At 65.6% G+C, this 56809-nt stretch carries 52 protein-coding genes and 1 tRNA gene (1 of these 53 cut by a window edge); 25 read left to right on the top strand and 28 right to left on the bottom strand.

The window, feature by feature from the left end:
- The 3 genes from EV665_RS00265 to glpK form a co-directional block, all read right to left on the bottom strand.
- Positions 1-1210: the 5' portion of an RNA polymerase sigma factor gene (locus EV665_RS00265; RefSeq protein WP_133032680.1), read on the bottom strand. It extends 47 nt beyond the left edge of the window; only the first 1210 of its 1257 coding nucleotides appear in the window; the start codon lies at positions 1208-1210; the stop codon falls past the left edge of the window.
- The gene (locus EV665_RS00260; protein ID WP_064330839.1) at positions 1207-1581 is read right to left on the bottom strand and encodes a YciI family protein; all 375 of its coding nucleotides are present in this window, start codon (positions 1579-1581) and stop codon (positions 1207-1209) included. The genes EV665_RS00265 and EV665_RS00260 overlap by 4 nt, the downstream gene beginning before the upstream one ends.
- A gap of 378 nt (positions 1582-1959) precedes the next feature.
- Positions 1960-3453 carry a glycerol kinase GlpK gene (gene glpK / locus EV665_RS00255; RefSeq protein WP_133032679.1) on the bottom strand — a complete coding sequence of 498 codons (1494 nt, stop codon included), beginning with the start codon at positions 3451-3453 and terminating at the stop codon, positions 1960-1962.
- Positions 3454-3649: 196 nt separating this feature from the next.
- On the opposite strand from glpK, the gene EV665_RS00250 reads away from it, so the two are divergent.
- Both EV665_RS00250 and xdhC read left to right on the top strand, forming a co-directional pair.
- On the top strand, positions 3650-4423 hold the full coding sequence (locus tag EV665_RS00250) for a 3-hydroxybutyrate dehydrogenase (RefSeq protein WP_064330841.1): 774 nt from the start codon (positions 3650-3652) through the stop codon (positions 4421-4423).
- Positions 4424-4577: 154 nt separating this feature from the next.
- A complete protein-coding gene (gene xdhC / locus EV665_RS00245) occupies positions 4578-5417 on the top strand; it encodes a xanthine dehydrogenase accessory protein XdhC (protein ID WP_133032678.1) in 840 nt (279 codons plus the stop codon).
- On the opposite strand, the gene EV665_RS00240 is transcribed toward xdhC, so the two are convergent.
- Positions 5414-5593: a hypothetical protein gene (locus tag EV665_RS00240; protein ID WP_133032677.1), complete on the bottom strand. Its 180-nt coding sequence runs from the start codon at positions 5591-5593 to the stop codon at positions 5414-5416. The two genes, xdhC and EV665_RS00240, sit on opposite strands and share 4 nt — an antisense overlap.
- 101 nt (positions 5594-5694) lie before the next feature.
- On the opposite strand from EV665_RS00240, the gene EV665_RS00235 reads away from it, so the two are divergent.
- A complete protein-coding gene (locus EV665_RS00235; RefSeq protein WP_162852930.1) occupies positions 5695-6588 on the top strand; it encodes a LysR substrate-binding domain-containing protein in 894 nt (297 codons plus the stop codon).
- 3 nt (positions 6589-6591) lie between these two features.
- Here the strand turns inward: EV665_RS00235 and EV665_RS00230 are convergent, their stop codons facing one another.
- Positions 6592-7305, bottom strand: coding sequence for a glutathione S-transferase (locus EV665_RS00230; RefSeq protein ID WP_133032675.1), 714 nt, complete (start codon positions 7303-7305; stop codon positions 6592-6594).
- Between the two features lie 159 nt (positions 7306-7464).
- Between EV665_RS00230 and EV665_RS00225 the strand changes: the two genes are divergently transcribed.
- Positions 7465-8697 carry a urate hydroxylase PuuD gene (locus EV665_RS00225; RefSeq protein WP_133032674.1) on the top strand — a complete coding sequence of 411 codons (1233 nt, stop codon included), beginning with the start codon at positions 7465-7467 and terminating at the stop codon, positions 8695-8697.
- A 5-nt stretch (positions 8698-8702) separates the two neighbouring features.
- The gene (guaD, locus tag EV665_RS00220) at positions 8703-10010 is read left to right on the top strand and encodes a guanine deaminase (RefSeq protein ID WP_133032673.1); all 1308 of its coding nucleotides are present in this window, start codon (positions 8703-8705) and stop codon (positions 10008-10010) included.
- Positions 10011-10016: 6 nt separating this feature from the next.
- On the opposite strand, the gene EV665_RS00215 is transcribed toward guaD, so the two are convergent.
- The 3 genes from EV665_RS00215 to puuE are packed head-to-tail and all read right to left on the bottom strand — an operon-like array spanning position 10017 to position 11989.
- A complete protein-coding gene (locus EV665_RS00215; protein ID WP_064330848.1) occupies positions 10017-10511 on the bottom strand; it encodes an ureidoglycolate lyase in 495 nt (164 codons plus the stop codon).
- Positions 10512-10562: 51 nt separating this feature from the next.
- The gene (gene uraD, locus EV665_RS00210) at positions 10563-11060 is read right to left on the bottom strand and encodes a 2-oxo-4-hydroxy-4-carboxy-5-ureidoimidazoline decarboxylase (RefSeq protein ID WP_133032672.1); all 498 of its coding nucleotides are present in this window, start codon (positions 11058-11060) and stop codon (positions 10563-10565) included.
- Entirely contained in the window at positions 11057-11989 is a 933-nt protein-coding gene (gene puuE / locus EV665_RS00205; protein ID WP_133032671.1) for an allantoinase PuuE, read from the bottom strand. Before puuE ends, uraD begins: the two co-directional genes overlap by 4 nt.
- A 136-nt stretch (positions 11990-12125) precedes the next feature.
- Here puuE and EV665_RS00200 point away from each other — a divergent pair, with 136 nt between their 5' ends.
- Positions 12126-12500: a PRC-barrel domain-containing protein gene (locus EV665_RS00200; RefSeq protein WP_064330851.1), complete on the top strand. Its 375-nt coding sequence runs from the start codon at positions 12126-12128 to the stop codon at positions 12498-12500.
- Positions 12501-12507: 7 nt separating this feature from the next.
- Here the strand turns inward: EV665_RS00200 and EV665_RS00195 are convergent, their stop codons facing one another.
- Entirely contained in the window at positions 12508-13686 is a 1179-nt protein-coding gene (locus tag EV665_RS00195) for an NAD(P)/FAD-dependent oxidoreductase (RefSeq protein WP_133032670.1), read from the bottom strand.
- Here EV665_RS00195 and mnmC2 point away from each other — a divergent pair.
- Complete coding sequence (mnmC2, locus tag EV665_RS00190; protein ID WP_133032669.1) at positions 13685-14407, top strand: tRNA (5-methylaminomethyl-2-thiouridine)(34)-methyltransferase MnmC2; 723 nt, start codon at positions 13685-13687, stop codon at positions 14405-14407. The two genes, EV665_RS00195 and mnmC2, sit on opposite strands and share 2 nt — an antisense overlap.
- A 4-nt stretch (positions 14408-14411) precedes the next feature.
- Here the strand turns inward: mnmC2 and EV665_RS00185 are convergent, their stop codons facing one another.
- A complete protein-coding gene (locus EV665_RS00185; RefSeq protein ID WP_133032668.1) occupies positions 14412-18074 on the bottom strand; it encodes a response regulator in 3663 nt (1220 codons plus the stop codon).
- A gap of 246 nt (positions 18075-18320) precedes the next feature.
- Between EV665_RS00185 and EV665_RS00180 the strand changes: the two genes are divergently transcribed.
- Positions 18321-19916, top strand: coding sequence for a trimethylamine methyltransferase family protein (locus EV665_RS00180; RefSeq protein WP_133032667.1), 1596 nt, complete (start codon positions 18321-18323; stop codon positions 19914-19916).
- Positions 19917-19922: 6 nt separating this feature from the next.
- On the opposite strand, the gene EV665_RS00175 is transcribed toward EV665_RS00180, so the two are convergent.
- Positions 19923-20375, bottom strand: a complete 453-nt coding sequence (locus tag EV665_RS00175) for a host attachment protein (protein WP_064330856.1) — start codon at positions 20373-20375, stop codon at positions 19923-19925.
- 212 nt (positions 20376-20587) lie between these two features.
- On the opposite strand from EV665_RS00175, the gene EV665_RS00170 reads away from it, so the two are divergent.
- Together EV665_RS00170 and EV665_RS00165 are read left to right on the top strand one after the other, a co-directional pair.
- Entirely contained in the window at positions 20588-21688 is a 1101-nt protein-coding gene (locus tag EV665_RS00170; protein ID WP_064330857.1) for a DNA alkylation repair protein, read from the top strand.
- A 354-nt stretch (positions 21689-22042) separates the two neighbouring features.
- Positions 22043-23470, top strand: coding sequence for a DEAD/DEAH box helicase (locus EV665_RS00165; RefSeq protein WP_133032666.1), 1428 nt, complete (start codon positions 22043-22045; stop codon positions 23468-23470).
- Between the two features lie 248 nt (positions 23471-23718).
- Here EV665_RS00165 and EV665_RS00160 read toward each other — a convergent pair whose 3' ends face one another.
- Positions 23719-24603, bottom strand: a complete 885-nt coding sequence (locus tag EV665_RS00160; RefSeq protein ID WP_133032665.1) for a DMT family transporter — start codon at positions 24601-24603, stop codon at positions 23719-23721.
- Positions 24604-24948: 345 nt separating this feature from the next.
- Between EV665_RS00160 and EV665_RS00155 the strand changes: the two genes are divergently transcribed.
- Genes EV665_RS00155 through EV665_RS00145 form a run of 3 tightly spaced genes read left to right on the top strand, consistent with a single transcriptional unit; the run spans position 24949 to position 28123 of the window.
- Positions 24949-26343: a circularly permuted type 2 ATP-grasp protein gene (locus EV665_RS00155; RefSeq protein ID WP_206362217.1), complete on the top strand. Its 1395-nt coding sequence runs from the start codon at positions 24949-24951 to the stop codon at positions 26341-26343.
- Positions 26344-26347: 4 nt separating this feature from the next.
- Positions 26348-27289, top strand: coding sequence for an alpha-E domain-containing protein (locus tag EV665_RS00150; protein ID WP_064330860.1), 942 nt, complete (start codon positions 26348-26350; stop codon positions 27287-27289).
- Between the two features lie 12 nt (positions 27290-27301).
- Entirely contained in the window at positions 27302-28123 is an 822-nt protein-coding gene (locus EV665_RS00145) for a transglutaminase family protein (protein WP_133032664.1), read from the top strand.
- Between the two features lie 103 nt (positions 28124-28226).
- Here the strand turns inward: EV665_RS00145 and EV665_RS00140 are convergent, their stop codons facing one another.
- From EV665_RS00140 to chvE, 7 genes are all read right to left on the bottom strand, one after another.
- Positions 28227-28928, bottom strand: a complete 702-nt coding sequence (locus tag EV665_RS00140) for a hypothetical protein (RefSeq protein ID WP_133032663.1) — start codon at positions 28926-28928, stop codon at positions 28227-28229.
- A gap of 199 nt (positions 28929-29127) precedes the next feature.
- Positions 29128-30867 carry an L-arabinonate dehydratase gene (araD, locus tag EV665_RS00135; RefSeq protein WP_064330863.1) on the bottom strand — a complete coding sequence of 580 codons (1740 nt, stop codon included), beginning with the start codon at positions 30865-30867 and terminating at the stop codon, positions 29128-29130.
- 53 nt (positions 30868-30920) lie between these two features.
- Positions 30921-32354 (bottom strand): aldehyde dehydrogenase family protein, encoded by a 1434-nt coding sequence (locus tag EV665_RS00130; protein ID WP_133032662.1) that lies wholly within the window; start codon positions 32352-32354, stop codon positions 30921-30923.
- A gap of 48 nt (positions 32355-32402) precedes the next feature.
- Entirely contained in the window at positions 32403-33398 is a 996-nt protein-coding gene (gene araD1 / locus EV665_RS00125) for an AraD1 family protein (RefSeq protein WP_133032661.1), read from the bottom strand.
- A 130-nt stretch (positions 33399-33528) separates the two neighbouring features.
- Positions 33529-34737, bottom strand: a complete 1209-nt coding sequence (gene mmsB / locus EV665_RS00120) for a multiple monosaccharide ABC transporter permease (RefSeq protein ID WP_064330866.1) — start codon at positions 34735-34737, stop codon at positions 33529-33531.
- On the bottom strand, positions 34737-36272 hold the full coding sequence (mmsA, locus tag EV665_RS00115; RefSeq protein WP_064330867.1) for a multiple monosaccharide ABC transporter ATP-binding protein: 1536 nt from the start codon (positions 36270-36272) through the stop codon (positions 34737-34739). The genes mmsB and mmsA overlap by 1 nt, the downstream gene beginning before the upstream one ends.
- A gap of 120 nt (positions 36273-36392) precedes the next feature.
- The gene (chvE, locus tag EV665_RS00110) at positions 36393-37466 is read right to left on the bottom strand and encodes a multiple monosaccharide ABC transporter substrate-binding protein (protein WP_064330868.1); all 1074 of its coding nucleotides are present in this window, start codon (positions 37464-37466) and stop codon (positions 36393-36395) included.
- A gap of 256 nt (positions 37467-37722) precedes the next feature.
- Between chvE and EV665_RS00105 the strand changes: the two genes are divergently transcribed.
- Positions 37723-38730 carry a LysR family transcriptional regulator gene (locus EV665_RS00105; protein WP_133032660.1) on the top strand — a complete coding sequence of 336 codons (1008 nt, stop codon included), beginning with the start codon at positions 37723-37725 and terminating at the stop codon, positions 38728-38730.
- Between the two features lie 11 nt (positions 38731-38741).
- Positions 38742-39245 carry a hypothetical protein gene (locus EV665_RS00100; protein ID WP_133032659.1) on the top strand — a complete coding sequence of 168 codons (504 nt, stop codon included), beginning with the start codon at positions 38742-38744 and terminating at the stop codon, positions 39243-39245.
- A 114-nt stretch (positions 39246-39359) separates the two neighbouring features.
- Here EV665_RS00100 and EV665_RS00095 read toward each other — a convergent pair whose 3' ends face one another.
- The 5 genes from EV665_RS00095 to EV665_RS00075 form a co-directional block, all read right to left on the bottom strand.
- Positions 39360-39584, bottom strand: a complete 225-nt coding sequence (locus EV665_RS00095; protein WP_133032658.1) for a hypothetical protein — start codon at positions 39582-39584, stop codon at positions 39360-39362.
- A gap of 61 nt (positions 39585-39645) precedes the next feature.
- On the bottom strand, positions 39646-40440 hold the full coding sequence (locus EV665_RS00090; RefSeq protein ID WP_133032657.1) for a 3-methyl-2-oxobutanoate hydroxymethyltransferase: 795 nt from the start codon (positions 40438-40440) through the stop codon (positions 39646-39648).
- 20 nt (positions 40441-40460) lie between these two features.
- Positions 40461-41684, bottom strand: a complete 1224-nt coding sequence (locus EV665_RS00085; protein WP_133032656.1) for an NAD(P)/FAD-dependent oxidoreductase — start codon at positions 41682-41684, stop codon at positions 40461-40463.
- A gap of 52 nt (positions 41685-41736) precedes the next feature.
- Positions 41737-42051, bottom strand: coding sequence for a MocE family 2Fe-2S type ferredoxin (locus tag EV665_RS00080; protein ID WP_133032655.1), 315 nt, complete (start codon positions 42049-42051; stop codon positions 41737-41739).
- 25 nt (positions 42052-42076) lie between these two features.
- Positions 42077-43162, bottom strand: a complete 1086-nt coding sequence (locus EV665_RS00075) for a fatty acid desaturase family protein (RefSeq protein ID WP_133032654.1) — start codon at positions 43160-43162, stop codon at positions 42077-42079.
- 163 nt (positions 43163-43325) lie between these two features.
- Between EV665_RS00075 and EV665_RS00070 the strand changes: the two genes are divergently transcribed.
- The 6 genes from EV665_RS00070 to iolG all read left to right on the top strand — a co-directional run bounded on the left by EV665_RS00070 (position 43326) and on the right by iolG (position 50347).
- Positions 43326-44357 carry a LacI family DNA-binding transcriptional regulator gene (locus EV665_RS00070; protein WP_133032653.1) on the top strand — a complete coding sequence of 344 codons (1032 nt, stop codon included), beginning with the start codon at positions 43326-43328 and terminating at the stop codon, positions 44355-44357.
- 163 nt (positions 44358-44520) lie between these two features.
- Complete coding sequence (locus tag EV665_RS00065; RefSeq protein ID WP_133032652.1) at positions 44521-45333, top strand: TIM barrel protein; 813 nt, start codon at positions 44521-44523, stop codon at positions 45331-45333.
- A 256-nt stretch (positions 45334-45589) separates the two neighbouring features.
- Positions 45590-46519, top strand: coding sequence for a sugar ABC transporter substrate-binding protein (locus tag EV665_RS00060; protein WP_064330878.1), 930 nt, complete (start codon positions 45590-45592; stop codon positions 46517-46519).
- Between the two features lie 103 nt (positions 46520-46622).
- Complete coding sequence (locus EV665_RS00055) at positions 46623-48161, top strand: sugar ABC transporter ATP-binding protein (RefSeq protein WP_133032651.1); 1539 nt, start codon at positions 46623-46625, stop codon at positions 48159-48161.
- A gap of 52 nt (positions 48162-48213) precedes the next feature.
- The gene (locus EV665_RS00050) at positions 48214-49233 is read left to right on the top strand and encodes an ABC transporter permease (protein ID WP_064330880.1); all 1020 of its coding nucleotides are present in this window, start codon (positions 48214-48216) and stop codon (positions 49231-49233) included.
- Between the two features lie 121 nt (positions 49234-49354).
- Complete coding sequence (gene iolG / locus EV665_RS00045) at positions 49355-50347, top strand: inositol 2-dehydrogenase (RefSeq protein WP_133032650.1); 993 nt, start codon at positions 49355-49357, stop codon at positions 50345-50347.
- 239 nt (positions 50348-50586) lie between these two features.
- Here the strand turns inward: iolG and EV665_RS00040 are convergent, their stop codons facing one another.
- Complete coding sequence (locus EV665_RS00040; RefSeq protein WP_133032649.1) at positions 50587-51807, bottom strand: ROK family transcriptional regulator; 1221 nt, start codon at positions 51805-51807, stop codon at positions 50587-50589.
- A gap of 244 nt (positions 51808-52051) precedes the next feature.
- Between EV665_RS00040 and xylF the strand changes: the two genes are divergently transcribed.
- The 4 genes from xylF to EV665_RS00020 all read left to right on the top strand — a co-directional run bounded on the left by xylF (position 52052) and on the right by EV665_RS00020 (position 55629).
- Positions 52052-53092, top strand: a complete 1041-nt coding sequence (xylF, locus tag EV665_RS00035) for a D-xylose ABC transporter substrate-binding protein (protein ID WP_064330883.1) — start codon at positions 52052-52054, stop codon at positions 53090-53092.
- Between the two features lie 176 nt (positions 53093-53268).
- Positions 53269-54582, top strand: coding sequence for a sugar ABC transporter permease (locus tag EV665_RS00030; protein WP_133032648.1), 1314 nt, complete (start codon positions 53269-53271; stop codon positions 54580-54582).
- Positions 54583-54596: 14 nt separating this feature from the next.
- Positions 54597-55382, top strand: coding sequence for an ATP-binding cassette domain-containing protein (locus EV665_RS00025; RefSeq protein WP_064330885.1), 786 nt, complete (start codon positions 54597-54599; stop codon positions 55380-55382).
- Between the two features lie 170 nt (positions 55383-55552).
- Positions 55553-55629: transfer RNA gene (locus tag EV665_RS00020), tRNA-Arg, on the top strand.
- Between the two features lie 141 nt (positions 55630-55770).
- On the opposite strand, the gene EV665_RS33245 is transcribed toward EV665_RS00020, so the two are convergent.
- The 3 genes from EV665_RS33245 to EV665_RS00005 form a co-directional block, all read right to left on the bottom strand.
- Positions 55771-55992: a GcrA family cell cycle regulator gene (locus EV665_RS33245; protein WP_162852929.1), complete on the bottom strand. Its 222-nt coding sequence runs from the start codon at positions 55990-55992 to the stop codon at positions 55771-55773.
- A gap of 130 nt (positions 55993-56122) precedes the next feature.
- The gene (locus tag EV665_RS00010) at positions 56123-56329 is read right to left on the bottom strand and encodes a hypothetical protein (protein ID WP_133032646.1); all 207 of its coding nucleotides are present in this window, start codon (positions 56327-56329) and stop codon (positions 56123-56125) included.
- Positions 56326-56742, bottom strand: coding sequence for a hypothetical protein (locus EV665_RS00005; RefSeq protein ID WP_133032645.1), 417 nt, complete (start codon positions 56740-56742; stop codon positions 56326-56328). Before EV665_RS00005 ends, EV665_RS00010 begins: the two co-directional genes overlap by 4 nt.
- Positions 56743-56809: the final 67 nt, after the last annotated feature.

Genomic DNA, 56809 nt, shown 5'->3' with positions numbered 1-56809 from the left:
GGCGGATATGGGCCGCCTCTGCCGAACTCGTGGCAAGCGCAATGGCGCGGTCGAAGGCTTCGTGCGCCTCGCCATAGCGGCCGAGCTGCTTGAGCAGGCCGCCGCGCAGCCCGTGGAAATAGAAATAGCCGTTCAGCTTGTCGGCAAGCGGCTCGATGAGCGCCAGCGCCGCCTCCGGCCCTTCGCGCTTCGAGACGGCGACTGCGCGGTTGAGCCGCACCACCGGCGAGGGCTGCAGGCGCTCCAGCGTCTGGTAAAGCAGGTCGATCTCGAGCCAGTCCGTCTCATCGGCCGTTTTCGCGCGGGCATGCAGCGCGGCGATCGCCGCCTGGATCTGGAAGGCGCCGGGCGCGCGGTGGCGGATTGCCTTGTCGATCAGCACCAGCGCCTCGTCGATCAGGCTGCGGTCCCACAGCGAGCGGTCCTGGTCCTCCAGGAGCACGATCTGACCGTCCTTGTCGAAGCGGGCCGCAAGCCGCGAATGCTGGAGAAGGAGAAGCGCCGTCAGGCCCATGATCTCCGGCTCGGCCGGAAAGAGCTTCAGGAGCAGCCGCGCCAGCCGGATCGCCTCCGCACAGAAGGGCGTATCCGCCTTGTCCGGCACGCCCGCCGAGTAACCCTCGTTGAAGACGAGATAGATCATCGCCGCGACGAGGCCGAGCCGTTCGGCCCGCGCCACCGCATCCGGCGTCTCGAAGGGAATGCCGGCCGCGCCCACCTTCGCTTTCGCCCGGGTGATGCGCTGCTCCATCGCCGCCTCTGAGACGAGGAAGGCGCGGGCGATCTGCCGGACCGACAGGCCCGAGACGATGCGCAGCGCCAGCGCGATCTGCTGGGTCGCCGGCAGGTCCTTGTGGCAGCAGACGAAGAGCAGGCGGAGAATGTCGTCCCGGTAGTGCGCGCCGTCCAGCCGGTCCGCGAGGTCGCGTTCCGTGTCCTCCAGGTCGGACAGCACCTCCTCGGGCGGCAGCGGCTGGTGCCTGGCGCGCTTGCGCACCTGGTCGATGCCGCTGTTGCGGCCGACGAAGATGAGCCAGGCTGCCGGATCGCGCGGCGGGCCCTTGTCGGGCCAGGTCTTCAGCGCCCGAAGGCACGCCTCCTGATAGGCCTCCTCCGCCATGTCGAGGTCGCGGAAGTAGCGCAGGAGCGCACCCATGGCCTGCGGCCGCGCCGAGGTCAGCGCCAGATCGATCCAGGCAAGCTCTGTCATGTGATGGGTACTCCCGGATTGAAATACTGCAGCGGCCGGACCTCATAGGTACCGTTGGCCGGATTGACCGCGGAAAGCTCGCGGGCGAAGGTGATCGCCTCCTCCAGCGTCTCCACGTCGAGCACGAAGAAGCCGAGGAACTGTTCCTTGGTTTCGGCGAAGGGACCATCCATGACGATATCGTCCGTCACGCCCTTGCGCACGGTGACCGCCGCCGTCGTCGGCATCAGCCGCGCGACCGGACCGAGCTTGCCCGCCTCGGCATAACGCTGGTTGACCGCCCCGAGATCGGCCATGACCTTCGCGTCGAGCTCCTTGCTCCAGGCGTTGACTTCACTTTCGGCGTCGTAACAAAGAACGGCATACAGCATGGTGAACTCCCGTTGGTTGAAAGACGTAGGAGTAGCGTCTCAGCCGACAGGGCGCACCGGAATATTTTTGATCGATGGGATGAGCCGCGTGAAACGGCGGCCGGGACAATATGACCGGGCGCAGCTCCTTCAGGCGTCCCCGTTCGGGCACGCCAGACGCCCCTCTGCCTTTCAGGCGCCGTCCATCAGGCGCCCCGTTCAGGCGCGCCTCCCTCCGTTGTTCATCCTCCGCCCTCTCCTCCGTCATCCTCGGGCTCGACCCGAGGATCCACCGAAACGGCACGCGCGGAGTTTGGGGCATGGATCCCCGGGTCAAGCCCGAGGATGACGGAAGAGAGCGACGCGCCGGTAGGAAAAACCGCGAAGAACCGCCTGGACCTACCCCGCGCTCAGCGTCCGCCGCACGGCATCCTTCCAGCCCTTGATCTTCACCGCGCGGGTCTTCTCGTCCATCTTGGGCTCGAAGCGCGTATCCCGCGCCCAGGACTTGGCGAACCCCTTGCGGTCCGGCCACACGCCCGCGCGCTGGCCGGCGAGCCATGCGGCGCCGAGGGCGGTCGTTTCCAGGATGGTCGGGCGGTCGACGGGGGCGTCGAGGATGTCGGAAAGGCGCTGCATGGTCCAGTCGGAGGCGACCATGCCGCCGTCGACGCGCAGCACCGTTTCCTTGCCGTTCGCCTTCCAGTCCTTGTGCATGGCGTCGAGCAGGTCGCGCGTCTGGTAGCAGACGGCCTCCAGCGCGGCGCGGGCGAATTCCGCCGGCCCCGTATTTCGCGTCATGCCGTAGATGGCGGCGCGGGCGTCGGGGTCCCAGTGCGGCGCGCCGAGGCCGGTGAAGGCGGGCACGAGGTAGACGTTCTGCGTCGGGTCGGCCTTGGCCGCAAGGTCGCCGGTGTCGGGCGCGGCCTTGATGACCTTCAGCCCGTCGCGCAGCCATTGCACGGCCGCCCCGGCGATGAAGATGGAGCCTTCCAGCGCATAGGTCGTCTCGCCGTCGAGCCGGTAGGCGATGGTGGTGAGCAGCCGGTTCTTCGAGCGCACCATGTCGGTGCCGGTGTTGAGCAGCGCGAAGCAGCCCGTGCCGTAGGTGGACTTCATCATGCCCGGCTCGAAGCAGGCCTGGCCGATGGTCGCCGCCTGCTGGTCGCCGGCAACGCCGAGGATCGGGATTTCCGCGCCGAACAGGCCCTTTTCCGTCACGCCGAAATCGGCGGCGCAGTCGAGCACGTCGGGCAGCATCGCCTTCGGCACGCGCAGGATGTCGAGCAGCTCGTCGTCCCAGGCGTTGGAGGCGATGTTGTACATCAGCGTGCGGCTGGCATTGGTGGCATCGGTGACATGGGACTTGCCGCCCGTCAGCCGCCAGATCAGGAACGTGTCGATCGTGCCGAAGCAGAGGTGCCCGTGGGCAGCCCGCGCCCGCGCGCCCTTCACGTTGGAGAGCATCCAGGAGAGCTTGGTGCCCGAGAAATAGGGATCGAGCAGCAGGCCCGTCTTCCGGGTGAAGGTCTTTTCGAGATCCTGCTTCTTCAGCTTCTCGCAATAGGAGGCGGTGCGGCGGTCCTGCCAGACGATGGCATTGTGGATCGGCCTGCCGCTCTCGCGCTCCCAGACGACGACCGTCTCGCGCTGGTTGGTGATGCCGATGGCGGAAATGTCGGAGGCGGCAAGGCCCGCCTTCTTCAGCGCGGCCTTGACGGACCAGACGACGCTGTCCCAGATTTCCTCCGGATCGTGCTCGACCCAGCCGGACTGCGGAAAATGCTGCGTGAATTCCTTCTGGCCGGAACCGACGACCTTCTGCTTGCCGTCGAAGACGATCGCCCGGCTCGATGTCGTGCCCTGATCGATCGCGAGAACATATCCGCCCATCTCTTCCTCCCAGCTGCGGGTCGCTCCCAGACCCTTCGGAATCTTCAATACGATACTAAAACGAATGTCAAAGGAAAATAAAACGCAAGTCGCGTTCTGCCCTCAGCGGGACTGTACCGCGCGGAAAACGCAATTGTCATCGCGCGAGTTTTGGGCGTAGGCTACCGCAACGCAGCATGATCGGGAGACAGCAAGCATGAAAAGCGTCGTCGTAACGGGCTCCACCAGCGGCATCGGCCTTGCCATCGCCACCGCCTTCGCCGAAAGCGGCGCCAATGTCGTCATCAACGGGTTCGGCGCGGCGGACGAGATCGAGGCGATCCGCGCACGGCTCGACGGCCTCGGCAAGGGACGCGTGCTCTATCATTCCGCCGACATGACGAAGCCGCATGAGATTTCCGACCTCGTCGAAACGGCGGTGGAGGCATTCGACGGCGTCGACATCCTCGTCAACAATGCCGGCATCCAGCATGTCGAGAAGATCGAGGATTTCCCGGTGGAGAAGTGGGACCAGATCATCGCGATCAACCTCTCCAGCTCCTTCCACACGATCCGCGCCGCCATTCCGCACATGAAGCGCAAGGGCTGGGGCCGCGTCATCAACGTCGCCTCGGCGCACGGCCTCGTCGCCTCGCCGTTCAAGTCCGCCTATGTGGCCGCGAAACACGGCATCATGGGCCTGACGAAGACCGTCGCGCTGGAAGTCGCCGAGAACGGCATCACCGTCAACGCCATCTGCCCCGGCTACGTGCTGACGCCGCTCGTCGAAAAGCAGATTCCCGACACGGCCAGGGCCCGCGGCATCAGCGAGGCTGAGGTGAAGTCCGACGTCATGCTGAAGTTCCAGCCGACCAAGGAATTCGTCGGGGTCGACGAGGTCGCGGCCATCGCGCTCTTCCTCGCCTCCGATGCGGCAAAGTCGATCAACGGCACCCATATATCGGTGGATGGCGGCTGGACCGCCCAATAGAAACGGACGCGCGGGCACCCTGTGCATCCGCGTGTTCCCGATGGCGGGCACCGTGCTCCGCCACAGGCCGCCCCTTCCCGGCGGCGGCCAAACCGCCCCACGCCCAGGCGCGTGCGGGCCATCGGACGACTGAGGGCCGTCAAAGAAGGATGACATGAACTTTCTGCAGGACAGTCTGGAGGGCTTTCTCGCCCGGGAACACCGCGTCGTCATCGTCGAGGTCACCGCCGCCAAGGGGTCGACCCCGCGCGACGAAGGCACGTTCATGCTGGTGGCGCCGACGGAAATCCACGGCACCGTCGGCGGCGGCCAGCTCGAATACGACGCCATCGAGAATGCGCGAAAGATGCTGGCGGATGCCGGCGGCGAGGCCAGGCTCGACATTCCGCTCGGCCCCGAGATCGGCCAGTGTTGCGGCGGGCGCGTCGAGCTCACCTTCACCTTTGCCGACGCGCAGGCCCGCGAGGCGCTCGAGGCACGCCTTGCCGAAGAGGAACGGCGCAAGCCGCAGGTCTGGGTCTTCGGCGCCGGCCATGTCGGCCGGGCGCTGGCGGATGCGCTGACCATGCTGCCGCTCAACATCTTCGTGGTGGAGGCGCGCCAGAGCGAGCTCGACCAGCTCACCTCCGAAGTGCACCATCGCCTGGCCGCCCTGCCGGAGGCGCTGGTCGCCGACATTCCGCCGGGCTCGGCCGTCGTCATCGTCACCCATGACCATGCGCTGGATTTCCTGATCGGGCAGGAAGCGCTTGCCCGCACCGACCTTGCCTATGTCGGCATGGTCGGCTCGACGTCGAAACGCGCCTCCTTCCTGCACCACCTGGAACGGCAGGGCATCGACCGCGGCGCGGCCGACCGGCTGGTCCTGCCGATCGGCGGCACGGCGGTGGACGACAAGCGCCCGGAGGTCATCGCCGCGATGACCGCCTCGGAAGTGCTGCTCGCCTTCGCCGCCTGGCGGCACAAGGGGGACGCCCCCACGGCGGCAGGCTAGCCGCGGCCGTCGAGAAAGCCGAGATCGCGCTTCATGTAGTCGGAAAGATCGCGCGGATCGAGACGGGGGACGCGCTTGCGCTGCCGCCCCCGAAAGACACGGGAGAGCTTATGCCAAAGGCCTTCCTTGCGAAACGGCAGGCGGGCCACCGGGGCCTGGTCGACGATACATGACATGGTAAAACCTCGTAAATTCCATCCATTGGCTTGCAGGATGCGCCGAAAGATGATGGAACTCCAATCGAAGCTTCGTCTGTATCCATAAAGAGAACTTGGCCTTGAAGATGTCGCGCAACTTTCCGCTCAACGCGCTTCGCGTCTTCGAGGCGGCCGCGCGGCATGCCAGCTTCACCCGCGCTGGCGACGAGCTCGGCATGACGCAGACCGCCGTCAGCTACCAGATAAAGCTCCTGGAGGAGACGCTCGGCGAGACGCTGTTCCTGCGCCAGCCGCGGCAGGTGATGCTGAGCGAGGCCGGCGAGCGGCTGGCACCCAAGGTTGCCGAGGGGCTGACGAAACTGGCCGAAGCGGTGGCGGACCTGCGCGGGGCCGCCGAGCAGAAGCTGCACATCCATTCGACGCCCACCTTCGCCACGCAATGGCTGAGCCGCACGCTCGGCGACTTCCAGCTCAAGCACCCAACCATTGCCGTCCGGCTTTCCACCTCGCAGGAGCTGATCGACTTTACCCGGGAAGAGGCGGATGTCTCGATCCGCTGGGGCAAGGGCGACTGGCCGGGCCTTACCTGCCATCGCGTCATGCGCATGGACTTCGCCCCCATGCTGAGCCCGGCGCTGGTCGAGACGATCGGCGGCATAAGAAAGCCGGCCGACCTGCTGAAACTGCCGATCATCAGCCCGCTGGACATCTGGTGGCGCACCTGGTTTTCCGCCGCGGGCATCGACGATCCGGGCCTCGAACGGTTTCCCCCGAACGAACTCGGCGTGCAGACGATCGACGCCCAGGTGGCGATGGCCGGCCAGGGCGTCGCGATCCTCAATCCCGGCCATTTCCGGGCGGAAGTCGCCGCCGGCCAGCTTTACCAGCCCTTCGAGCTGACCTGCAACGACGGCCGCGACTACTGGCTCGCCTATCCGGAAAACCGCCGCAACATCCTGAAGATCCGGGCCTTTCGCGACTGGATTCTCGCGACGATGCCGGCAGCGGTGTGACCGCTACGCCTTGGCGTCCAGTTCGGGATAGTGGCGGAAAAGGTCGTTCTCGTTGCCGGGAAGCCGGCGCTCGCTGGCGAGATAGGCCCTGATCCGCGAATGCCCGGCGACCGCGGCGCAGAGCGCCCTGATCTTCGGATAACGCGGATAGAGCTCGCCCATCAGCACAGGGAAGGCGTAGGCCAGGCCGTCCATGACCTGGAACAACGAGAGATCCGCATAGCTGAGCCTGTCGCCGACGAGATGCGTTTGACCCTCCGGGTTTCGCGCTAGGATGCCCTCGAACCAGCCGAGGAATTTCGGAACGCGCTGCGCGCGGAATTCCGCCGCCCGTCGGAGCGATTCGGGCTTCTGGTTCTCGTAGTATTCCCCTGCCCCGATCGGATGATGGACGTCATGGCCCTCCAGGACGAAGTCGGCGATGGTCAGCTGGATCTGATGCGTCCAGAGCCGCAGCCGCGGCTCGGCGGGCGCAAGGTCGAGCTTGTCGCCGAGATAGAGCAGGATGGCCGCCACCTGCCCGACGACCACGTCACCGTCCCTCAGGAAGGGCGGCGCGAAGGAGGGCGTGGCCACTTCCCGGCTCACCTTCGACAGGATGCCGTCGCCCTCCTCGCGCGCGACGTCGCGATAGGGCGCACCGGCCGCCTCCAGCGCGAGGCGGATATATTCCCCGCGCCCCTGGATGCCGGTCCAATAGTAGAGTTCGTAGGTCATGGCGCAAAACACCCTTGGCCGGACGGCGGTTCCGCCCGGGGCGAATTTTCGGGCGCACCGCAATCGAAATCAGAGGGATAGCCGGCCGGCCCGCCCTTCCCTCGCCGCCGATTATTGCGCAATGTGCGCGGTGCGGAAAGAGCATGAGGGGACGCACCGATGTATGAATATGCCATCGCCTGGGAATGGCTGACCTTCGCGGTCCGCTGGCTGCATGTCATCACCGCCATCGCCTGGATCGGCTCGTCCTTCTATTTCATCGCGCTCGATCTCGGCCTCGTGAAGCGGCCGCATCTGCCGGCCGGCGCCTATGGCGAGGAATGGCAGGTGCACGGCGGCGGCTTCTACCACATCCAGAAATACCTGGTGGCGCCGGCCTCGATGCCCGAGCACCTGACCTGGTTCAAATGGGAAAGCTACATGACCTGGCTTTCCGGCTTCGCGCTGCTCTGTCTCGTCTATTACGGCGGCGCCGACCTCTTCCTCATCGACCGCTCGGTGCTCGACGTCTCGACACCGGTCGCCATCCTCATCTCGCTCGCCTCGCTGACGCTCGGCTGGATCCTCTATGACCTCATCTGCAAGTCGCCGCTCGGCAGGAACACCTGGGGACTGATGCTCGTCCTCTATTGCATCCTCGTCGCCATGGCCTGGGGCTACACGCAGGCCTTCACCGGCCGGGCCGCATTCCTCCATCTCGGCGCCTTCACGGCGACGATCATGTCGGCCAACGTCTTCTTCATCATCATGCCGAACCAGCGCGTCGTCGTCGCCGACCTCATCGCCGGCCGCACGCCCGATCCGAAATACGGCGTCATCGCCAAGCAGCGCTCCACGCACAACAACTACCTGACGCTGCCCGTCATCTTCTTCATGCTGTCGAACCACTATCCCCTCGCCTTCGCGACGGCCTTCAACTGGATCATCGCCGCGCTGGTCTTCCTGATGGGCGTGACGATCCGGCACTGGTTCAACACGACCCATGCCCGCGAGGGCAAGCCCACCTGGACCTGGCTTGTCACCACGCTCCTTTTCCTCCTCATAATGTGGCTTTCCACCGTGCCGAAGGTGCTGACCGGCGAAAGCGCGAATGCCGGCCTTCCCCCCTCCGCCGAGCGGTTCGCATCAAACGGCCATTTCCCGGCGGTGCGCGATCTCGTCTCCACACGCTGTTCGATGTGCCATGCCGCCGAACCCGTCTGGGAAGGGCTTCGCGCGGCGCCGAAGGATGTCGTGCTCGAAAGCGAAACGGCGATTGCCCTCCATGCCCGCGAGATCTATCTGCAGGCCGGGCGCAGCCATGCCATGCCGCCGGGCAATGTCACCGGCATGACGGGGCAAGAACGCGCCCTGATCACCGCCTGGTTCGAAACCGCAGCAGAAGGACGCTGACCGCCATGACGACAACCCTCATCCGCGGACGCCTGCTCTCCTTCCTCCGCCGCCCGGTCGCGATCGACGATACGGCAAGCTATCGCTACGAGGAGGACGGCGGCCTGCTGGTCGAGGACGGGAAGATCGCCGCCGTCGGCTCCTATGCGGACATGCGCGCGGCTACGCCCGCCGAGGTGGAGGAGATCGACCATCGCCCGCATCTCATCCTGCCCGGCCTCATCGACACGCACCTGCATTTCCCGCAGATGCAGGTGATCGGCTCCTATGCCGCCAACCTCTTGGAATGGCTGAACACCTATACCTTCCCGGAGGAATGCCGCTTCGTGGAGAGCGAGCATGCCGCCCGCATCGCCCGCCACTTCTACGACGAGATGATCCGCCACGGCACGACGACCGCGGTCGCCTATTGCTCCGTGCACAAGACCTCCACCGACGCCTATTTCGCAGAGGCGCTGAAGCGCGGCATGTGCATGGTAGGCGGCAAGGTGATGATGGACCGCAACGCGCCGCAGGGCCTGCTGGACACGCCCGAAACGGGCTATGACGAGACGCGCGCCGTGATCGCCGAATGGCACGGCAAGGGCCGCAACCATGTCGCCATCACCCCGCGCTTCGCCATCACCTCGACGCCGGCGCAGATGGAGATGGCAGCCGCGCTCGCCCGCGAATTCCCGGACCTCCACATCCAGACGCATCTTTCCGAAAACCACGACGAGATCCGCTTCACCAGCGAGCTCTATCCCGATGCGATCGACTATACGGACGTCTATGCGAAATACGGCCTGCTCGGCCCGAAAAGCCTGTTCGGCCATTGCATCCACCTCTCCGAGCGGGAAGCGGACGCGATGAGCGAGGCGGGCGCCGTCGCGGTGCACTGCCCCACCTCCAACCTCTTCCTCGGCTCCGGCCTCTTCCCCCTCAAGGCGCTGTCGCGCCGGGACAGGCCGGTGCGCATCGCCGTCGCGACGGATGTCGGCGGCGGCACGAGCTATTCGATGCTGAAGACGATGGACGAGGCCTACAAGATCCAGCAACTGCTCGGCGAGCGGCTGAACCCGTTCGAGAGCTTCTACCACATGACGCTCGGCAATGCCGAAGCGCTGTCGCTCGAGGACCGCATCGGCACGCTGGAGGCCGGCACGGACGCCGACTTCGTGGTTCTGGATGCCGCCGCGACGCCCGCCATGGCGCTGAAGATGGAAGTGGTGCGCTCGCTGACCGACGAACTCTTCCTGCTCCAGACGCTCGGCGACGACCGGGCGGTGCGCGAGACCTACGTGGCCGGCCGGCCGATGAAGGCGGCGCTTTGAACCGCCCTACGGCGCTTCGATGATGAAGGGCTCGTCGAAGAAGAACTCTTCCAGGTTGACGCCGCCGCCGAGGCGGTCGACCACGAGGAAATCGCTCACCGTATCGAGGGTCATCAGCGGATGGTGCCAGACGTTGCGGCGATAGTTGACGCCCTGCCGTCCGCCGGCGCGGAAGACCTGCGGCCGGCCGGGCCTGCCGCCCTCGTCCTCCGCCACCACGACCAGCCAGGGCCGGTCGTCGATCGGCGAGAAGCTCTGGCTGCCGAAGGGATGGCGCTCCATCATGTCGACGGCATAGGGGAAGGCCCGCGGGCTGCCGCGGAAGAGGTTGATGATGACCTTCGCGTCCTCGCCGACAGCCTCGGCCTCGGCGAGCGCGTGGTAGCGCTCCGTATTGCCGCCGTTGATATGGCGCATCGTGGCGGGATCGGCCTCGATCACCGTGCCGAAGGGCGCGAAGGCATTCTGGGTCAGCGGCCGGATCGTCAGTTTCTCAGCCATCGGACAGCCCTCCCGGGGAGAGGAAGGGCGGTCGTTGGTGGTCGGGCATGTTCATTCTCCGGGCAGAGCGGCGGTCAATCTGAGGAGCGCGATGCGCTCCACCTGGGTTTTCGCGGTTTCGAACTCCGCCGTTGCCGTGTTGCCGATGCGGGCCTCGAAGGCGGCGAGGATGTCGTCCTTGGTAAGCCCTTTCACCGCGATGATGAAGGGGAAGCCGAACTTTTCCGTATAGGCGGTGTTGAGCTCGGTGAAGCGGGCGTGCTCGGCGGGGGAGAGCCGGTCGAGGCCGGCGCCGGCCTGCTCGTTGCGGCTGTCCTCCGTCAGCTCGCCGGCAATCGCGAGCCTGCCGGCAAGGTCCGGGTGGGCGCGCAGCACGCCGAGCTGCTCGGCCTCGCTCGCCTTGCGGAAAACCGCAACGAGCGCGGCATGCACGCCGGCTGCCGTCAGCGGCAGGGCGACGGCGCCGACATCGAGCGCCCGCTCGGCGATGAAGGGCGAATGCTCGAAGACGCCGCCGAAGCGGGCGAGGAAATCGGCCCGGTCGATCATGCGCCCTTCCCCTTCGACGGGTGGTGGTTCTCGATCCAGTGGCGCGCGATGTCGATACGCCGCGGGATCCAGACCTTCTCATGGCCGAGCACGTAATCGACGAAGCGGGCGAGCGCGGCGGCGCGGCCGGGCCGGCCGACGAGGCGGCAGTGCAGGCCGATGTTCAGCATCTTCGGGCTGCCTTCGGCGCCCTCCTGGTAGAGCACGTCGAAGGCGTCCTTCAGGTAGGTGAAGAACTGATCACCGGTGTTGAAGCCCTGCGGGGTCGCAAAGCGCATGTCGTTGGTTTCGAGCGTATAGGGGATGATGAGGAAGGGCTCGCCGTCGAGGCCAGGCACCCAGTAAGGCAGGTCGTCCGCATAGGAATCGGAGGAATAGACGAAGCCGCCCTCCTCCATGACCAGACGCAGCGTGTTGCCGGAGGGCTTGCCCTGGTACATGCCGAGCGGATGGGAGCCCGTCAGCTCCTTGTGCAGGCGCACGGCCTCGCGGATGTGCTCGCGCTCCTTTTCTTCCGAGAAGTCCTTGTATTCCAGCCAGCGGTAGCCGTGGCTGGCGATTTCCCAGCCGGCCTCCTTCATGGCGGCGACGGCTTCCGGGTTGCGCGCCATGGCGAGCGTCACGCCGTAGACGGTGGTCGTGACGTTGCGGCTGGTGAACAGGCGGTGCAGGCGCCAGAAGCCGGCGCGCGAGCCGTATTCGTAGATCGATTCCATGTTGAGGTTGCGCTGGCCCGGCCAGGGCTGCGCGCCGACGATTTCCGAGAGCAGGCACTCCGACGCCCCGTCACCGTCGAGGATGCAGCTTTCGCCGCCCTCCTCATAGTTGATGACGAACTGCACGGCGATGTTGGCATCGCCCGGCCAGCGCACCTTGGGGGGCGTGCGGCCGTAGCCGATCAGGTCGCGCGGATAGGTCTTCTCAATCATTCGATCACCTCGACAATGGGCGGAGCCGCTGCATCGGACGGCCGGAAGCCGAATTGAATCCGATGCATACCCTCATGAAAGGAACCATTACCGTCTTGCCCCGTTTCCTGTCCATCACAAGCAAGGAGAAACACCTATGGCCATGCAGGATGCAAACATTCGTGAAACCCAGGATCTGATCGCCAGCGACAAGGTGGAGGGCACGAGCGTTTACGGCGCGGACGGCAAGCATATCGGTTCGGTCGAACGCCTGATCCTCGACAAGCGCAGCGGTCATGTTTCCTACGCCGTGCTCAGCTTCGGCGGCTTCCTCGGCCTCGGCCAGGACCACTATCCCCTGCCCTGGGCGAAGCTAAGCTATGACGAAGGCCTCGGCGGCTACCGCGTCGACGTGACGAAGGAGCAGGTCGAGCGCGCGCCGCACTATGAAAGCGATGCCGAATACGACTGGAACCGCCGCAACGGCAAGGTGATCCACGACTATTACGGCGTGCCGCCCTACTGGATGTAAGCACGGGTCAAACCCGTCCGGCTTCCTCGAAATGGGCCGCGACGGTGAAGGAGGGCGGTACGCCAAGCGTGCCGCCCTTGATTTCGCCCAGCACCGCGCGCGCCAGTTCATGCGCCAGGCCGAAGCTCACCTTGAAGCCGCCGGTCATCAGGCTGACGGTCGGGTGATCCGGATGGCGGCCAACCATCGGCTCGCGGCCGACCGCCTTGGGCCGCAGCCCTGCCCAGCGCTCCACGACCGGCGCATCCGCCAGGACCGGGGCCATCTGCCGCGCCTTGGCGATCAACGCGTCGAGAAGGCCGTCGGTGCCAAAGGGATCGGCAAAGCTGTTCTCGCTGGTGCTGCCGATGGCGACGAGGCCGTCCTCATGCGGCACGATGTAGAGCCCGTCGGCAAAGATCACCGGCAATGCCGGATCGACAGGCGCCAGAAGAAGCGCCGCCTGCCCCTTCACCGCGCTGCCCACCGGTCTTGCCAACGGAGGAGCAAGGGGAGCGAGCAAGGCGAAGGTCTCGACACCGGCCGCCAGCACGCAATGGCCGAACGCCAGGCTGGTGCCATCGTCGAACCGGGCGACGGCCGTGGCGGGGTCCAGCGACCGAAACCCCACCCCCTCGCGGATGGTGACATTCGGCAGGCGCATGAGGGCGGCACGCAGCGCGGCGAGCAGCGCCCGCGGCGCGAGGCGGGCGGCGAGATGGTCGTGCACGAGCCCGGAGGCCATCGCCGCCTCGGCCGGCCATCCGGCGACGGGGGACGCATCCAGCACCTTAAAGGCGAAGGTCCGGCCGGGCGTCGTCCAGACGGAAAGCGCATCCTGCGCATGGCCGAGCGCGATGGCGCGGTTGTGGGGCTTCGGCAGGGGAATGAGGCGGCCGGAGCGGCGATAGCCAGCGGAAAGCCCGGTTTCGGCCTCCAGCGCCGCGATCTCCGCTTCGAGCGAGACCAGCGCGGCGAACTGGAAGGCCTTCTTGGCATTCCAGCGGTCCGGCAGATGCGGCATCAGCGCGCCGAGCACGCCGCCGCTGGCGCCGGCCCCGATCGCCCGCCGCTCGGCAAGATGCACGGACAGGCCCTGCCGGGCGGCAAGAAGCGCGGTCCACAGGCCCATCACCCCGCCACCGGCGACGATGAGGTCCACGGCCGGTTGACCGGCGGCCTTCCCGCGATTATCGGCATTCGCCATGGCTGACCACAATCCTGAAAATGCGCCGCAGACCGAAGCCGTCCTCGACTGGCATGACGGCGATATGCCCTATTCCCGGGCCTTTGACGACCACTTTTATTGCCGCAGCGACGGCCGGCTGGAATGCGGCCACGTCTTCCTCGCCGGCAACGAGCTGCCGGCCCGCTGGCAGCGGAAAGCGCCTTTCCGCATCGCCGAGCTCGGCTTCGGCACCGGCCTCAACCTCTGCGAGACCTGGCGGCAATGGCGCGGGACCGCGCCAGAAGGCGCAAGCCTCCACTTCACCTCCTTCGAGCGTTTTCCCATGGCGCGCGCCGATATCGCCCGGGCGCTCGCGCACTGGCCGGAAATCGAGCACGAACGCACGATCCTTACCGAGAAATGGCCGGATGCACCGGCCGGACACGTCGAGATCGACCTTGCGCCCGGCGTCCATCTCACCCTGGTCTGCGGCGCGGCGCTCGAAAGCCTCGGGAACGAGACGATGCCCTTCGACGCCTGGTTCCTTGACGGCTTCGCGCCCGCGCGCAATCCCGACATGTGGTCGGCCGAGCTGATGGCGGCGGTCTTCCGCCTCACCGTTCCCGGCGGGCGCTTCGGCACCTATGCGGCGGCCGGCTTCGTGCGGCGCAACCTTGCTGCGGCCGGCTTCACGGTGGAGCGCCGGCCGGGTTTTGCCGGAAAACGCGAGATGCTGTGCGGAGAACGGCCGGCGGCCTGAGCGCTCAGGACAGCGTGCCGGCCACGGCTTCCTTGCCGCTGCGCTTCAGCCAGCGATCGAGCTTTTCCTCCAGCTTCTCGATGCTGATCGGCTTGGTCAGGTAGTCGTCCATGCCGGCGGCCAGGCATTCCTCGCGGTCGCCGTCGAGTACATGGGCGGTGACGGCGACGATCGGCACCCGGCGGCCCGAGCCGCTCTCGATCTCCCGGATCGCGCGGCTCGCCTGCAGGCCGTTCATGACAGGCATGGAAATGTCCATCAGGATCATGCCCGGGCGGGAGGCACGGAAGACCTCGACCGCTTCCTTGCCGTTTTCGACGAGCCGGAAGCGCAGGCCGGAAGCCATCAGCATCTGGGTGAAGAGGATCTGGTTGACCTCGTTGTCCTCGGCCACCAGCACATCCAGGATCTCGCCTTCGGCAGCAGCGACCTCGGGAGCGGCCACATGCGGGCGCAGCGGCAGGATCTTGCCCTCGCCCGCGCCCTGCGCCGGTGCCTTCGGCCCGCGCATCGCCCGCAGCACCTCGGAAACCGTCTCGCGCAGGAGGTCGGCCCGAACCGGCTTCATGAGATGGGCCTGGATATCCGGCGAGGCGAGCAGCGTGTCCTCGGCCGGAAGGCTCATGGAGGTGAGCACGATCACCGCGATGCCGGCGGTCTGGGCACCCTCGCGCAGCATCCGCACGAAATCGGGGGCACGGTCCGGCCGGTAGTCGAGCAGGATCGCATCGACCGACACGCCCATGTCGCTCGCCGCGGCGAGCACGGCAAGCGCCTCCGTCTCGGAGGCGACCGCTGTCGCGTCGAAACCCCAGTCGAGCAGCATGTCGTATGAGGCCTTGCGGGAAAGATCGTGCCCGTCGACGACGAGGATGCGCGCGCCCGGCGCCCTGGCGGGCACGATGCGCGCCGGCAGGGCGGCGACCGCGAGCGCCATCGGCAGGCGCACGGTGAAGGCCGAGCCGTTGCCGACCTCGCTGGTCGCCGTGAGCGTGCCGCCGAAGAGGCGCGTCAGCCCGTCGGTGATGGCAAGGCCGAGGCCGGTGCCCTCGTGGCGGCGGGTGGAGGAAGCGTCGACCTGCGAGAATTTCTCGAAGATCGATTCCATCTTCTCGGCCGGAATTCCCGCTCCTGTATCCTCGACACGGATGACGATCTCCACACCGCCATCCCCACTCATCTGCGAGGAGAGGTCGATGAGAACATGCCCGCGATCCGTGAACTTGACGGCATTGCCGACGAGGTTGGTGACGATCTGGCGGAAGCGGCCCGCATCTCCCATCACCATCGCCGGCATGTTGGCCGCGCCGCGCACGACGAGTTCGATATCCTTCTCCGCCGCCTTCGCCGACAGCAGCGTCGCGACGTCCTCGATCGCCTCCACCGGATTGAACGTGACGGCGCGCAGCGTCATCTGGCCTGCGTCGATCTTGGAGAAATCGAGGATGTCGTTGATGATGGTGAGCAGCGCGTTGCCGGACTTCACCATGATGTCGATGAAGGTCTTCTGCCGCGTATCGAGGTTCGACTTGGCGAGCAGTTCCGCCATGCCGAGCACGCCGTTCATCGGCGTGCGGATTTCGTGGCTCATATTGGCGAGGAATTCCGACTTCGCCTTGTCGGCCATCTCGGCGCGGGTGACGAGGCGGCGCAGCTCGTCCTCGCGGCTCTTGAGGTCGGTGATGTCGGAAAAGACCATGACGTCGCGGCCGCGGCTCGTCGGCGTCACGTCGAGGCGCAGCCAGCGCTGGTAGCCGCTGAAGATGGTCAGCGAGGCCGGCTTGCCGGTGAAGAGGATGTTTGCGAACTCGCTGGCATCGACGGGTTGCTCGCCGAGGAAACCGCCGATCTTGCGGTCGATGCAGCTCTGCAGCACGTCCTTGATGAGCGTGCCCGGCTGCAGGAGTTCCCGCGGCATGGCGATCATGGTGGAGAGCGCCTCGTTGGAGAGCACCACCACGCCGTCCTCGATGATCAGCAGGCCCTGGCTCATCGAGGAGACCGCATCCTTGACGAGGCTGCCGACCTCCTCGAGGGCACCACGGGTCTCGAGCACTTCGCGCTCGCGCGCGCGCCGCTCGGTGATGTCGATATAGGTTAGGAGGCAGCGGCCGCCGGAAATCGCGCAGCCGGCCTCGATCACCGCCCGGCCGTTGGCATAGGCGACCTCGCGCACCGGTGTCTTACCGGCGCGGATACCCGAAAGACAGGCCGCATATCCCTCGGCATGCGGGCCGTCCTCCCCGCTGATGCCGCCCTGCGCCTGCTGGAAGCGCAGGACGTCATCCAGCGGCTTGCCCTTCATCGGCGGCAGCGCGCCATCCCACAATTCCTCGAAGGCACCGTTCACCAGTTCGATATTGCCGGTTTCATCGACAACGACGATGCCGACGGGCAGCGATTCGACGATGCTTTCGATGTCCGCCCTGGCGGCCTCCGCCTGGCGCTGGGCCTCGATCAACTGGCCTTCGCGCTTCTTCAGCACCGTGGTGTCGGTGATCGAGCCGATGAGATAGCGCTTCTCGTCGAGCGTGGTGACCCGGTAGAGCCGCGAGATCGTCGGCAGCACCGAGCCGTCCGGCCGGATATATTCGATCTCGGTCTCGAGCAGTTCGCCCGTATCGAGCACCTGCTGGTTCTGGGCGTGGAATTCCTCACCCTGCTCCGGATACATGTCGAGCGTGGTGAGGCCGAGCAGCTCTTCCGGCTGCCGGCCCGTCAGCGCGACATAGGCGCGGTTGGCGAAGATCATGCGCTGGTTCTCGTCGCGCATGAAGCTTGCGACCGGCAGTTCGTCGAGCAGCGCCCGGTAGAGGCTGATCTCCTGCGAATGCTGCTTGAGCCGCCCTTCGTTCTCCTTCAGCGCCGTCACGTCGATGCGCAAAGCCACCAAGGTGCCATCGGGCCTGCGCTGCGTGACGAGACGCGACCAGCCGCCCGCAAGGCGGACGACGCATTCATGCAGCGGCAGGTCATAGCTTGAAAGCCGCGCGGCGACCCAGCGCTCGCGGTCGGCCTCGCAGGTGCGCCCCACTTCGATGTCGTGCAGCGCGCGCGTGAGCGCGGCAAGGCTGACGGGACCGTCCGCAAACTCGCCGACGAGCACCCGGTAGAACTCTCGCATGCTGCGATTGGCATAGCGCAGACGGTTGTCGGCGCCGAAGACACCGACCCCCGCACCGAGCGCGTCGAGCGCATGCTCCACATGGTCGGCAGACGCGGCCTCCTCCCGGTCCGATGCGGCGATGTCCGCCGGCGGCCCCCCATCGCCATTCGCATTGGCGGCAGCAGCGACCGTGGCGGCCAGCGTCTCGACCGAGGGCGTGAAGAGGCCGACGAGCACCGAAAGGGTGGCGGAGATCCGCTCGCGCTTCATCGCGATCTCGAAACTGCCCCCGCCGAAGGGATGCAGATAGCGAGCCCGCTCGGGATTCCCGAAGATCAGGCAGCGGCGTTCGGGATCGTCCCGGTCGTCATGGCCAGGCGTTTCGCCGATTTCCTCACTGGTCAGGCCGATCATCTCCGCGGCGCCGTGGCCGAACAGGCGGGCATAGGCCTCGTTCACCGCCAGATAGCGCAGTTCGCTGCTTTTGACGTATGCCGGATGCGGGTGTTCGCGAACGCGCGCACAGGCCGCCACCAGCAATTCGTCTTGAGATTCAGCCACGCCAAGTGCTCCCCAAAGCGGGACGGAGGGAGAAATTTCTACCCCTCGGGGAGTATCAGCAATCCTTGAACGGATGGTTAACCCTTCGTTGCCGGAAGTCACGCATCCGGGCAGGGTCGCCCCGAAAGAGCACGGCGCCGGCGCCGCTTATCCACCAGGGCATTTCGCTGTCGCAAATGGCGGGGCAGACCGTTGCAAGATGTGCAACAAGGCCAGGAGGCAAACCAGACCGGGGCTGCGCTGCACATGGGCGACGTGATCAAACTCGAAAATCACCTCGAACAACCGGAGGCGTCCGAGACGCCCGTCGAACGCCGGCGCCGCAGCGGCGGGCGCAGCGCAGAGCGCATCCGCCGGCCGCCGGCCACCTCCAGATACCTCAATCTCGTCAACACGACGGCCCCCTCCGCGGTGTTTTCCGAGGACGCACTGGAGGCCGTGCACCAGGCCTCGCTCGCCATCCTCGAAGAGATCGGCATGGACATCATCCTGCCGGAGGCGCGCGAGCGCATGAAGGCGGCGGGCGCCGAGGTGACGCCCGGCACGGACCGCGTGCGCTTCGACCGTGGGCTCATCCTGGACATGATGGCCTCCGTCCCGCCCGCCTTCACGATGCATGCGCGCAATCCCCTGCGCAATGTCGAGATCGGCGGCAACAACCTCGTCTTCGCGCAGGTCGCCTCCGCCCCCTTCGTCGCCGACCGCGATGGCGGCCGGCGTGCCGGCAACCAGGAGGATTTCCGCAAGCTGGTGAAGCTGGCCCAGTCCTACGACGTCATCCACACGACGGGCGGCTACCCGGTCGAGCCGGTCGACATCCACGCCTCCGTCCGCCATCTCGACTGCCTGTCGGACCTGGTGACGCTGACCGACAAGGTGTTCCACGTCTATTCGCTCGGCCGGCAGCGCAATCTCGACGGCATCGAGATCGCCCGCATCGGGCGCGGCATCCCGATGGAGCAGATGGAGCGCGAGCCCTCGCTCTTCACCATCATCAACACCTCCTCGCCGCTGCGGCTCGACGGGCCGATGCTGCAGGGCATCATCGAGATGTCGTCACGGGGCCAGGTCGTGGTGGTGACGCCCTTCACCCTGGCTGGTGCCATGGCGCCGGTGACGATCGCAGGCGCCGTCGTGCAGCAGAATGCCGAGGCGCTGGCCGGCATCGCCTTCACGCAGATGGTGCGGCGCGGCGCGCCGGTCATGTATGGCGGTTTCACCTCCAATGTCGACATGAAGACGGGCGCGCCCGCCTTCGGTACGCCGGAATACATGAAGGCGGTGATCGCCGGCGGCCAGCTCGCCCGCAAGTACAACATCCCCTACCGCACCTCGAACACCAATGCCTCCAACACGCTGGATGCGCAGGCCGCCTATGAATCCGCCTTTTCCCTCTGGGCGCTGACGCAGGGTGGCGGCAATTTCATCATGCATTCCGCCGGCTGGAGCGAGGGCGGCCTGACGGCCTCCTTCGAGAAATTCATCCTCGACGTGGACATGCTGCAGATGGTGGCCGAATATCTGGCGCCGCTCGATGTCAGCCCCGACGCGCTGGGCATCGAGGCCGTGCGGGACGTCGGCCCGGGCGGCCATTTCTTCGGCACGCCGCACACGCTCGCCCGCTACGAGACGGCGTTCTACTCGCCGATCCTGTCGGACTGGCGCAATTTCGAGACCTGGACGGAAGCCGGCCGGCCGACCACCTACGACCATGCCAACCGGGTCTTCAAGGAAAAGCTCAACGCCTACGAAAGGCCGCCACTCGACCCGGCGATCGCGGACGAACTGGAAGCGTTCGTCGCCAGGCGCAAGGAAGAGGGCGGCGTTCCGACCGACTTCTAAAAAGGGTCAGGCATTGAACATGATGGAGCGAACGGAGGAGATCAGCTTCTCCGTCGGCAGGTTGGAGAAGTTCTTGTCGATCTCCGCCATGGTCAGCGTGCGCGACTTGTCGGAGAGCTTGTTGCGCAGGTCGCCGAGCGTCTGCGGCGCGGCGCAGACGACGAGCCGGTCGAAGGCACCCTCGGCGGCATAGTCGTCGATGCGGCCGGCGACCTCAGCGGTGAACTTCTGCTGCTCCTCGCGCACCGGATCGCTCGAATATTCCATCGCGGAACGGCCGTGGCCGACGGAGGAATGGCTGCGGCCGGGCTTGTCGGCCATGATGTCCTGCGCCTTCTTCGGCTCCCAGCGAAAGACCTCCTGCTCCGGGCTCTGCTGGCCATCCTTCAACAGGTTCACCCCCTTGAGAAGGCGTGCCTGATTGCCGTCAGCGGCGAGAATCCAAGTCGTAGCGGTCATGTTTCACTCCCGTAGCGAGGTTCATGGACAGGCGGATGAATCCGCCCTGCAAAGCATCCAACAGGATTGTGGCAGGATGCGCGTTGATCCAACGCAAGGGATGGGCGCATGTTCCGGGTGGCATGCATCGCGAAGCTGTTGGAAAGCCGTGTGCCCCCTATCCGCGTGCCGCCGTCGCTCGCTAGGGTGCCCGCGAAAGACAGGAGAACGCCGTGGCCGAACCGCTCAAGAACCTGCTGCATCCCGGACTGGTGAGGGAGATGGCGGAGCATGTCTCCCGCGCCGCGCCGGATTTCGACGCGGACCGCTTCACGCGGCTTGCAAGCGACGGCATGGAGGCGCTGGAACTCATGCAGCGCGCCGAGCGGATCAAGGACGCGCTGGTGCAGACGCTGCCCGCCGACTATGCCGCAGCCGCGGCGATCCTTCGAAAGGCGCTGCCGCATGCCGAGGGACCGGGGCTTTCCGGCTGGGCGCTGCTGCCGGTCAACCAGTTCGTCGCGCAGCAGGGCCTTTCGCATTTGGACCTGTCGCTTGCCCTCCTCAAGGCACTGACGCCGCATTTTACCGCGGAGTTCGGCATCCGCCGCTTCATCCATGCCGAGCAGGACCGGGCGCTTGCGGAAATCTCGGGCTGGACGACCGATGGCGACCATCACGTCCGCCGGCTTGCCAGCGAGGGCACCCGCCCGCGCCTGCCCTGGGCGATGCGCCTGCCGGCACTGGTCAGGGACCCGGCGCCGATCCTGCCCATCCTTGTCGCCCTCCTCGACGATCCGGAAGACTATGTGCGCCGCTCCGTCGCCAACAGCCTCAACGACATCGCCAAGGACCATCCGGCCCTCGTCGCCGATTTCGTCGAGCGGCATATCGAGGGCGCCTCCGCCGAGCGCCGGCAATTGCTGCGCCATGCCTCGCGCACGCTGCTGAAGAAGGGCGATGCGAAAGCGCTTGCCAATTTCGGCTTTGCGGTGGCCAGGGGCATCGAGGCGACCCTCGCCCTCGCAGCGCCCGCCGTGGTCTTCGGCGACAAGCTCAGCTTTTCCATCGTCGTGACGAATGCGGATGCGGCGCCGCAGCGGCTGATGATCGACTATGCGATCCACCATGTGAAGGCGAACGGCACGCTGGCGCCGAAGGTCTTCAAGTGGAAGCAACTCGACCTGCCGGCCGGCGCCAGCCAAGCGATCGCACGGGACCACGCGATCCGTGCGATCACCACGCGGCGCTACTATCCCGGCAGGCACCGCATCGAGATCCTGATCAACGGGGCGGTCTGCGCCGCCGCCGACTTCGATCTGCGCATGGCGTGAGGGCCGTCTTTTCGCATCTGCGAAAACTAGGACTTGACTTTTCGCCGCAAAACAACGACATGAGCCGCAGCGTCGCCCTTCGGCCGCCGCGTGAGCGAGCCTGAGATTTCCCCGCAACGGGATGCTAAGAAGGACAAGCGCAAGAGAACGATCCGCCTCCCATTGCGGATGACTGCGCAGACGATTGCCAACCAACCCACAAGTTCCCAATTCACGCGGGGTTCTTGACGCCAGACGAAACCGGAAGCGCATGGTGCGGTTCCGGCCTGATGCAGTTCGAGCAAAAGCGTGACGCTGTCTTGCGTCCGGAACTGCGGTCGGGACAGTCGCCTGGCGCCCCGAAAGGTATTAGACTTGACCACGTTCCACGACCTCGGCCTCTCGAAGACCATCGTCGCCACGCTCTCCGCCCTCGGCTTTGAAAAGGCAACGCCGATCCAGGAAAAGGCCATCCCGCTCGTCCTCGAAGGCAGCGACCTGATCGGCCTTGCCCAGACCGGCACCGGCAAGACGGCCGCCTTCGGCCTGCCGATGATCGAAAAGCTCCTTGCAGAAGCCCGCCGCCCCGATCCGCGCAACATCCGCGCCCTCATCCTCGCCCCGACCCGCGAACTGGTGAACCAGATCGCCGACAACCTGCGCGACTTCGTGAAGAAGACACCGCTGCGCGTCGTCACCGTCGTCGGCGGCGCCTCCATCAACAAGCAGTCGGAAATGCTCTCGCGCGGCACCGACATCCTCGTCGCCACCCCCGGCCGCCTGCTCGACCTCGTTGCCCGCAAGGCCGTGACGCTGACGCAGGCCCGCTACCTCGTGCTCGACGAAGCCGACCAGATGCTCGACCTTGGCTTCATCCACGACCTGCGCAAGATCTCCAAGCTCGTGCCGAAGAACCGCCAGACGCTGCTCTTCTCGGCCACCATGCCCAAGCTGATCGCCGAGCTTGCCGGGGAATACCTCGTCAACCCGAAGAAGGTCGAGGTCACCCCGCCCGGCAAGGCTGCCGACAAGGTGGAGCAGTACGTGCACTTCGTGCCCGGCAAGGACCAGAAGACACAGATCCTCAAGCAGACGCTCACCGCCAATCCGGATGGCCTGTCGCTCGTCTTCTCGCGCACCAAGCATGGCGCGGAAAAGCTGATGAAGCATCTCGACCATATCGGCTTCAAGGCCGCCTCCATCCACGGCAACAAGAGCCAGGGCCAGCGCGAGCGCGCCCTCAAGGCCTTCCGTGACGGTGAGATCCGCGTGCTGGTCGCCACCGACGTCGCCGCCCGCGGCATCGACATTCCGGGCGTCACCCACGTCTACAACTACGACCTGCCGGAAGTACCGGACGCCTATGTCCACCGCATCGGCCGCACGGCCCGCAACGGCCGCGACGGCATCGCCATCGCGTTCTGCGCGCCGGACGAAGCGCATCTGCTGCGCGACATCGAGAAGCTGATGGGCATCAAGATCACGGTCGCCAGCGGCGAGGCCCCGGCCATCGTGACGGCCGGCCCCGGCGGCAAGTCGCGCAAGGGCCGCAACAATGGCGGCCAGCGTTCCGGCAACGGCCGCGCCGCCCAGCGCCCGCAGCGCAAGCCCTTCGGCGATGGTGCACAGGCCGCCTCCGAGGGCGCCGCTCCGGCTGCCGGCAAGCGCGCCCATGGCGGCCGCCCGCAGCAGAAGCAGGGCGAGCGCCAGAACCGCAACCACGGCGCCGGCAACGGCCAGGGCCGCCCGAGCCAGCACGGCAAGCCGCGCCGCTCGGAAGGCCAGCGCCGCGAGCAGGCGTAAGCAGGTTGATCAGAAGATGAGCAAACGGCGGGCTTCGGCCCGCCGTTTTCGTTTGCGCCAACCACCGGCGTCGCGGGTGTCGCGTGGATCCTCGGCGCGGAGGCCGACGATGACGAAAGAAGAGAGGTTTGCAGGCTCAAGGCAACGAAGCCGCATGCCGCACGGTTTGACGGGCGGGCAGCCTCACCTCCCCCCATCATCCTCGGCCTCCGCGCCGAGGATCCACGCGACACCCACCGACTGCCACCTTATTCCGCCGGAGCGACATCCTTGCGGTTGGTGAGATAGACCCCGACCACGACGATCGCCGTGCCGAGGATCATCGGCATCGTCAGTTCCTCGCCGAAGACGGCGGCTGCCTGCAGGGCGGCGATCGGCGGCACGAGGTAGATGAGGGAGGCCGCGCGGGAGACCTGCCCGCGGCGAAGAAGGTAGAGGAGCAGCAGGACCGCGCCCATGGAGATGCCGAGCACCGACCAGGCGAGCAGCGCGACGAAAGCCAAGCCGAATTCGACGTGCAGGCTTTCCAGGAAGAGCGCGAAGGGCACGGTGACGAGGAGCGCCCCGACATATTGCAGGGTCGCGATGGCCCTGATGTCGCCGGCCTGGAGATGCTGCTTCTGGTAGATCGTGCCATAGGTGACGGCGGCCATGCCGAGCATGTTGACGATGATGGCGAAGGCCGGGATTGCCGCGGCCCCCTGGCCAAAGAATTTCGGCAGCACCGCCAGCAGCACGCCGAGGAAGCCGAGACAGAGGCCGGCCTTCTGCGTCGGGCTCAGCCGCTCGCCGATGAAGAAGGGCGCGGCCAGCGCCGTCATCAGCGGCTGGAGCGCCGCGATGATGGAGGAGAGCGCCGCCGGCACGCCCTCGCCGATCGCCCACCAGACCGCCCCGAGATAAAGGCCGTGCAGGAAGGCGCCGGAGACGACGGCATGCGCGATCGTGCGCCGGTCTCGCGGCCAGGCGACGCCGGAGGCAAGACACAGGCCGGCGAACAGAATGGCGGCAGCGGCATAGCGGATGCTCAGGAACGTCAGCGGCTCGGAGACGATGGCGCCGAATTTCGCGACGACCCAGCCGGTCGACCAGAGCAGGACGAAGATGGCCGGAGCCAGGCGATCGAGGGACATGGGACTTCCGGCATAGGACAATCGGTGCGCGAGCGATAGGCGCCGCCTCCACGATGGTCAAAGGAATTTCCTTGATGATTAGGTTCAACGAAAGACCGGGCAAAACCGCTTTTTCGGCATTTGCCCATGTTTTCGGCAGACCCTGTCCCGCCTGCTTCCCGCAGACCGGCGTGGAGGGAACTCCCGTGCGGTTCTTTCGCCGGAAAACCGTCCTGCCGGCCGGTTTGACCGTTCCCAAAGCGGTGTGAGAATTCTTTCCTGCTAATTGAGCATGGTTCTTGCATTGCCCCTGATGTTGTACTCAAATGGCGAAAAATGGGGAACACGCCTTTGGCATTTGATGAAATGATGAATGCGGACCAAGGCCCGCGGCAGCCATACGAAAACTACCATGACTGGTACGAAGGACAGGATCGGGCTCGCCTGATCGCCAAATCAAGGGACGCCGAGAACCTCTTTCGAAAGACCGGCATCACCTTCGCAGTCTACGGACACGAGGACAGTTCCGAAAAGCTCATCCCCTTCGACATCATTCCCCGCATCATTTCCGGCCGAGAGTGGCGCAGGCTCGCCCAGGGCATAGAACAGCGGGTCATCGCCCTCAACGCCTTCCTCGACGACATCTACCACAAGCAGGAAATCATCAAGGCGGGCCGCATTCCCCGCGAGCTGATCGAGCGCAACGAAGCCTTCCTGCCGCAGATGATCGGCTTCAAGCCGCCGGGCGGCGTCTATACCCACATCGTCGGCACCGACATCGTGCGCACCGGCGAAGACCAGTTCTACGTGCTGGAGGACAATGCCCGCACGCCGTCCGGCGTCAGCTACATGCTGGAAAACCGGGAAACCATGATGCAGATGTTCCCGGAGCTGTTCCACATCAACAAGGTGCGGCCCGTCGAGGACTATCCGAAGCTCCTGCGCCAGAGCCTCGCCTCGCTCGCCCCGCCCGGCTGTTCGGGCAAGCCGCGTGTCGCGGTGCTGACGCCCGGCATCTTCAATTCCGCCTATTACGAACACGCCTTCCTCGCCGACATGATGGGCGTGGAACTGGTCGAGGGCTCGGACCTGCGCGTCGTCGACGGCAAGGTCAAGATGCGCACCACCCGCGGCTACGAGGCCATCGACGTGCTCTACCGCCGCGTCGACGACGATTTCCTCGACCCCCTCACCTTCCGGCCGGATTCGGCACTCGGCATTCCCGGCATCATGGATGTCTACAGGGCCGGCAACATCACGATCGCCAACGCTCCCGGCACCGGCATTTCCGACGACAAGGCGATCTATTCCTACATGCCCGAGATCGTCGAGTTCTATACCGGCCGCAAGGCGATGCTCGAAAACGTGCCGACCTGGCGCTGCTCGGAAGAGGACAGCCTGAAATACGTGCTCGAACATCTCGAAGAACTGGTTGTGAAGGAGGTGCACGGCTCGGGCGGCTACGGCATGCTCGTCGGCCCCACCGCCTCGAAGAAGGAATGCGCGGCCTTCGCCGAAAAGCTGAAGGCCCGGCCGGCGAACTACATCGCCCAGCCGACGCTGTCGCTCTCCACGGTCCCGATCCTCGTCAACAAGGGCATCGCGCCCCGGCACGTCGACCTCCGGCCCTATGTGCTTGTTTCCGACAAGGTGCAGATCATTCCCGGCGGGCTCACCCGCGTGGCGCTGAAGGAAGGCTCGCTGGTGGTCAATTCCAGCCAGGGCGGCGGCACGAAGGACACCTGGGTACTGGAGGACTGAGCCGATGCTGGGACGAACTGCAAACGGCCTCTACTGGATGTTCCGCTATATCGAGCGGGGCGAAAACATCGCCCGCCTCATCGATGCGGGCCTGCGCATGGCGCTGACGCGCTCCGGCTCCTCCGACGAGGACTGGGACGGCGTGTTGCAAAGCGCCGGCGTGCGCGAGGATTTCGACGCGGTGCACGGCAAGCTCACCAGCGCCGACGCGATCGACTACCTGCTGCGCGACCGCTCCAACCCGTCGAGCGTGATGTCCTGCATCGAATCGGCGCGCAACAATGCGCGCATGGTGCGCACGGCGCTGACCCGGGAGACCTGGGAAGCGACCAACGAATGCTGGATCAATTTCAAGGACATGCTGGCCAAGCGCGTCCGCCCGGCGGAAATGCCCGAGGTGATCGACGGCATCAAGCGCTGTACCGGCCTCATCCGCGGGGCCTTCCACGGCACGATGCTGCGCGACGACATCTACAACTTCTCGCGCATCGGCACCTTCATCGAGCGGGCGGACAACACGGCCCGCATCCTCGACGTCAAGTATTACGTGCTGCTGCCGGCGATCGCCAAGGTCGGCTCCTCGCTCGACAACATGCAGTGGGAATCGATCCTGCGCTCGGTCTCCGCACACCGCTCCTATAGCTGGGTCTATGACGGCGACTATTCCTCGACCAACATTTCCGACTTCCTCATCCTCAACGACCGCATGCCGCGCTCGCTCGCCTACAGCTACGACAAGATCGTCAGCAATCTCGGCTATCTCGCAAAGCTCTACGGCGACAACCACGCGGCGCACGAGACGGCCTCCGCCACGCTGATGCTGCTGAGAAGCCGCACCATCGACGACATCATGGAACAGGGGCTCCATGAGTTCATCGAGGAGTTCATCGTGCACAACAACCGCCTCGGAGAGGAAATCTCCGAAGGCTACCGCTTCTATCGATAGGGCTGGCGAGCGATGCGACTGAAGATCAGCCACACGACCGAATATCACTATGACGACCCGGTGCAGTATTCCCTGCAACGGCTTCGCCTGACGCCGAAGACCCAGCCGGGCCAGATCGTGCGCGACTGGAAGACCACCGTGCACGGCGCACGGCTGGAGGCCGGCTATACCGATCACTTCGGCAACCATGTCGATCTCGTCAGCACCAATGCCGAGCAGGTGGCGATCCGCATCGTCGCCGAGGGCGAGGTGGAGACGGAAGACCGCGCCGGCGTCTTCGGCCCGCACCAGGGTTTCGTGCCGCTCTGGCTCTATCTGCGCGAAACGCCGCTGACCAGGCCCGGCAAGCTGGTCCGCGACCTCGCCAAATCTGCCAGCGGCGAGAATGAACTGGCGCGCATGCATGCGCTGATGGCCGCCATCCACGAGACCGTCGCCTACAAGCCGGGCGAAACCGCCTCCGACACGACGGCCGAGCAGGCGCTGGAGAGGAAGCAGGGCGTCTGCCAGGACCATGCCCATATCTTCATCTCCGCCGCACGCCATCTCGGCCTGCCGGCCCGCTATGTCTCGGGCTACCTGCTGATGGAAACGCCCGAGCAGACGGCAAGCCACGCCTGGGCGGAGGTGCACCTGCAGGGCCTCGGCTGGGTCGGCTTCGACGCGGCCAACAAGATCTGCCCGGACGCGCGCTATGTACGCCTGTCGAGCGGCCTCGACTACAAGGACGCCGCCCCGGTTTCCGGCATGGTGGTCGGCACGGCGGCCGAAACGATGAGCGTCGCCATCACGGTGGCGCCTGCCGGCCAGAGCCAGTCGCAGAGCCAGAGCTGACGCGGGCCGCACTTGAATCAGGATGCGCAAAGCGCGCCATAAGCCCCTGAATCGACTCACAAGCCCTTAAAGCGATTCCGCTTTAAGGGCTTGTGAAAACGCTTTAACGCGCTGCCGTTTCGAGCAGGCGGCAGAGTTTCACCAGCGCCACATCATAACCATCGCTGGTGACGCCGCGGCAGCGCTTGATGAGCTGCATGCGCTCGCCGCCGGAAAGCCGCGAGAATTCGCGCACGACGGTGCGGTCATCCGGATCAGGGCGCCACCGATCGTCGTCGCCGGGCGTGCGCGGGTCGCGGCGATCCGGCCGGGTGAGCACGTCGTCGTCGCCGAGGCTGACATCGACATCCGCATCGACAAGACCACGCCCGCCCACCGTCGCGCCGACCCCGGCCGCAAGACCGTCACGCCCGCCGACCGTTGCCCGGATATCCGCATCGGCAAGGCTGTCCGAGCCGCCGACATTGGCTTTGGCACGCGCGTTCACGCCGTCCCGTCCGCCAAGGCCCGCCTTCATATCCGCATCGGCAAGCCCCCGGCTGCCGCCGACATTCGCCTTGGCATCGGCCTTGAGGCCGTTCCGGCCGCCGGCCCGCGCCCGGACATCCGCGTCGACGAGCCCTCTGCTGCCTCCGACCCGGGCATCGACACCGGCCTTTATGCCGCCGACGCTGACACCGACACCGAGCCCGAGGCCGTCCCGCTTGCCGCGGTCGGCCGCCTGTACCGGCAGGGCAAGGACCGCCGCGACCAGCACACCGGCCGAAAGGCGGAGAAGCGATTTGCGATTTGACGTTCCAGACATGGGAACCTCCCTTTCCGCGACCGGCCCGGAAGTGGACCGGCCTTGCGAAACGAAGGTCGGATGGCCGCGGACAGTTCCGCACGGATGCAACCGGCGCGGTGCAAAGGGAAAGGAAGCGTTGCGACAGACGGGAAGACAGGCCCGACCGTGCCGAAATGAAACGGAAACGAGCGCGATCCGAAGACCGCGCCCGAAAAACTCAGTGGCTGTCCTTGCCGACCGCGTTGCCGCGGCAGCCCTTGAGGAAGTCGAGGTCGGCGCCGGTATCGGCGCCCTGGACGTGCTGCTGGTGCAGCCAGGCATAGCCGGAGGCGGGCAGGTCGTGGTTCGGCGTCCATGCAGCAAGCCGGCGCGCCAACTCCTCCTCGGAAATGTCGAGATGCAGGCGGCGGTTCGGCACGTCGAGCTCGATCATGTCGCCGTTCCTGACGACCGCGAGCGGCCCGCCGACGGCCGCTTCCGGCGAGGTGTGCAGGACGACGGTGCCATAGGCCGTGCCCGACATGCGCGCATCGGAGATGCGCACCATGTCGGTGATGCCCTTCTTCAGCACCTTCGGCGGCAGGCCCATATTGCCCACCTCGGCCATGCCCGGATAACCCTTCGGCCCACAGTTCTTCATGACCATGACGCAGGTCTCGTCGATATCGAGAGCGTCGTCGTTGATCTTGGCCTTGTAGTCGTCGATGTCCTCGAACACGACCGCCCTGCCCCGGTGCGTCAGGAGATGCGGCGAGGCGGCCGATGGCTTCAGCACCGCCCCCTTCGGCGCAAGGTTGCCGCGCAGCACGACGATGCCGCCCGATTGCGTCAGCGCCTTTTCCGCCGGCAGGATCACGTCCTCGTTCCAGTTGACGACGTCCTTGACCTCGTCCCACATCGTCTCGCCCGATACCGTCAGCGCGTCCTTGTGCAGAAGACCGGCCTCGCCGAGGCGCTTCAGCACCACCGGCAGGCCGCCGGCATAGAAGAACTCCTCCATCAGGTACTTGCCAGAGGGCATCAGGTTGACGACGGTCGGCACGTCGCGGCCGCAGCGGTCCCAGTCGTCCAGCGTCAGGTCGACGCCGACCCGGCCGGCGATGGCGAGCAGGTGGATCACCGCATTGGTCGAGCCGCCGATGGCCGCATTGGTGCGGATGGCGTTCTCGAAGGCGTCCTTTGTCAGGATGTCCGACGGCGTCAGGTCGTCCTTGACCATCTGGACGATGCGCCGGCCGGTAAGCTGCGCCATCACCCTGCGGCGGGAATCGACCGCCGGGATGGCGGCATTGCCGGAAAGCGCCATGCCCAGCGCCTCGGCCATCGAGGCCATGGTGGAGGCCGTGCCCATCGTGTTGCAGGTGCCCGACGAGCGGCTCATCGAGGCCTCGGCCTCGAGGAACTCGGCCTGCGTCATCTCGCCGGCCTTCACCATCTCGGAGAATTTCCACAGATGCGTGCCCGAGCCGACGCGCTCGCCGCGGAAATAACCGTTCAGCATGGGGCCGCCGGTGACGACGATCGACGGCAGATCGACCGATGCCGCGCCCATCAGGAGGGACGGCGTGGTCTTGTCGCAGCCGACCATCAGCACGCAGCCATCCATCGGCTGGCCACGTATCGCCTCCTCCACCGCGAGCGCGGCGAGGTTGCGGTACATCATCGCCGTGGGGCGGAAGGTGTTTTCCGAGGCCGAGAACACCGGCACTTCGAGCGGGAAGCCGCCCGCCTCCCAGACGCCGGCCTTCACCTTCTCGGCGAGCTCGCGCAGGTGGCCATTGCACGGCGTCATGTCCGACCAGGTGTTGAGGATGCCGATGACGGGGCGGCCGTCGAACAGGTCGTGCGGATAGCCCTGGTTCTTCATCCAGCCGCGATGGTAGATCACGTCGCGGCTGGTGCCGCCGTACCATTCCTGCGATCTCAGCCTGCGCGGCCATTCGGCTTTCTTCTTCATCTTTCCAGTCCTTGAAGGGGCCGTCCGGCGCAGGGCACCGGCCAGCCTTTGTCTCACGCCAGGGTGTAGGCGGTCTTGACGGTTGTGTAGAATTCGCTGGCATAGCGGCCCTGCTCGCGCGGGCCGTGCGAAGAGCCCTTGCGCCCGCCGAAGGGCACGTGGAAATCGACGCCCGCCGTCGGCAGGTTGACCATGACCATGCCGGCCTCCGCATTGCGCTTGAAATGCGTCGCATACTTGAGGCTGGTCGTGGCGATGCCGGAGGAGAGGCCGAAGGACGTGTCGTTGGCGACGGCGAGCGCTTCCTCATAGTCCTTGACGCGGATGACCGCGGCGACCGGGCCGAAGATTTCCTCGCGCGAAATGCGCATGTCGTTCGTCGCCTCGGTAAAGAGCGCGGGCGCGAGATAGAAGCCGGGCGTATCGCGCTTCAGGCGCTCGCCGCCGAAGGCAAGCTTCGCGCCTTCCTTTTGGCCGATCTCGATATAGTCCGTGTCCTGCTTGAGCTGGCTCTCGTCGACGACCGGGCCGATATGCGTGCCGGCCTTCAGGGCATCATCGACGACGACGCTCTTCAGCCGCTCGCCGACGGCGGCGACGAATCTGTCATGGATGCCTTCCGTCACGATGACGCGCGAGGAGGCCGTGCAGCGCTGGCCGGTGGAGAAGAAGGCCGAGTTGACGGCGGCTTCCACGGCAACGGAAAGGTCCGCGTCGTCGAGGACGACGAAGGGGTTCTTGCCGCCCATTTCGAGCTGGTACTTGCGGTTATGCTCGACGGAGGCGAGCGCGACGCGTTTTCCGGTGCCGGTGGACCCCGTGAAGGTGATGGCATTGACATCGGGACTGTCGAGCATGGTCTGGCCGACGACGGAGCCCTTGCCCATGACGAGGTTGAGCACGCCCTTCGGCAGGCCGGCGCGCACGAGGATGTCGACGATGGCCCAGGAACAGCCAGGCACCAGCTCGGCGGGCTTGAAGACGACCGTGTTGCCGTAGGCGAGCGCCGGCGCGATCTTCCAGGCGGGAATGGCGATCGGGAAGTTCCACGGCGTGATGATGCCGACGACGCCGACCGGCTCGCGGGTGATCTCGACGCCGATATTCGGGCGCACCGAAGGCAGCACCTCGCCGGCAAGGCGCAGGCATTCACCGGCGAAGAAATCGAAGATCTGTCCGGCGCGCACCGTCTCGCCGATGCCTTCGGCCAGCGTCTTGCCCTCCTCACGCGAGAGCAGCCGGCCGAGCTCGTCCTTGCGGGCCAAAATCTCGTCGGCGGTCTTCCTGAGGATCGCATGGCGCTCCAGGATGCCGGAGCGCGACCAGGCCGGAAACGCGGCCTTCGCCGCCGCGATCGCCGCCCCGGTATCCTCGGCGGAGGCGCGGGCATATTCGCCCACCACGTCGTTCGTGTTCGACGGGTTGATGTTCCGGATCGCGTCCGAGCCGACCCATTCGCCGGCAATCAGGTTCTGGTGGATCGTCATGGGCAAGGCCTCCTGTCTGTCCCGTGCCGCACGGAGGCGGCACATCCCCTACAATTGGCGGATTTCGATCTCTTCTTCCCTGGCAATCGCCAAGGGATTGCGCAGCGGCAGGCCGAAACCGTCGGCCCCGATCTCGAACACGTCCCCCGCCTCGGTGCGGATGCCGTCGCCGAAGGAGAGCGTCGCCGTGCCGAACATATGGACATGGACATCGCCCGGGGCACGGAACAGGCCGTATTTGAAATGGTGGTATTCAAGGTTGGCGAAGGTGTGGGACATGTTCGCCTCGCCGGAGACGAAGGGCTTTTCCCACAGGACCTTGCCGCCGCGGACGATGCGCGAGAAACCGCGGATATCGTCAGGCGCGGCGCCGACGCGGATCTCCGGTCCGAAGCTCGCCTGGCGAAGCTTCGAATGGGCGAGGTAGAGATAGTTGATGCGCTCCGTCACATGGTCGGAGAATTCGTTCGAGACGGCAAAGCCGATACGGAAGGGCGCACCATCGGCGGCGATGACGTAGATGCCGGCCATTTCCGGCTCCTCGCCGCCATCGAGCGCGAAGGAGGGCGAGGTGAGCGGGCTGCCCGGCGCCACCGCCTGCGTGCCGTTGCCCTTGTAGAACCATTCCGGCTGCACGCCCTTTTCGCCGGGCTTCGGCTTGCCGCCTTCAAGGCCCATGCGGAACATCTTCATGGAATCGGTCAGGCTCTCCTCGGCCGCCTCCGTCGTCTTCTTGTGCATGGAATCGCGCGTGGCCGCGGAGCCGAGATGGGTGAGGCCCGTGCCGGTCAGGTGGAGATGGGCGGCGTCCGGATGGGTGATCGGCGAGAGCAGCCGGCCCGCGGCATAGGCCGCCTCCAGATCGACGGCCGCGCCGAGGCCCTTCGCGTCGATGACGGTCTTCAGGGACTGCCCGCTGTTGGCGGCTTCCATGGCGAGCGCATAGACGCTGTCCGCCCCCTTCACCGCGCGGCCCTCGCCACCCTCCTCGCGCACGACCACCGTGATCGAACCGTCGGCATTTGCGACCTGTGACATCAGCATTTTCGTTTCCTTCCTGAAGCCTGGGCCCGGCCAAAGCTCCGCACCTGCGGCGGACAGACGTCACCGCACTGGCCGCATCCGCAGCCGGTCAAACACGTTTGCAATCCTTGGGCGGACCGGTGTTCCCCGGTCAGCCCTTGTTCTTGTTGTAGACGTCGAAGAACACGGCGGCGAGCAGCACCAGGCCCTTGATGAGCTGCTGGTAGTCGATGCCGATGCCCATGATCGACATGCCGTTGTTCATGACGCCCATGATGAAGGCGCCGATGACCGCGCCGGTGATCTTGCCGACGCCGCCCGAGGCCGAGGCGCCGCCGATGAAGCAGGCCGCGATGACGTCGAGTTCGAAGCCGACGCCGGCCTTCGGCGTCGCCGAATTGAGGCGGGCGGCGATGATCATGCCGGCGAGCGCGGCGAGCGCCCCCATGTTCACGAAGGTGTAGAAGGTCAGCCGCTCGGTATTGATGCCCGAGAGCTTCGCCGCCTTCTCGTTGCCGCCCATGGCGTAGATGCGCCGGCCGATCGTCGTGCGCGTCGTCACGAAGGTATAGAGCGCGATGAGCAGGCCCATGACGACGAGAACGTTCGGCAGGCCGCGATAGGTGGAGAGCTGGAAGCCGAGGAAGATCGCCACCGCGCTGATGACCGCCATCTGCACGGCGAAGAAGGCGAAGGGCTCGTTCTCCGTCTCGTGCAGCGTGTTCATGCGCCGCTCGCGAAGCCCGGCATAGATGGCATAGCCGACCAGCAGGATGACGACGAGGAGCGCGAAATAGTTCTTGATGAGGCTCGTCGCAGGGTCCGTGAGCGACAGGAAATCCGGCACGAAACCGGTGGAGAGGATCTGAAAATCCTTCGGGAACGGGCCGACCGGACGGCCACCGAGCACGACATAGGTCATGCCGCGGAAGACCAGCATGCCGGCGAGCGTGACGATGAAGGACGGGATCTTCTGGTAGGCCACCCAATAGCCCTGCGCCGCGCCCATGATCGCGCCGACGAGGATGCAGAGCGGCACGACGACGATCGCCGGCAGCCCCCATTTCACCAGCATGATCGCCGAGATCGCGCCGATGAAGGCGACGATGGAGCCGACCGACAGGTCGATATGCCCCGCCACGATGATCAGCAGCATGCCCAGCGCCATGATGACGATGAACGAGTTCTGCAAGACGAGGTTGGTGATGTTGACCGGGCGGAAGAGCACGCCGTTGGTGATGACCTGGAAGAAGATCATGATCACGACGAGCGCGACGAGCAGGCCGTATTCGCGGATGTTCCTGCGCAGGTAGTCTCCCACCGAAGGCTGGGTCGTCTTGGTCGCGGTATCGGTGGACATCAGTGTTTCTCCCCGGAGCGCATGATGGCGCGCATGATGGATTCCTGGCTTGCTTCCGCCTTGGAAAGCTCGGCCACGATGCGTCCTTCGTTCATGACATAGATGCGATCGCAGGTCCCGAGCAGTTCCGGCATCTCCGACGAGATCATCAGGATGCCCTTGCCCTCGGCGGCAAGCTGGTTGATGATGGTATAGATTTCGAACTTGGCGCCGACATCGATGCCGCGCGTGGGTTCATCGAGGATCAGAACCTCGGGATTGGTGAAGAGCCACTTGGACAGCACGACCTTCTGCTGGTTGCCGCCCGAAAGATTGACCGCCTCCTGATAGATCGAGTGCGAGCGGATGCGCAGCTTCTGGCGATAGCCGGAGGCGACCTTGGCCTCCTGCCGGTTGTCGATGACCGTCGCCTTCGAAACGCCGCCGAGATTGGCGAGCGTCGTGTTGTGCATGATGTTGTCGATCAGCACGAGGCCGAGCTGCTTGCGGTCCTCGGTCACATAGGCAAGGCCGGCCTCGATCGCCTTCGGGATCGTGCTGACATCCACCGGCTTGCCGCGCATGGAGACGTCGCCGGTAATCTTGTGGCCCCAGCTCCTGCCGAAGAGGCTCATCGCCGTTTCGGTGCGCCCCGCGCCCATCAGGCCGGCAATGCCGACGACCTCGCCGGCGCGCACGTTGAAGCTGATATCGTGCAGGAACTGCCGGTCGCGGTGATGCTGGTGGAAGACGTTCCAGTTCTTCACCTCCAGCAGCGTCTCGCCGATATCAGGCTCGCGCGCCGGGTAGCGGTCCTCCATCTCGCGGCCGACCATGCCCTTGATGATGCGGTCCTCGGAAATGTCCTCGTGATGACAGTCCAGCGTCTCGACGGTGCCGCCGTCGCGCAGGATGGTGATCTGGTCGGCGACCTTTTTGATCTCGTTCAGCTTGTGCGAGATGATGATCGAGGTCATGCCCTGCGTTCGGAACTCCATGAGCAGCTTCAGGAGCGCGTCGGAGTCCTTCTCGTTGAGCGAAGCGGTCGGCTCGTCGAGGATGAGCAGGCGAACCTTCTTGGAGAGCGCCTTGGCGATCTCGACGAGCTGCTGCTTGCCGACGCCGATATCGGTGATCAGCGTGCCCGGCGGCTCCTTGAGGCCGACCTTGTCGAGCAGCTCCTGCGTGCGGCGGAAGGCGAGCTTCCAGTCGATCACGCCGTTCGTCGCCACCTCGTTGCCGAGGAAGATGTTTTCCGCGATCGACAGCAGCGGCACCAGCGCCAGCTCCTGGTGGATGATGATGATGCCCAGATGCTCGCTGTCGGAGATCGTGGAGAAGCGGCGGACCTCGCCGTCGAAATGGATTTCGCCCTCGTAGGAGCCGGCCGGATAGACGCCGCTCAGCACCTTCATGAGGGTGGATTTGCCGGCGCCGTTCTCGCCGACAAGGGCGTGGATCTCGCCTTCGCGGACCTTCAGGTTGACGTTGTCGAGGGCCTTCACGCCCGGAAACGTCTTCGTGATGCCGCGCATTTCGAGAAGGGTCTTGCTCATGTACCAGTTTCCAGCGGCCGGCCATCACCCATCGATGGGGTAACCGAGCCTATTCGCTCTGCGATCCGGAGAAAAGAGGGTTCGCGCAGCCAGGCGCGAACCCCGAAGGGGAAGAAACGATCAGTTCTTCAGCTGGTCGGCCGTGTAATAGGCCGAGTCCGTGACGAGGATCTGCTCCGCGTTGGACTTGTCGACGGCGACGGGCTTCAAGAGGTAGGACGGAACGACCTTGACGCCGTTGTCATAGGTCTTGGTGTCGTTCACTTCCGGCTCCTTGCCGTCGAGGATGGCATTGACCATGCCGACCGTGACCCTGGCGAGTTCGCGCGTGTCCTTGAAGACCGTCGAATACTGCTCGTCGGCGAGGATCGACTTGACGGAAGGCAGCTCGGCGTCCTGGCCGGTGACGACGGCCATCGGCTGGTCGCCCGAGCCGTAGCCGACACCCTTCAGCGCCGACAGGATGCCGATGGACAGGCCGTCATAGGGCGAGAGCACGCCATCGACGCGGCCGTCCGTGTAGGTCGAGGAGAGCAGGTTCTCCATGCGGGCCTGCGCGACGGCGCCGTCCCAACGCAGCGTGCCGACCGTTTCCATGCCGGTCTGGCCCGACTTGATGACGATGTCGCCGCTGTCGATCAGCGGCTGGATGACCGACATCGCGCCATCATAGAAGAAGAAGGCGTTGTTGTCGTCCGGCGAACCGCCGAAGAGTTCGACGTTCCACGGCTTGGTGTCCGGGAACTTCGCCTTGAGGCCGTCGACGAGGCTGGTGGCCTGGAGAACGCCGACCTGGAAATTGTCGAAGGTGGCGTAGTAGTCGACATTGCCCGAATCGCGGATCAGACGGTCATAGGCGATGACCTTCACGCCGGCATCGGCCGACTTCTGGAGGATGTCGGAAAGCGTCGTGCCGTCGATGGCGCCGATGACAAGGACCTTCGCGCCCTTGGTGACCATGTTCTCGATCTGGGCGAGCTGGTTCGGGATATCGTCGTCAGCGAACTGCAGGTCCGGCGTGTAGCCGGCTTCCTTGAAAAGCTTTTCCATCGTCTCGCCGTCGGAAATCCAGCGGGTCGAGGTCTTGGTGGGCATGGAAATGCCGACCATGCCCTTGTCCTGGGCGAAGGACGGCGCCACGAACGACGCGACGCTGACGGCAGCGGCGGCGAGAAGCGAAGTGATCATTTTCATTGAAAGGTCTCTCCCTGGTGCGCACTGGCCGAAATTGCGGCCAGGCATTGTTCTGTGCACGGGCGGGGTCGCATTCAGACGACGGCCTGGACTGGAGGGCAGAAAGCCCGCCGGTCCCCACTCCCAAGGACCCCAGCGCACATTGGCGCAACCTCTTACGAATTGCCATAACTGTCAAATGCAATGAACTTCTAAATTGATATCAAATCTGGTATATAATGTCGGATATATACTATTTTATTGATCGAGGTAACCAATGCGTCTGGACGATGACATCGACGAGCAGCTCTTTCCCGGCGAGAGCGGCGGCGACCTCCAGGGTGTCGGCCTCCTACGCAGCGGCCTGAAGCTCAATCACCTGCGCATGATCGTCGCCATCGAGGAGCACAGGCAGGTCAGCGCGGCAGCCGATGCGCTGAACATCTCGCAGCCCGCCGCCTCCCGCATGCTGACGGAAATGGAGACCATCCTCAAGGCGCAACTGTGCGAGCGCGTCTCGCGCGGCGTGGCGCTCACGGCCTTCGGCCGGGCCTTCGCGCGCCGGGCGCGCACCATTCTGCTCGAGCTGCGCGAAGTCGACCGCGAGCTGTCCGCCCTGAAATCGGGCACCGGCGGCTCGGTCTTCCTCGGCTCGGTGACGGCGCCGGCGATCAGCCTTGCCGTGCCGGCGATCCAGCAGGTCAGCGCCGCCTATCCCGGCATCGAGGTGAATGTGCGCTTGGAGACGAGCAACGTGCTCGCCCGCGAGCTGCTGGCGGCACGGCAGGACTTCATCATCGCCCGCGTGCCCGACGATCTCAACCCGCGGCTCTTCAACGTCACCGAGATCGGCATCGAAAAGGCCTGCCTCATCGTGCGCAAGGGCCATCCGCTGCTCGAAAAACCCGCCGCCAGCCTTGCCGACCTGCCGCATTACGACTGGGTCTTCCAGCCGGCCGGCACGCTGCTTCGCCGGCGCATCGAGGACCTGTTCCTCGCCGCCGGCGTGCCGCTGCCCTCCACCGTGGTCAACACCTCGTCCATCCTGCTGACGACCGCGATCGTCTGCGGTTCGAACGCAATCGCCCCCGTCGCCCGCGACATGGCCGTCTTCATCGCCGATGTCGGCGCGCAGGCCGGCGAAATCAGCATCCTCAACACCGATTTCGAGATCGACATCAAGCCGTACAGCCTTATCTCCATAAAAGGCAGGGCGCTGCCGCCGAGCGCCAAACTGCTTTATGATCTGATCCTGCAACGCAGCCGGATGCTTTCGCCGGACTGAGGAGGTCTTTCATGTTCGGCATGACCGTTTTCGAATCCGTGCTGGAGCGGCTGAAGGCCGAGGCGCGCCAGGCGGCCGAGGATGCCGCGGAGGACGAAGCGCGCGAGGACGACGGCCCGGCCGAGGTGCGCGGCCTGCCCTCCGGCTTTGCCGGCCTCGGCACGGGCGGCGCCTTCGTCTCCGGCTCGCAGGCGGCCGCCGCCTATCTCGATCTCTACGAGGAACCCGCTCCGGCCGAGCCGGAGCAACCGGCGCCCGCCGAACCGCCTCCGCCCCCACCGCATCTCCTGCGCATCGCGCCGGAGGAGGTGGCCAGCGACCTTGGCCTTGACGGCAAGGAAAGCGTGGACGAGCTGCTCGCCCGCCGGCGCGGTTTTGCCCGGGAAAACCATCCCGATCGCGCACCGGAGGAGCTGCGTGCCAATGCGACGCTGCGCATGAAGATCGCCAACATGCTGATCGACGAGACGATCCGGCGGATCAATGTCGAAAGGAGCCTCGGCCTGTCGCGCTGATGGCAATGCGCCTGAAAGCGTTTCCGCTTTTCCTCGAATCGCGAAAACGCTCTGGCTCTTTGTTTTTACGCAATTCCGAACGCAAGACCGCTTCGCACTTTTGCTGGAATTGCTCTAGCCCTTCGGCTCCTGCTCCGGCGGCTTTGCGGCCGGATCGGAGGGCTTGAAGAAGAGGATGAGCTGCGCGAAGGTATAGGCCGAGACGACGAGGAAGATCGTGCCCCAGGTCTGCTCGCCATTGTAGAATTCCACCGCCGTCCATGCCGCACAGGCCCCGACCAGAAGCAGCCGCCGCCAGAGCGGACGGTAGAACGGATGATCGGGATCGATGAACTTCATGAACGTCTCCTCACGCTTCAGCGCCTACATAGGCGGTTTTCCCGCGCGAGGGAACCGGCTTTCAGGCATCGACCCGTTCCAGGAACGCCGCAAGCTCGGCCGGCGCGATGCCGACGAGGTGGCCCTTTTCGGGATAGGCGCCCGAGCGCACGTCGTCGGCATATTCGCGGAAGGCGGCGATGCGCTCCTGCTGCAGCCGGTCGTATTCGGCGGCGAAGTTGCGGTAGACCTTCGTATGGCGCGGATAATGCCCGCGGTTCTGGCCGAGCACGTCCTCGGCGAAGAGATATTGCGCATCGCAGCCCGCGCCCGCGCCCATGGAGAGCATGACGAGCCCCGTCCTCGCGCTGATCGCCGCGGCGATCTCGCCGGGCACCACCTCGATCTCGGCCGCGAAGGCGCCTGCCTCCTCCAGCGCCTTGACCTGCCGGAAGATCTCCAGCGCGCTCTCGGCCGTCTTGCCGACGGCGCGGAAGCCGCCGGTCCAGGTGGCCTTGGAGGGGATGAGCCCGACATGGCCGCAGACCGGGATGCCCTCCTCGCGCAGGCGCCGGACGGTGGAAAGCCCGGCGGCGCAATAGACGGCATCGCCCCCCGCCTTCATCGCCTGGAAGGCGCCGCGCAGGTAATCGTCCGCCGTGACGAAATCGCCGTATTCCAGCCCCGGAAAGGCGAAGACCGTGGGCGCGGCCTCGCGAAAGGCCGGCCCCAGCAGCGCCGGCGGCACGGAGACGAGGTCGATGCCCGCCTTCTCGGCGGCCTCCGCCTCCTCCAGCGTCACGACGCGCAGCATGGTGAGCTGCCGCCTGCCCTTCATCGCCTTGAGGTCGGCAACGGTTGGTCTCCTGGTCTTCATCCTGTCCTCCGGGCCGCCCTTCAGGCGGCAAGCAATGTCTTCAGTCTGGTTTCCGGCGCGGCAAGCGCGGCCGGATCGGGATGCCGCCGGGCGGCGATCAGCATTTCCGCAAGGCGGATGTCGCGGGCGACCGCATTGCCCTTGCCGATGCCGCTCGCCGCGATCAGCCGGCCCTCGGCATCGAGATGGAAGAGGAGGAAGGCGCCCTCGCCGAGATCGCGCCGCACGGTCGCCGCCGCACCGTCGGCAAGCCCCGCGATCTGCAGCGTCATGTCGTACTGGTCCGACCAGAACCACGGCACGGCACAATGCGCCTCGCCGCCGCCGAGCATGTTGGCCGCCGCAAGCTGGCCCTGCTCCTGCGCATTGCGCCAGGATTCGAGCCGGACGCGTCGGTCGCCGTAGAGCGGCAGCGGATAGGACGTGCAGTCGCCGGCCGCGAGGATATCGGGATCTGAGGTGCACAGCAGGCCGTCGACGGCGATGCCGTTGTCCACCGCGAGCCCCGCCGCCTCCGCCAGCTCCGTGTTCGGCACGGCGCCGATGCCGACGACCAGCAGGCTGGCCGCGACGATGCGGCCGTCCTCCAGCGTGAGGCGAACCTCGCCCGGCCGCTCCGCGATGCCGGCAACCTTCGCGCCGCACAGCACCTCGACGCCTTCGGCCGCATGGCGGCTGGCGATAATCGCGGCGATCTCCGCCGGCACGCCGCGGCTGAGGACGCGCGGCAGGCCCTCGATGAGCGTCACGCTCGCACCGAGCGTGCAGGCGCTCGCCGCCAGCTCCAGGCCGATGAACCCGCCGCCGAGAATGGCGACGTGGCTTCCCTCCACGAGATGGGCGCGAATGCGCGTTGCATCGTCATGGCTGCGAAGGGCGGCGATGCGCCCGCCGCAGGCCATGCCCGGCAGGGTGCGCGGGCGCGCACCGGTCGCCAGCAGCAATTTGTCATAGGGAAGCGCCGTGCCATCGTCGAGTCGTACCCGCCGGCCGGCCCGGTCGATCTCAAGGACCGTGCGGCCGGAAAGCACCGCGATACCGGCGGCGGCATAACGCTCCGCGTCCGCGACGAGTTTCGGGCCGGCGCCGGCGACCAGCGCCTCCTTGGAGAGCGGCGGACGCTCATAGGGCAGATGCGTTTCGCTGCCGATCAGGGTGATCGTGCCGTCGAAACCCTTTTCCCTGAGCGCGAAGGCTGCGCGTGCGCCGCATTCGCCGGCGCCGACGATGACGAAATCCGCCATGGCATGATCCTCCCGAACGGTTCCGGCAGCCGGAAGCGCGAAAACAAGAAAGCTAGAGCCCGATGAAGACCGTGCCGCCCTCGACCTTGACCGGATAGGTCCTGAGGTCGACGCAGACCGGTGCGCCCTTGGCCTCGCCGGTCTTGTAGTCGAAGCGGCCGTTATGCTTGGGACATTCGATGATGTGATCCATCACCAGCCCGTCGGCGAGGTGAATCTTCTCGTGGGTGCAGAGCCCGTCCGTCGCGTGGTAGGTGTCTTCCGGGCTGCGATAGATCGCGAAGGTACGGCCCGCATGGTCGAAGCGGATCACATCCTCCTCGTCGATCTCGTCCGCTGCGCAGACCTCGATCCAGGTGTCGCTCATGGTCTCTCCTCCGATGACGTGCTGATTATTCGGCGGCCGCGACGGCCGGCTCGCTGTGGAATTCTTCCTTGTAGGGCCGCGCCGTCCCGGGCAGGTCGCGCTTGAGGAAATAGTCCTCGTTGCGAAGCTGGCGCAGGAAGGCGGGGATCATCTCCCGGTAGCCGTGCCACATGGACGGGTTCGGCGCCGGCAGGTCGTGCTTGATCATCGCATGCAGCCGCGGCAGCGCATGGTAGGGCACCATCGGGAACATGTGGTGCTCCACATGGTAGTTCATGTTCCAGTAGATGAAGCGGCTGACCGGGTTCATGTAGACGGTGCGGCTGTTCAGCCGGTGGTCGATGACATTGTCGGCAAGGCCGCCATGCTGGAGCAGCCCCGTCAAAACGTGATGCCAGGCGCCATAAAGCCGCGGCAGGCCGATGAGCATGGCCGGCAGGATCGAGCCGAGCGCGAAACAGAGGGCGATGGTCGCAACGTAGATGGCGAACCAGATGCGGGCGATACGGATCGCCTTCGGCTGCTCGGAGGCGGGAATGAAGGTCTTTTCCGCCGCGCTCATCACGCCCGCCGCATTGCGCAGCATGTCGATGACGGCGTGCCAGGCATCGAGCAGGCCGAAGACGTTGAGCACGAGGCGCGCGAGATCCGGCGGGCGCATCACGGCGATCTCGGGATCGCGGCCGACGATGACCGTATCGGTGTGGTGGCGCGTGTGGCTCCAGCGCCAGGTCACCGGATTGCGCATGATCATGAAGCAGGCGATCTGGTAGACGGCGTCGTTCATCCACATCGTCTTGAAGGCCGTGCCGTGGCCGCATTCGTGCCAGCGGCTGTCGGAGGCCGAGCCGTAGAGCACGCCATAGACGAGGAAGAACGGCACCGCCCACCAGCTCCCCCAGAACCAGATGCCGGCAGCCCCGGTGACAAGCATGGTGCCGAGCCAGATCGCGGTGTCGCGGATCGCCGGCGCGTCGCTGCGCTGCATCAGCGCCTTCATGTCCTTGCGGGCGATTTCGGTGTGATACCACTCGGCCGCGGCCAGGCCATTGGCCACGGCGGCCTCGGCATCGCGGCCAAGAAGGCTGTAGTCCCGCTTCGTCGGCTTCATCCCTCGTCTCCTCCCTGCGGCGGCGCTTGCAGGCACCCGCCTCGCCTGATGCACAAACGATACCGCCCCTGCTTGCATCTCTCAATCCTGCCATGATAGAATGCATCAAATTCCATCATTCGCTATCATTCCGCTTTGATGGAAAGATTTCAGGGAGGGGATCATGGCATCGCGACCCACCATTACGGATCTGGCGAAAGCCGCCGGTGTCAGCGTGGCGACGGTCGATCGCGTGCTGAACGGGCGCCACAAGGTGCGCGAGGAAACGGCGCGACGGGTCTACGATGCCGCCAATACGATCGGCTATCACGCGATCGGGCTCATCCGGCAGCGGGTCTTCGAGGACCTGCCGCAATACCGGCTGGGCTTCAGCTTCCAGCGCCCGGGCCAGGCCTTCTACCAGAATTTCGCGCGCGAGATCGAGATCGCCTGCAATGCCTGCACCACGGCGCGCATCGTGCCGCAGGTCGACTTCATCAACGCGCAGACGCCGGCCGCGATGACGGACATGTTGCGGCAGCTCTCCGCCCGCAACCAGGCCCTCGCCGTCGTCGCCCCCGACTATCCGGCAACCACCACCATGGTGGAGGACTTGAGGAACCGTGGCATTCCCCTCTTCTGCCTGCTCTCCGACTTCGCCATGGACGTGCGCCAGGGCTATATCGGCCTCAACAACATGAAGGTTGGCCGCACGGCGGCCTGGATGATCGCCCGCAGCGCCCGCCGGCCCGGCAAGGTGGCGATCTTCGTCGGCAGCCACCGTTTCCACGGCCACGAACTGCGCGAGATGGGCTTCCGCTCCTTCTTCCGCGAGAAGGGCCAGGATTTCGAGGTGCTGGACACGCTCGTCAATCTCGACACCAGCGAGATCACCCACGAGGCGACCGCCAACCTGCTCGCCCAGCATCCCGATCTCGTCGGCCTCTATGTCGCCGGCGGCGGCATGGAAGGCGCGATTTCCGCCATCCGCGAAGAGGGTTACGGCGGGAAGATCCAGCTCATCGTCAACGAGCTGACGCCAGAATCGAAGGCCGGCCTTGCCGATGACGTCGTCACCATGGCGATCAGCACGCCCCTGCCCGCCCTCTGCCGCGAACTCGTCGCGCTGATGGTGACGGCCATCGAGAAGGGCGAGGCGGCCGTGCCCGGGCAGACATTCCTGCCCTTCGACATCTTTCTTCCGGAGAATATCTGACAGGCAGGATGATGGTTTTCCATCATCCGCCCGATGAATCTGTCAGCAATGAGGGCGTGGCCGGCGCCTTCGGCTTTGACGCCCGTCAAGCGCTTCCCGATCCTCATGCGTGCATGCGAGGCCGCCCTGTCGGCGGCCCCGAAGACCGGAGGACCCCCATTCCATGCCGCCCCTTGATTTCGCCCTCAACCACATGACGACGCCCGCGCTGAACCTCGACGCCTTCTTCGCCCTCGCCGCTTCGCTCGGCATCACGAAAGTCGAGATCCGCAACGACCTTACCGGCAACGCCATCCTGGACGGCACCGCGCCAGCCGAGGTGAAGACGCTCGCCGCCCGCCACGGCGTCACGATCATCTCGATCAATGCGCTCCAGCGCTTCAACGAATGGACGCCCGCCCGCGCCGCCGAGGCCAAGGACCTCATCGACTACGCCGCGGCGGCGGGCGCCCGCGCGCTCGTGCTCGTGCCGAAGAACGACGGCACCGGCCAGGCCGACGGCGAGCGGCAGGCCAACCTCGCCGAGGCGCTGACCGCCTTGACGCCGATGCTGACTGCGGCCGGAATCATCGGCCTCGTCGAGCCGCTCGGCTTCGAGATCTGCTCGCTGCGCTCCAAGCGCGAGGCTGCCGAGGCGATCGAGGCCGTGGGCGGGGAACAGACATTCCGCCTTGTGCACGACACGTTCCACCATCACCTCGCCGGCGAACCGGACCTCTTCGCGGCGCTCACCGGCCTCGTCCATATTTCCGGCGTCGAGGATGCCGATGTCACCGTTTCCGCCATGCGCGACGGCCACCGCGTGCTGGTCGGCCCGCAGGACCGGCTCGGAAACATCAGCCAGATCAGGGCCCTGGCTGCCGCCGGCTATGCCGGACCGCTCTCCTTCGAGCCCTTCTCGCCGTCCGTGCACGACGTCGCCGACCCCAGGGCGGCCGTGGCGCAGAGCCTCGCCTTCATCCGCGAAAACATCTAGGCCCGGCGGGGCCGGCGGTCCGTCCGCCGGCACTTTTCCCCAGGCCTTGCGGGATTCCCGATCCTGAAAAATGGAACGGGCTTGACGTCCCGAACAGAAAATGGAATAAACATTCCGCAATACGGAATTCGCGGTTTGTTTATTCTGTTTTGGCCTCTTGCCTCCCGGGAGGAGCAAGAGGCCGGCTGCCCGCAAGGGCCAGCCGTCCGGACAATCGAGTGGCGCTGCCGGACGCCACGTTGAGGAGGAGAACGACATGAAAAAATTCATTCTGAGCTCGGCGCTTGCCGTGATGATGTCCACCGCCGCCCATGCCGAGACGATCGGCGTGTCCATGGCGCTGTTCGACGACAACTTCCTGACCGTTCTGCGCAACGGCATGTCCGACTACGCCAAGACCCTCGACGGCGTCGATCTGCAGATCGAGGACGCCCAGAACGACGTCGCCAAGCAGCAGAGCCAGGTGCAGAACTTCATCGCCTCGGGCGTCAGCGCCATCATCGTGAACCCGGTCGACACCGACGCGACCGCCGCGCTCTCCAAGGCCGCGGCCGATGCGGGCATTCCGCTGGTCTATGTCAACCGCGAGCCGGTCAACGTCAACGAGCTGCCGGAAAAGCAGGCCTTCGTCGCCTCGGACGAAAAGGAATCCGGCACGCTGGAAACCAAGGAAGTCTGCCGCCTCTTGAACGGCAAGGGCAAGGTCGTCGTCATGATGGGCGAGCTTTCCAACCAGGCCGCACGCGTGCGCACCCAGGACATCAAGGACGTCATCGCCACCGACGAGTGCAAGGGCCTCGAAATCGTCGAGGAGCAGACCGCCAACTGGTCGCGCACGCAGGGCTCCGACCTCATGACCAACTGGCTCTCCGCAGGCCTGGAATTCGACGCCGTCATCTCCAACAATGACGAGATGGCGATCGGCGCCATCCAGGCGCTGAAGGCCGCCGGCCGCTCGATGGACAGCGTCGTCGTCGCCGGCATCGACGCCACACAGGACGCGCTTGCCGCCATGGCGGCCGGCGATCTCGACGTGACGGTGTTCCAGGACGCCGCCGGCCAGGGCAAGGGCTCGGTCGACGCCGCGCTGAAGCTGGCCAGGGGCGAGCAGGTCGACACCAAGGTGTATATCCCCTTCCAGCTCGTGACCCCGGCCAACATCGCCGACTTCCAGGCCAAGAACTGACCGGCTCACCAGTCGCTTGAAAACGACCAGTCTGTGAAGGACGCGCGCACGCCGGCGTGCGCGCGTCCGACCCGTTTCAGGTTGCTCCGGGAGGGAGGGGACGATGGTCAGTCCAACCACCATGGCCGCGGTTCGTGCAAGCGGCGCCATTCCGAATGCTGAATATCTGCTGTCCGCGGAAGGTGTCCGCAAGGAATTTCCGGGCGTCGTCGCGCTTGACGACGTCGAGTTCAAGCTGAAGCGCGGCACCGTTCATGCCCTGATGGGTGAAAACGGCGCGGGCAAATCCACGCTGATGAAGATCCTCGCCGGCATCTACACGCCCGACCAGGGCGAGGTGCTGCTCAAGGGCCAGAAGATCCGCCTGCAATCGCCGCTCGACGCGCTGGAGAACGGCATCGCCATGATCCATCAGGAACTCAACCTGATGCCCTTCATGACCGTTGCGGAGAACATCTGGATCCGCCGCGAGCCGAAGAACCGCTTCGGCTTCGTCGACCACGGCGAGATGCACCGCAAGACGGCCGCGCTCTTCAAGCGCCTCAACATCGTGATGGACCCGGAAACCCAGGTGCGCGACCTCTCGGTGGCCAACCGCCAGATGGTCGAGATCGCCAAGGCCGTCTCCTACGAGAGCGACGTGCTCATCATGGACGAGCCGACCTCGGCGCTGACCGAGCGCGAGGTCGAGCACCTCTTCACCATCATCCGCGATCTGCGCGCGCAGGGCATCGGCATCGTCTACATCACCCACAAGATGAACGAGCTGTTCGAGATCGCCGACGAGTTCTCGGTGTTCCGCGACGGCAAGTATATCGGCACGCATGCCTCGACCGACGTGACGCGCGACGACATCATCCGCATGATGGTCGGCCGCGAGATCACCCAGATGTTCCCGAAGGAAGAGGTGCCGATCGGCGATGTCATCCTGTCGGTCAAGAACCTCACGCTCAAGGGCGTCTTCCACGACGTCTCCTTCGACGTGCGCGCCGGCGAGATCCTCGGCCTTGCCGGCCTCGTCGGCTCCGGCCGCTCGAACGTCGCCGAGACGATCTTTGGCGTCACGCCAGCAAGCTCCGGGACGATCGAGATCAACGGCAAGCCGGTCAATATCGACAGCCCGAACACGGCGATCCGGCATCGCATGGCCTTCCTGACGGAAGACCGCAAGGACACCGGTTGCCTGCTGATCCTCGACATCCTGGAAAACATGCAGATCGCCGTCCTCCAGGACAAGTTCGTCAAGAACGGCTTCGTTGCCGAGCGCGAACTGACCAGGGTCTGCGAGGAGATGAGCCGGAAGCTGCGGGTCAAGACGCCGAACCTTCACGAGCGCATCGAGAACCTGTCGGGCGGCAACCAGCAGAAGGTGCTGATCGGCCGCTGGCTGCTCACCCATCCGCGCATCCTCATCCTCGACGAGCCGACCCGCGGCATCGACGTCGGCGCCAAGGCGGAGATCCACCGCTTCGTCACCGAGCTCGCCCGCGACGGTGTCGCCGTCATCATGATCTCGTCGGAAATGCCGGAAGTGCTCGGCATGAGCGACCGCGTCATGGTCATGCACGAGGGCCGCGTCACCGGCATCCTCGACCGGGCGGAGGCGACGCAGGTCAAGGTCATGGAACTGGCTGCCCAGTGAAATCAGCCCAAGGGATATTCAGGGCCGCCGAGCGGCCGCAAGGGAGGTAATCATGAGCACGAATTCCGCCGCGCAGGCCCAGGCCGCTGCGCAGAAATCTGCCCGCCGGCTCCCGCCGGAACTCAACATCTTTCTCGTCCTGATCGGCATTGCGCTGGTCTATGAAATCCTCGGCTGGATCTTCGTCGGCCAGAGCTTCCTGATGAACCCGCAGCGCCTGACGATCATCATCCTGCAGGTCTCGGTCATCGGCATCATCGCCGTCGGCGTCACGCAGGTGATCATCACCGGGGGCATCGATCTCTCCTCCGGCTCGGTCGTCGGCATGACGGCGATGTTCACCGCCTCGCTGGCGCAGGCCTCCACCTGGCCGCGCGCGCTCTATCCCTCGCTGACGGACATGCCGGTCATCGTGCCCGTCGCGCTCGGCATCGGCGTCGGCCTGCTCGCCGGCTTCATCAACGGCCAGCTCATCGCCAAGACGAAGATCCCGCCCTTCATCGCCACGCTCGGCATGATGGTCTCCGCCCGCGGCATCTCCAAGTGGTACACGAAGGGCCAGCCGGTCTCGGGCCTGACGGAACAGTTCAACTTCATCGGCACCGGCATCTGGCCCGTCGTGATCTTCCTCGTCGTCGCCGTGATCTTCCACATCGCGCTGCGCTACACCCGCTACGGCAAGTTCACCTACGCGATCGGCGCCAATGTGCAGGCCGCCCGCGTGTCCGGCATCAATGTCGAATCCCATCTGGTCAAGGTCTACGCCATCGCCGGTGCACTCGCCGGTCTTGCCGGCGTCGTCACCGCCGCCCGCGCCCAGACCGCCCAGGCCGGCATGGGCGTGATGTACGAACTCGATGCGATCGCCGCGACCGTCATCGGTGGCACCTCGCTTGCCGGCGGCGTCGGGCGCATCACCGGCACGGTCATCGGCACCGTCATCCTCGGCGTCATGACATCGGGCTTTACCTTCCTGCGCGTCGATGCTTTCTACCAGGAGATCGTCAAGGGCATCATCATCGTCGCCGCCGTCGTCGTCGACGTCTACCGGCAGAAGAAGCGCAAGACGTAGTTTTAAAGAGCGAATAGGGAATGGCGAATAGCGAATAGTTACCGGCGCAGACCGCTTGCTCTTGCCTATTGCCTCCCCCCTATTCGCTGCTTCCTATTCGCCCCCACATAACGAGGACAACATGACTGTAAGATTTGGTCTTCTCGGCGCAGGCCGCATCGGCAAGGTCCACGCCAAGGCCGTGACCGGCAACCCGGACGCCGTGCTCGTCGCCGTCGCGGATGCCTTCCCGGCCGCCGCCGACGCGATCGCCAGGCAATATGGCTGCGAGGTCCGCACCATCGAGGCGATCGAAGCGGCGAAGGACATCGACGCCGTCGTGATCTGCACGCCGACCGACACCCATGCCGACCTCATCGAGCGCTTCTCCCGCGCTGGAAAAGCCATTTTCTGCGAAAAGCCGATCGACCTCGATGTCGATCGTGTGAAGGCCTGCATGAAGGTGGTCGACGAGACCAAGGGCAAGCTGATGGTCGGCTTCAACCGCCGCTTCGACCCGCACTTCATGGCCGTCAGGCAGGCGATCGACGACGGCCGCATCGGCGATGTCGAGATGGTGACGATCACGTCCCGCGACCCCGGTGCCCCGCCGGTCGACTATATCAAGCGCTCCGGCGGCATCTTCCGCGACATGACGATCCACGACTTCGACATGGCCCGCTTCCTGCTCGGCGAGGAGGTCGTCTCGGTCTTTGCCACCGCCGCCGTGCTGGTCGATCCTGACATCGGCAAGGCCGGCGACTATGACAGCGTCTCCGTCATCCTGCAGACCAAGTCCGGCAAGCAGGCCGTCATCTCCAACTCGCGCCGCGCCACCTATGGCTACGACCAGCGCATCGAGGTGCACGGCTCGAAGGGCATGGTGTCTGCCGAGAACCAGCGCCCGGTCTCCATCGAGGTCGCAAACGGCGACGGCTACACCCGCCCGCCGCTGCACGATTTCTTCATGACCCGCTACACGGAAGCTTACGCCAACGAGATCGCGGCCTTCATCGCGACCATCGAAAAGGGCGCGACCATCTCGCCCTCGGGCGCCGACGGCCTCGCGGCCCTTGCGCTTGCCGATGCGGCCGTGAAGTCGGTCGAAGAAAAGCGCCAGATTTCCGTCGCCTGACGGAAACCACCTCCCAAGCAACTGGCCGGGCGATTTTCTCGCCCGGTCTTTTTTGTTTGGGACGCCTACCCCACCCTCCACGTCATCCTCGGGCTTGACCCGAGGATCCAGGCCACAAACTCCAGGTGAGCGGTGATGCGTGGATCCTCGGGTCAAGCCCGAGGATGACGGAGGAGAGGTGGGTGCCTCCGATCATTGAAGCCGAAGTTCAGTTCCGAAATCCCGCGGTCCCCGCGCCCTCACTCTCCCACCGCCCTCGCGGCGATGACATCATGGTCCATCTCCGCCAGCGCCCGGTCGAGATGCCCCTCCAGCACCAGCGTCGCCTCCTCCGGCACGACGGAGATCGGCGGCGCGCCGAAGAGGCGGACCTGCTGGGATTGCGCAAGGCCTTCCTCCAGGCCCCGCTGGATGAGGTCGAAATAGCGCGTTCCGGGGCCGGTGATGGCGATCGGCATGTTCTCGTAGAGGCTCACCACCCGCGAAAGCCCCTGCCCCAGCGCCAGCCCGGCCTGGCGGAAGGCATATTCCGACATGCGGTGGCCCTGGCGGGCGCGCAGCGCGATCTTGTCCATCTCCGCGAGCGGCACGAATTTCGCCGGGATCGTGTCCGGGGGCACCTCGAAGGCCGTGCGCAGGATGCCGTAGAAGCCGGCGGAGGCCTCGATGCAGCCCTGCGCGCCGCAGCGACACAGTTTGCCATCCGACGAATTCAGCATGTGCCCGAAATTCGGCGCCGTGACCGAGAGCTCCCCCGACCGGTCGAACCGCGCAATGCCAAGACCGATGCTGTGGCCGAGCGAGAGCGCGGCGACCGCCTGCAGATCGCGCGCCCCCGCCTTCTCCATGCGCAGCGCCATGGCATGGGCGACGAGCAGCGTCTCGTTGCTGATGAGGATCTTCGCCCGCCAGGGCGGCTGGAGCAGCGCGGCAAAATCCACCTGCTGCGCGCCGAAGACCGGCGACCAGACGAGCCGCGCCGTCAGGGGATCGACAAGGCCCTTGCTGCTGATCGACACGACCAGCACCTGCCCGCGGTCGATCCGCGACCGATCCGCCAGCCTGTCGAGCGCGGCGACGAAGGCCTCCGTGAAGGGCCGTGTCGCGGTGTCGGCATGGTTGCGCGGCTCCTCGAAACGGTCGAGCAGCGTGCCGCCGTAATCGGCGAGCGAATATTGCACCATGTCGGAGGAGATGCGCACGGTGACGAGATAGCCGGCATCGCGCCGCTGGCCGAAGATGACGCGCGGCCGCCCGCGCGAGGCCGACGCCTGCTGCTCGCGCCGCTCCAGCACTTCGGCCTTCTCCAGCTCCGCCGTGATCACCGAGACGGTCGCCGAGGCGAGCCCCGTATGATGGGAGATGTCTGTATGGGCGAGCGGCCCGTGCCGGCGCAGCGAGGCGAGCACCAGCGCGCTGTTCTGCTGACGCACAAGCTCCGTGCTCGACTTGGTCAGCATCGTCGGTTTCCGCTCGCTTTCACAGGATGCAACACATACCCCTCCCAAAGCATCTGTCACGCCGTCGTTCAAGGCCTTTCAAGCCGTGTTGACAGCCTCCGAAACTTCTGCCATTTATTTTCTCGACTGTCGAGAAAAAAGTCCCGGCACCGTCGGGAGGGGCATCGAGACAGTGTTATCGTGGCCGGTCGTTGATTGGGCGGGAGGTTCGTCCAGGCGGCCGGTGTTCACTTGGGAGGATATTATGAAGTTCGTTCTGAAGCTGATGGCAGGGGCTGCCGTCATCGTTTCCCTGCATTCCGTCGCGCACGCCAAGGACCTCGTGGTCGGCGTTTCCTGGTCGAACTTCCAGGAAGAGCGCTGGAAAACCGACGAAGCCGCCATCAAGGCAGCACTCGAAGCCTCCGGCGACAAGTACATTTCGGCTGACGCCCAGTCGTCCGCCGCCAAGCAGCTGACCGACGTCGAATCGCTGATCGCCCAGGGCGCCAACGCCATCATCGTTCTCGCCCAGGATAGTGAAGCCATCGGCCCGGCCATCGAAAAGGCCGCCGCGGAAGGCATCCCGGTCGTCGGCTACGACCGCCTGATCGAGAACCCGGCCGCCTTCTACATCACCTTCGACAACAAGGAAGTCGGCCGCATGCAGGCCCGCGAAGTGTTCAAGGTGAAGCCGGAAGGCAACTACGTGTTCATCAAGGGCTCCTCGTCCGACCCGAACGCCGACTTCCTCTTCGCTGGCCAGCAGGAAGTGCTGAAGGAAGCCATCGACGCCGGCAAGATCAAGACCGTCGGCGAAGCCTATACCGATGGCTGGAAGCCGGAGAACGCCCAGAAGAACATGGAACAGTTCCTGACGGCGAACGACAACAAGGTCGATGCGGTCGTCGCCTCGAACGACGGCACGGCCGGCGGCGCGATCGCCGCGCTGACGGCCCAGGGCCTTGCCGGCTCCGTCCCGGTCTCCGGCCAGGATGCCGACCACGCCGCGCTCAACCGCGTCGCGCTCGGCACGCAGACCGTCTCGGTCTGGAAGGACTCGCGCGACCTCGGCAAGCGCGCCGCGGAAATCGCGGCTGAACTCGCCTCCGGCAAGACCATGGACGAGATCGAGGGCGTCACCACCTTCAACGGCGGCCCGAAGGGCGTCGAGATGAAGTCGGTCTTCCTCGCGCCGGTACCGATCACCAAGGACAACCTGAACGTCGTCATCGAGGCCGGCTGGATTCCGAAGGAAACGGCCTGCCAGGGCGTCGCCGCCGGTTCGGTCGCGGCCTGCGACTGAGCCGCCGCGAATCCGGTACTGACCTGACCATCGCCAGGCGCCGCAACGGCAACCGTTGCGGCGCTTGCGCAAGATGGGCAGCGGGCGGAGGATGAGGCGGCGATACATCCTCGAGGCGGGATATCAACCGAGCGCCCGAACGACACGTTCAACAAAAGTGGGGGGACGGCAAAGCCATGGCCGACATCACGAATACCACGCATGCCAATCGCGCACGATCGGCAAGCGAGAACCCGGTGAAGCGCTTCTTCCGCGCCACCGAGATCGACACGCGCCTGCTCGGCATGGTCGGCGCCATGCTGATCATCTGGATCGGCTTCAACATCCTGTCCGGCGGCCTGTTCCTGACGCCGCGCAACCTGTGGAACCTCTCGGTCCAGACCGCCTCCGTCGCCGTGATGGCGACCGGCATGGTGCTCGTCATCGTCACGCGCAACATCGACCTCTCCGTCGGCTCGATCCTCGGCTTCGTCGGCATGATCATGGGCGTGCTGCAGGCCGAGCTGCTGCCGCAGCTTCTCGGCTTCAACCACCCCGCCACCTGGATCGTCACCCTTCTCGCCGGCCTCCTGCTCGGCGCGGGCATCGGCGCCCTGCACGGCGCGATCATCGCCTTCCTCAACGTGCCCTCCTTCATCGTCACGCTCGGCGGCCTGCTCGTCTGGCGCGGCGCCACCTGGTTCGTGACGAGCGGACGCACGGTCGCCCCGATGGACGCGACCTTCCGCCTGATGGGCGGCGGCACGGAAGGCTCGATCGGCGCCACCGCCAGCTGGATCGTCGGCGTCGTCGCCTGCATCGCCATCGTCGCGACGATCGTCAACTCGCGCAAGCAGCGCCAGCGCTTCGGCTTTCCGCTGCGTCCCATGTGGGCCGAATATTTCCTGACCGCCGTCGGCTGCGCGCTGGTGCTCGGCGCCATCGCCGTGGTCAACAGCTATCCCTGGCCGGTCGCCATCGCCCGCCGCTATGCCGACGCCAACGGCATCGCCTGGCCGGAGGGTGGCCTCTTCATCCCGCACGGCATCGCCATTCCCGTGCTGATCGCCATCGTGGTCGGCATCGTCATGACCTTCATCTCGACGCGCCTGCGCTTCGGCCGCTACGTCTTCGCGCTCGGCGGCAACCCGGAGGCCGCGGAGCTTGCCGGCATCAAGACCCGCTGGGTGACGGTCAAGATCTTCGCGCTGATGGGCATGCTCTGCGCCATCGCCGCGGCGATCTCCACCGCCCGCCTCAACGCCGCGACCAACGCGCAGGGTGAACTCGACGAACTCTACACCATCGCCGCGGCCGTCATCGGCGGCACCTCGCTTGCCGGCGGCATGGGCACAATCGCAGGCGCCATGCTCGGCGCCCTCGTCATGCAATCGCTGCAATCGGGCATGGTGCTGGTCGGCATCGATACCCCGTTCCAGCGCATCGTGGTCGGTATGGTCCTCGTCGTCGCCGTCTGGCTCGACACGGTCTACCGCGCCCGCGCCAAGTAAGAGGAGCCCATCCAATGACGGACACCCGTACGCCCCTCGTGGAGATGAAGAACGTCTCCATCTCCTTCGGCGGCATCCACGCCGTCGACAATGCCTCGGTTGATCTCTATCCCGGCGAGGTCGTCGCCCTGCTCGGTCACAACGGCGCCGGCAAGTCGACGCTGATCAAGATCCTCTCCGGCGCCTACAAGCGCGACAGCGGCGAGATCCTGATCAACGGCGAACCCGCCGACATCAACAACCCGCGCGACGCCAAGAAATACGGCATCGAGACGATCTACCAGACGCTCGCCGTCGCCGACAATGTCGACGCCGCCGCCAACCTCTATCTCGGCCGCGAGCTGCGCACCCCGTGGGGCACGCTCGACGACGTCGCGATGGAAGCGAAGACCCGCGAAGTGATGGGCCGCCTCAACCCGAACTTCCAGCGCTTCAAGGAACCGGTCAAGGCCCTCTCCGGCGGCCAGCGCCAATCGGTGGCGATCGCGAGAGCCATCCTCTTCAACGCCCGCATCCTGATCATGGACGAGCCGACCGCCGCGCTCGGACCGCAGGAGACGGCGCAGGTCGGCGAACTGATCAAGCAGCTGAAGAAGGAAGGCATCGGCATCTTCCTGATCAGCCACGACATCCACGACGTCTTCGACCTCGCCGACCGCGTCTCCGTCATGAAGAACGGCCAGGTCGTCGGCCACGCCCGTACCGAGGACGTCACCAAGGACGAGGTCCTCGGCATGATCATCCTCGGCAAGGTCCCCGAAAAAGCCATCCCCGGCCCCGGCGCCATGCAGACCGCCTGACCCAAATCACCAAAAGCCGCCGGATACCCCCGGCGGCTTTTCCGCAAGGGTGGCTCCAAAGCGCGCGCCCCCCTCAGAACAGATCGCCCTTTCTGCATTTTCCCGATTGAAGCCCGCCCCCACCTGGGTTAAGAACCCTCTCATCGGACAGGCGAGTCATCGCCTTGCGAGCACCCGTAGCTCAGCTGGATAGAGTGTTGGATTCCGATTCCAAAGGTCACAGGTTCGAATCCTGTCGGGTGCGCCAATCATTCTCCCTAAGTGCATGCTTTTGTTCCGAAATTCGGAGACGAAGGCGATCCTTTCCACCCTTACTTCCCCCAATAGCCGTCGGAACGCCTCGGTATTCCTCGGAAGTCGCGCAATTTTTTCCGGCGTCTCGCCAACTCTATCCTCTCTTGCGCGTCGCAGTCGGCGCAGCGCGATAGGCGAGTCGGCAATGCCGCGTGCAATACGGCTTTGCAGTCGCTGCTCGCTCGCCGCAGAATAAATGCGCTTCTGAAAGTTCGGCATTGTTCACCGGCCACCGGCAGGCGTACCGGTCCAGATCCGCCAAGGGGCGCGGCACGGGCGCAGGTTCAGGCGCTTGCAGTTCAGAGGTCGCACTCATGTGCGCCTCCTTGCCTTGGGGTCGCACTGGTCGATAATCCATACCCCGCCGTCGGCCATGAGCTCCGCCACCCAAGCGACGCGCTTTGCGGCCTTCAGAAGACCAATCGCGATTAAGAGGGCAATGAACCTCATTTGCGGCGTACCTTTTCGACAAATTCGACATCGTCTTGGATCCTACTGCCGATGCGGATGGCTCGGCTGCCGATCAATGGCTCGTCATCGCCGCCGTCCTCAAGATCGGGGTCGTCATCGATGAGGTCGAGAAGAGAAATCATCTCTTCTATGCGGCGCTCAAGCTCGGCGCGACGGAAACGCTGGATACTGAGGCTTCTCATGCCGAGGCCCGCCCGATAACGTCCAGCGTGGCGTCGATGAAGCGCGCCATGGCGCCGAGGGCGCCGCCCTTGTCGCGCATGTAAGGCGCCATCCCATCATCTTGGGTTTGGAGGACTTCGGCCTTGAAGTGCAAACCATTTACAGTGAAAGCCGGCTCATAGGAAACATCGCTGCAAGCCCGCTCCAGTCCGGCCCTGGCGGTTTTGATCCGCTGCTTGACCCGATCGACGCCGGACGCCTGCCGCAAGCGCGCCGTCTCGGCGTGATACTCTTTTGAAAGGCGGAGCTTCTGCCGGTATTCCGAAAGCACCTTGGCCTGGCAAGCGCGATTGCGGGCGAGCGCGTTCGCTGTCTTGCCTGTGCGGGGAACCTCCCAACGGCTGATGTCAACGGCGGAGTAAAAACCGGCCACGGGGCGGAGCAAAAGTCGGCCACTGCGGCGCCGGCCTGAGACCGCCGGGAGGGCTTAAGCCCGAGCG

The organism is Shinella granuli (assembly GCF_004341885.1).
GTDB lineage: Bacteria > Pseudomonadota > Alphaproteobacteria > Rhizobiales > Rhizobiaceae > Shinella > Shinella granuli.
This window is presented reverse-complemented; position numbering and strand designations above follow the sequence as displayed.

Bases quoted from the DNA above. Each gene is read 5' to 3' on its own strand.
- EV665_RS00260 (WP_064330839.1), bottom strand. From the start codon at position 1,581: ATGCTGTATGCCGTTCTTTGTTACGACGCCGAAAGTGAAGTCAACGCC.
- glpK (WP_133032679.1), bottom strand. From the start codon at position 3,453: ATGGGCGGATATGTTCTCGCGATCGATCAGGGCACGACATCGAGCCGG.
- EV665_RS00250 (WP_064330841.1), top strand. From the start codon at position 3,650: ATGAAAAGCGTCGTCGTAACGGGCTCCACCAGCGGCATCGGCCTTGCC.
- xdhC (WP_133032678.1), top strand. From the start codon at position 4,578: ATGAACTTTCTGCAGGACAGTCTGGAGGGCTTTCTCGCCCGGGAACAC.
- EV665_RS00240 (WP_133032677.1), bottom strand. From the start codon at position 5,593: ATGTCATGTATCGTCGACCAGGCCCCGGTGGCCCGCCTGCCGTTTCGC.
- EV665_RS00230 (WP_133032675.1), bottom strand. From the start codon at position 7,305: ATGACCTACGAACTCTACTATTGGACCGGCATCCAGGGGCGCGGGGAA.
- EV665_RS00225 (WP_133032674.1), top strand. From the start codon at position 7,465: ATGTATGAATATGCCATCGCCTGGGAATGGCTGACCTTCGCGGTCCGC.
- guaD (WP_133032673.1), top strand. From the start codon at position 8,703: ATGACGACAACCCTCATCCGCGGACGCCTGCTCTCCTTCCTCCGCCGC.
- EV665_RS00215 (WP_064330848.1), bottom strand. From the start codon at position 10,511: ATGGCTGAGAAACTGACGATCCGGCCGCTGACCCAGAATGCCTTCGCG.
- uraD (WP_133032672.1), bottom strand. From the start codon at position 11,060: ATGATCGACCGGGCCGATTTCCTCGCCCGCTTCGGCGGCGTCTTCGAG.
- puuE (WP_133032671.1), bottom strand. From the start codon at position 11,989: ATGATTGAGAAGACCTATCCGCGCGACCTGATCGGCTACGGCCGCACG.
- EV665_RS00200 (WP_064330851.1), top strand. From the start codon at position 12,126: ATGGCCATGCAGGATGCAAACATTCGTGAAACCCAGGATCTGATCGCC.
- mnmC2 (WP_133032669.1), top strand. From the start codon at position 13,685: ATGGCTGACCACAATCCTGAAAATGCGCCGCAGACCGAAGCCGTCCTC.
- EV665_RS00195 (WP_133032670.1), bottom strand. From the start codon at position 13,686: ATGGCGAATGCCGATAATCGCGGGAAGGCCGCCGGTCAACCGGCCGTG.
- EV665_RS00180 (WP_133032667.1), top strand. From the start codon at position 18,321: ATGGGCGACGTGATCAAACTCGAAAATCACCTCGAACAACCGGAGGCG.
- EV665_RS00175 (WP_064330856.1), bottom strand. From the start codon at position 20,375: ATGACCGCTACGACTTGGATTCTCGCCGCTGACGGCAATCAGGCACGC.
- EV665_RS00160 (WP_133032665.1), bottom strand. From the start codon at position 24,603: ATGTCCCTCGATCGCCTGGCTCCGGCCATCTTCGTCCTGCTCTGGTCG.
- EV665_RS00155 (WP_206362217.1), top strand. From the start codon at position 24,949: ATGATGAATGCGGACCAAGGCCCGCGGCAGCCATACGAAAACTACCAT.
- EV665_RS00150 (WP_064330860.1), top strand. From the start codon at position 26,348: ATGCTGGGACGAACTGCAAACGGCCTCTACTGGATGTTCCGCTATATC.
- EV665_RS00145 (WP_133032664.1), top strand. From the start codon at position 27,302: ATGCGACTGAAGATCAGCCACACGACCGAATATCACTATGACGACCCG.
- EV665_RS00140 (WP_133032663.1), bottom strand. From the start codon at position 28,928: ATGTCTGGAACGTCAAATCGCAAATCGCTTCTCCGCCTTTCGGCCGGT.
- araD (WP_064330863.1), bottom strand. From the start codon at position 30,867: ATGAAGAAGAAAGCCGAATGGCCGCGCAGGCTGAGATCGCAGGAATGG.
- EV665_RS00130 (WP_133032662.1), bottom strand. From the start codon at position 32,354: ATGACGATCCACCAGAACCTGATTGCCGGCGAATGGGTCGGCTCGGAC.
- araD1 (WP_133032661.1), bottom strand. From the start codon at position 33,398: ATGCTGATGTCACAGGTCGCAAATGCCGACGGTTCGATCACGGTGGTC.
- mmsB (WP_064330866.1), bottom strand. From the start codon at position 34,737: ATGTCCACCGATACCGCGACCAAGACGACCCAGCCTTCGGTGGGAGAC.
- mmsA (WP_064330867.1), bottom strand. From the start codon at position 36,272: ATGAGCAAGACCCTTCTCGAAATGCGCGGCATCACGAAGACGTTTCCG.
- chvE (WP_064330868.1), bottom strand. From the start codon at position 37,466: ATGAAAATGATCACTTCGCTTCTCGCCGCCGCTGCCGTCAGCGTCGCG.
- EV665_RS00105 (WP_133032660.1), top strand. From the start codon at position 37,723: ATGCGTCTGGACGATGACATCGACGAGCAGCTCTTTCCCGGCGAGAGC.
- EV665_RS00100 (WP_133032659.1), top strand. From the start codon at position 38,742: ATGTTCGGCATGACCGTTTTCGAATCCGTGCTGGAGCGGCTGAAGGCC.
- EV665_RS00095 (WP_133032658.1), bottom strand. From the start codon at position 39,584: ATGAAGTTCATCGATCCCGATCATCCGTTCTACCGTCCGCTCTGGCGG.
- EV665_RS00090 (WP_133032657.1), bottom strand. From the start codon at position 40,440: ATGAAGACCAGGAGACCAACCGTTGCCGACCTCAAGGCGATGAAGGGC.
- EV665_RS00085 (WP_133032656.1), bottom strand. From the start codon at position 41,684: ATGGCGGATTTCGTCATCGTCGGCGCCGGCGAATGCGGCGCACGCGCA.
- EV665_RS00080 (WP_133032655.1), bottom strand. From the start codon at position 42,051: ATGAGCGACACCTGGATCGAGGTCTGCGCAGCGGACGAGATCGACGAG.
- EV665_RS00075 (WP_133032654.1), bottom strand. From the start codon at position 43,162: ATGAAGCCGACGAAGCGGGACTACAGCCTTCTTGGCCGCGATGCCGAG.
- EV665_RS00070 (WP_133032653.1), top strand. From the start codon at position 43,326: ATGGCATCGCGACCCACCATTACGGATCTGGCGAAAGCCGCCGGTGTC.
- EV665_RS00065 (WP_133032652.1), top strand. From the start codon at position 44,521: ATGCCGCCCCTTGATTTCGCCCTCAACCACATGACGACGCCCGCGCTG.
- EV665_RS00060 (WP_064330878.1), top strand. From the start codon at position 45,590: ATGAAAAAATTCATTCTGAGCTCGGCGCTTGCCGTGATGATGTCCACC.
- EV665_RS00055 (WP_133032651.1), top strand. From the start codon at position 46,623: ATGGTCAGTCCAACCACCATGGCCGCGGTTCGTGCAAGCGGCGCCATT.
- EV665_RS00050 (WP_064330880.1), top strand. From the start codon at position 48,214: ATGAGCACGAATTCCGCCGCGCAGGCCCAGGCCGCTGCGCAGAAATCT.
- iolG (WP_133032650.1), top strand. From the start codon at position 49,355: ATGACTGTAAGATTTGGTCTTCTCGGCGCAGGCCGCATCGGCAAGGTC.
- EV665_RS00040 (WP_133032649.1), bottom strand. From the start codon at position 51,807: ATGCTGACCAAGTCGAGCACGGAGCTTGTGCGTCAGCAGAACAGCGCG.
- xylF (WP_064330883.1), top strand. From the start codon at position 52,052: ATGAAGTTCGTTCTGAAGCTGATGGCAGGGGCTGCCGTCATCGTTTCC.
- EV665_RS00030 (WP_133032648.1), top strand. From the start codon at position 53,269: ATGGCCGACATCACGAATACCACGCATGCCAATCGCGCACGATCGGCA.
- EV665_RS00025 (WP_064330885.1), top strand. From the start codon at position 54,597: ATGACGGACACCCGTACGCCCCTCGTGGAGATGAAGAACGTCTCCATC.
- EV665_RS33245 (WP_162852929.1), bottom strand. From the start codon at position 55,992: ATGAGTGCGACCTCTGAACTGCAAGCGCCTGAACCTGCGCCCGTGCCG.
- EV665_RS00010 (WP_133032646.1), bottom strand. From the start codon at position 56,329: ATGAGAAGCCTCAGTATCCAGCGTTTCCGTCGCGCCGAGCTTGAGCGC.